Source organism: Psychrobacillus sp. BL-248-WT-3 (assembly GCF_012843435.1).
Lineage (GTDB): Bacteria > Bacillota > Bacilli > Bacillales_A > Planococcaceae > Psychrobacillus.
In genome coordinates this window covers 1-57,671 of the sequence record NZ_JABAFC010000019.1, presented here as the reverse complement: position 1 = coordinate 57,671, position 57,671 = coordinate 1, and the positions used below count along the sequence as shown (strand labels likewise).

The window sequence follows — 57,671 nt, the reverse complement described above, 5'->3', positions numbered from 1 at the left end:
CAACAATGGAAGATATTACCCAACGTTTAAATTTAGGGTCATCCGAACTTTTCAAAAGATGATTGGCAACTAACATTTCATTCATTGTAGAAGGCGCCTCGATAAAATATAAAGATGGACGAGAATTAAATAGATTTTGTTCTTGGTGTGCAAAATAGAAATGACCTGCATGACCAAGCTCGTGAGCGAGAACAAATACTTCATTCATTCGACTCGACCAGGATATTAAAATGTATGGGTGACTACCATATGGACTAGAACAGAAAGCGCCCGTGGATTTTCCTTCATTTTGTGCAAAGTCTACCCAGCGTTCCTTATAAGAGCGATCAACCATTTCTAAATACTTATCACCCATTACTGATAATGATTCATTAATATACTTCTTGGACTCTTCTATTGTAATAGTCGGCTCATAGTTTGGATCTAGGGCAATCTTTAAATCAGCGAAGGTCATCTTATCTAAGCCATGTACCTTTTGAAGTAATTTTGCATATTTCCTCATATGTGGTGCTAATTCTTTTGTGATTAGATCTATTTGACGGTTATATAAAGAACGATCGACTTCTTGGTCGAACAATAAATATTCAAATACCGAATCGTATCCTCGCAGGTCAGCAGTTGTTTTTTCTTGTTGAAGCGCAATGTCATACGTTTTTGCAGTGGTATGCTGATATTCCTTCAATTTAGATGAAAAAGCTTCAAATGCTGCTCTTCGAAGAACTGTATCTGTTTCAGCTTCCCAATCATTTTCAAAGGAAACGTAGCTTAATGGATATGGTTTTCCGTTTACCTCAAAGTCAGGAAAAGAAATATCCAATAATTTAGTTGTTTCATATAAATTATAAGGTGCATCAAATGTTGGAGAGTAGGCAGCTAATACCTTTTCCACTTCTGGGTGAAGCGTATATTTCTTTCTTTCTAGTAACTTCACTAAATAGTTTTCGTAAGAAGAATCCAGCTTTGCTGCTTCCTCAAGTAACTCTGTAGGCATTTCTAATAGTTCACTGTCAACAAAAGATGTTTGGCTAGCAACCTTGCCAGCTAATGAACTAAATTGACCGGCTCTCATTTGAGCTTCCGTATTTGACTGGTCTTCCGTAATCGCTAATCTTGCATAGTTACCTAACAAACTAAATTTCATATAAAGAGACTGATATTCCTCCAAAGCATCAATGATGACATTAGCGCTATCTAATTTCCCTTTATACTTTTCAACGAATACAGGGACATTTTTCTCTATTTCTGTGTAAGCATCTTTATATTCCTTTTCCGAAGCAAATAAATCCTTTAAGTTCCAAGTTTCTTCTATTTTAACCTCTGATCTTTTTGGTAAACTTTGTACCATTCCCATCTCTCCTTAATATTACGGATATCGAACTATAAATAATTATAACGGAACTTAATAGAAAAGTAATTATTTTTCTTATATTCAGATTTATTTAATGAAGCAGCTTTTATGTAGAGCTGAGACAATGAGCATATATACTACTTTTTTATTAATTGTTCGTGCTTAACTTTTAAAAAGGGATTATGAAATTGACACATTTAAATGATATCAAAGTTAAACTGATCAGGTTTTTGAAGTTAGTATTTCATGATTTTCAATAATAGAATTATGAAAATCATGCCATTTTTTTATTTAATATATTGATATACCAAAGATTATAAAGATTCGAATTAGTCAAATTTTTATAGACTGATTCCTATCTTTGTTTTACAATGTAATTGTATTACGAAAGGATAATTTTGGATGAAGTTAACTATAAGAAAGAGATATTAGTTCGCTTCTCAATTTCAAAATTTTCAAACAACAAAGGGGATGCATTGTATGAAAAAATCAAAGTTTGCTTCATTATTCCTAGCCTCGACCCTTCTCATTGGAGTTTTGGCAGGTTGCAATAGTGAAGGCGGTTCAGGGGATGGCGGAGATACGATTAAAATTGGTATTAATCTTGAGCTATCTGGTGGAGTTGCTTCCTACGGACAATCAGAAGACAAAGCAATTGATCTGGCTGTAGAGGAAATTAATGACGATGGTGGTATTGACGGGAAGAAAATCGAACTTGTAAAAGTAGATAATAAATCGGATGCTGGTGAAGCCACCAGTGGAGCAATTAAGCTTATTACGAAAGACAAGGTAGTCGCTATCATTGGCGCTGCAACTAGTGGTAACACTGTAGCTCAAGTAGAAGTTGCTGGAAAAAATAAAGTACCACTTATCTCTCCATCAGGCACGAGTACTACAGTAACCGTTACTGATAAGGGTAAACTAAATGAGTTTGCTTTCCGCACAGCGTTTATTGACCCATTTCAGGGAACAGTAGCAGCAAATTTTGCCGCTAATGAGTTAAAAGTTAAAAACGTAGCGATTTACGCAGATAACAGTAGTGATTATGCAAAAGGCTTAGCAGCTTCCTTTAAGAAGGATTTTGAAGCTGCAGGCGGAAAAATTGTTGCACAGGAATCTTATGTTGCTAAAGATACAGATTTCCGTTCTACATTAACAAGTCTTAAATCTAAAAATCCAGATTTCATCTTTATCCCTGGTTATTACGAGGAAGTTGGTCTTATCGTTAAGCAAGCTCGTGAAATGGGGATTACAGTACCATTAATGGGAGCAGATGGATGGGATTCACCGGATATTGTTGATTTAGCAGGGGCAGATGCATTAAATAACACATATATTATCACTGCTTATTCTTCAGAGGATCCAGATGGTAAAGCTAAAGCTTTCTCAGATAAGTTTAATGAAAAATACGGGGAAGCTCCTAACTCCTTCCACGCATTAGGCTATGACACTGTTTATCTATTAAAGGATGCAATTGAGAGAGCAGATTCAACAGATGGAACAAAAATTAAAGAGGCATTAGAAGCAACAGATAATCTAGATCTTGTAACTGGACTTTATTCAATGGATGAAAATCACCACCCAGTGAAATCAGCAACCATTATAGAGTTCGTAGATGGAGAGCAAGTGTTTAATACAAAGGTTAATCCATAAAATATTGTTACTAATAACGGAGGGATTCATTCCCTCCTTTTTTAGTGACTCTATGAAAAACGGGGTTAGGTTTGTGCTGCCCTAAATATAAGGAGTGTAACTACATGGAATGGGTTCAACAGTTGATTAATGGTATTTCACTAGGAAGTATATATGCCTTAATCGCCCTTGGATATACAATGGTTTATGGAATTATTAAGTTAATAAACTTTGCTCATGGCGATGTATTTATGGTAGGTTCTTTCATTGGTTTCTATTCAATTACCGTATTTGGTTTAGGCTTTTTTCCCGCACTTATTATTTCAATGACTGTCTGTGCATTATTTGGTGTTCTAATAGAGCGCATTGCCTATAAACGACTAAGAAATGCTACACGTATAGCGGCTTTAATTACTGCCATAGGGGTTTCTTTACTCATTGAATATGGAGTGATTTATATAAGAGGTGCTCAATCTGAGGCATACCCAGATTTCTTTAAGAAAAACTTTGAACTATTTGGTGTGCAAATAGGTATGCAGTCTATCTTAATATTGTCTGTTTCCGTTGCATTAATGATTATTCTGCAATTTATCGTACATAAAACGAAAACAGGAAAGGCAATGAGAGCTGTTTCTCATGACACAGAGGCGGCAAAATTAATGGGTATTAACGTAGACAACACAATTTCCGCAACTTTTGCAATTGGTTCAGCCCTAGCGGGTGCTGCTGGTGTTATTTTTGGAGTTTACTATACAAAGATTGACCCATTAATGGGAGTTATTCCAGGGGTAAAGGCCTTTATAGCAGCAGTATTAGGGGGAATTGGAATTATACCTGGAGCAATGGTAGGAGGTCTACTTTTAGGTGTTATTGAATCTGCTGTAAGTGCAATAGGCTTCTCTTTGTGGAGAGATGCAGCAGCATTTGTCATTCTAATATTAATACTTATCTTTAGACCATCAGGTATTTTTGGCAAAAATGCACGAGAGAAAGTGTAGGTGTATACGTATGAAGAAAACCTCTAAACAATTTTGGCTATTTGTTGTATTGGGGATAGCCATCTATGCTGTCATACAGCTTCTTATTATGAACGGGATTATAGATCAATTTTATAGTAATACAATTATTGTTATATCTATTAATATTATATTAGCCGTAAGCTTACATCTTATTATTGGAATCACCGGACAGTTTTCTATAGGGCATGCAGGATTCTTAGCGATTGGGGCATATATTTCAGCTATTGTGACAATGAGGCTAGAATTACCATTTTTCTTAGCCATAATAATAGGTGGAATTGTTGCTGCTTTAGCTGGGTTGATCGTTGGCATTCCTAGTCTTCGCTTAAAGGGAGACTACTTAGCGATAGCAACGCTTGGCTTCGCTGAAATTATTCGTATTGTTTTCTTGAATATCGACTATGTTGGTGGAGCTTCCGGTATGCAGGTTGACCATATGACCACATGGACTACAGCATTCATCTGCTTAGCAATTACTATCTTGGTGATTGTCAATTTCACAAATTCAAGACATGGTATTGCCTCCATTTCAGTTAGGGAAAATGAAATTGCTGCAGATGCCATGGGAATAAATACGACTTATTATAAGGTAGCAGCATTTGCAATCGGTTCCTTTTTTGCTGGAGTAGCAGGCGCTCTTTACTCACATAATTTTTATATCATTCAACCAAGTCAATTTGGTTTCTTGAAATCGTTCGACATTTTAATCTTTGTTGTTCTAGGAGGATTAGGGAGCTTATCTGGAGCCGTTTTATCAGCTATCCTATTAACCGTCGTTTCAACGTATCTACAAGGATATCCAGAAACTCGAATGATTATATACAGTCTCGTACTAATCATTGTTATGTTGTATAGACCAAAAGGATTGATGGGGATGATGGAGATTACAGATTACTTTAAAATGTGGAGAACACCAAAAGGGGGCAGTCAATATGGAAAATAGGCCTTTACTAGAGGTGATAAATGCCGGAATTCAATTTGGGGGCTTGAAGGCTGTCCAAAATTTAAATATGGTTTTAAATGAGGGAGAGCTTGTAGGTTTAATAGGGCCAAACGGAGCAGGGAAAACAACGAGCTTTAACCTATTGACTGGGGTCTATGCACCTACGACTGGAGATATTATGTTTAACGGGGAAAGAATTAATGGATTAGCCCCCTTTAAAGTAACTAGGAAAGGCATAAGTCGAACCTTTCAAAATATTCGTCTGTTTAATGAATTGACTGTCTTAGAAAATGTGAAGGTCGCTTATCATTCTTTAGCTAAGCATACGATGCTTAGCTCCATTCTTCGACTACCTTCTCATTTTAAAGGTGAGCAAGAGATGGAAGAGAAATCTATCGAATTTTTGAAGATATTTAAATTAGATAGATATAAGGATGAGCTTGCTAAAAACCTTCCTTATGGTCAACAGAGACGGTTGGAGGTTGCAAGAGCTTTAGCAGCAGGGCCTAAGCTACTTTTATTAGATGAGCCAGCAGCTGGGATGAATCCTAAAGAAACAAAAGAACTGATGGATCTAATAGGATTTATTCGTGAAAAGTTTAATTTAACCATTCTGCTGATTGAGCACGATATGAATCTTGTAATGGGTGTTTGCGAAAGAATTTATGTATTAGACCATGGACAGCTTTTAGCAGAAGGTACTCCTCAAGAAATACGAAATCATCCAAAGGTCATTGAGGCTTATTTGGGAGAGGAGGTTCCAAATGTCCATGCTTAAAGTAGAAAATATGGATGTGTATTATGGGAATATCCAAGCTTTACATAATATATCGTTAGAAGTGAATGAAGGAGAAATTGTTACGTTAATCGGAGCGAACGGGGCTGGAAAAAGCACGCTCCTTAAAACTCTATCTGGATTGTTAAAGCCTAAGAAAGGGAAAATCGAGTTTTTAGGTAAATCTATAACAGGGAAAGCAGCTCAAACGATAGTGAAGGCTGGTATATCTCATGTGCCAGAGGGTCGAAGAGTTTTTGCTAATCTTACTGTAGAGGAAAATCTCGAGCTAGGAGCATTTCTTCGTAAGGATAAGGCAGGCATTAATTCAGATTTAACAAAGGTTTATGAAACTTTTCCAAGATTGTTAGAAAGAAGAAAGCAGCTATCCGGAACACTCTCCGGGGGAGAACAGCAAATGCTTGCCATTGGGCGTGCCATTATGGCAAAGCCTAAACTAGTGTTACTAGACGAACCGTCGATGGGATTGGCTCCGCTTATGGTTCAAACTATTTTTAAAGTAATAGAAGAAATAAATAATGACGGCACCACCGTATTATTAGTTGAACAAAATGCCCATATGGCACTTTCCGTAGCTAATAGAGGATACGTTATTGAAACAGGTAAGGTAGTATTATCTGGGCCTGCAAGGGAGTTACAATCGAGTGAAGAAGTTAAGCTTGCTTATTTAGGTGGTTAATAAAAGATGCTAGGAGAAAAAGTGAGCTTGGTAACTATCAAGCTCATTTTCCTTTTTATAAGGTATAAGGGATGTCAAATCTTTAACATCACACAACTTTTCGCCTATTTGAAAAAAGAATTTTTCTTCTCTTTTTCTCCATATCAATCAAAATATCTATTATCTATAGTTATTCATATATAAATAATGCTACAATGAGAAAATGTAGTAATTATATTGTATAAATTTGGAGGAAACATGATAAGAACGTTACGTTTTTGGATTTTAACTTTAATTTCATTTTCAATCATTGGCATACTGACAAGCTCACTCTTTTCAAGCTATTTAGTGACAAAAGATAGCTTGATTGATAACTCGTTGGAGCAAAATCTAGTATATTCTAAAAAGCTGGCGGAAATGTCAGAGGAGCTTTTTTCTTCTATGCAACTTAATCTTGAAGGGAGAAAAGCTGATATTATCAAGCTATTGGATAATCCGACAGAATTAACAATAGTATTGAACCAGCTGATAGTAACAAGTAAAAACTTTAACTCTGTCTCAGTTATTGATAAGAACGGTCTCGCGATAGCTACTTCTCCTAATGTAGGAATTGCTGGTACTGTTATTCAATCCGAAGGTGTTAAAGAAGCATTAGATAAGAAAGAGAATATTATTACAAAACCATATATGGCTGCGACAGGTAGATTACTAGTTCTAGTATCCACCCCTCTTTTTAATGAACAAAATGAGTACCTAGGAATGCTGAATGGAACCATCTATTTGGAAGAGGATAATTTTATCCGAAACATATTAGCAGAGCATTATTCTAAAGATGGATCGTATGTTTATGTCGTAGACCATTCAGGAACGCTTATTTATCACCCTGATGAAAAGAGAATCGGAGAAATAGTAAAAAGTAATGAGATAGTAGAGAGCTTAATTAGAGGGGACAGTGGCGCAAGTATTACAGAAAATACGAAGGGTGACCTTTACGTGGCTGGATATACTTTAATAGAAGCAAGCAGATGGGGAGTAGTATCACAAACCCCTTATGCTTCAAGTATAGAGCCTCTTGCTGGAATCATATGGAAGATATTTTTATATGCACTTCCTTTTATAGTTTTATTTCTTGTTGTAGCTTTTGTCCTTTCAACTAAACTAGCTTCTCCATTACAAAAACTTGCAAAGTACACAATGGATCCACAATTTAATCGAAATGAGCTAGAAATTCCGACATGGTATTTTGAAGCTAAGCAGTTAACCGAAACTGTTGAAAACTATCGAAAAAAGCAAGAAGAAACTGTAGAGGATTTTAAAACTCAATCCTTAACTGATCCTTTAACTGGGCTAAAAAATAGAAGGTTTGCAGAATATCTTTATAGCCATTTAATCGAGAGTAAAAATAACTTCTCGATGATTATGGTGGATATCGATTTCTTTAAAAAAGTAAATGATGAGTTTGGACATAATGCAGGGGATGAGGTTTTGCAATTCTTAGCTTACCGAATGAATAGGGTCACTCGTGAAGAAGATTATATCATTCGATTAGGTGGCGAAGAATTTGCAATTGTTATGCCGAATACTCTACTAGAGGAAGCATACCGTATTGCGGAGATACTGAGGAAAGATATTGAATCTACATTACCTCCAACCAATAAGGCTATTACCATATCTTCTGGAGTGGGGGAATACAAATATAAGGCTGAAGCGATTTCTTCATTCATGGACCGTATTGATCAGGCTCTATATAAGGCAAAATCTAATGGGCGTAATCAAACGATTATATCCAAGTATTCAAAATAACGTAAAAAGGTTTTAGCCAGTAGCTAAAACCTTTTGTCATTGTACATTGTTCATCTTTTTAATCAGATAAAATACAGCCTCTATAATTATTCCTATTACTAACCCAAAAGCACTAAACATAAACAGGGAGAGGATTCCGATTATATCACCGTTTCCTTCAGAATTTATAATGAAGGAGCGGAAAAGGTCAATGAAACCTATTGCCAATCCAAACGTAAATAAATAAAATGCTTTGTAGAGGTTGTATAATAGCATAGCCCCAGCTGTTACTCCTGCTACAATGGAAAAGGCTGCAAAAGCAATAAAGTTCATAATAACTAATTCTTGTCCTAATACATACCTAACACCTAGAATTAGTAAAAAAAGCGAAGCTACAATGATGAAACCAGCAATTTTTCCATAATTTTTTAACAAATTAAACGCCTACCTTCTCTTTTTATAATATAGGAAAGTGGCACAATTTCCAATACATCGATAAGAAAGGTTTGATTAAATTATGACGGAACATCTATTTCATTTAAAAGCGAATTGGCCTGGAGGCAGAAATGACGTGGGAGATATTCACTCTGGGAATTTACAAACTAATATCTCCATACCAACAGAAATGGACGGACCTGGAATTGGAACTAACCCTGATGAAATGCTTTTAGGTGCTGCAGCGACTTGTTATATTATTACACTAGCTGCAATGATGGAGAGAAGTAAAGTAAATACAGAAAACTTAGAGATGAACTCAACTGCTATTGTAGATGTTACAAATGGTGTTTTTACGTATAGAAAAATTATTCATCGTCCGATAATAGTAATAACAGATGAAAAAGACAGACTAGTATCAGAAAAGCTCGCTATTAAAGCAGAACAAAGCTGTATGATAAGTAAAGCATTGCGAGGAAATGTGGATATTGAAGTAGAATATTCTATAAATATAACGGATAAATCGATTTCATAAAATAGTGAAGAACGATATAACTAAATGATTATTTTGATTTTCATACCTTTAAGTTAAATTGCTAAATATGAAGAAGTTATAATAACCGATATTTTTCAATATTGATCTTTAATTGATTGTTCATGTTTTTACTTTATAAAAGGAATTACATCTTTAATTAAAACTACATTTTGATTAATAGGGGTGAATACAGTGGAATGGATAATAATACCGGCTTTAATTTTTTCTGTACCTGTCATAAGAGCGATAACAGATCACTTAGAAGAAAAAGCACGTATAAAAGCTAGCTCTGTTAAAGATGCGTTAGAACTAGAAAGACTAAAACAAGAAAATTTTATCATTGAAACCGAAAAGATGAAAATAGAATTGGAACAAATGAGATTACAATCTCCCTCTCCAAGCTTAGACTTTTCCGTTACTAAAAAGGAGGTTTAGCATTGTATGGAAGGTATAATGATGATTAAACGAGCTGAAATAGAAGATTCAATGGATGTAGTCAGATTAGCTTCTCTTCTATGGCCAGGACACAACATAGAAGAGTTTAAAATAGAAACAGACCAGCTGATAAAAAACGAGAATGCGATTGTTTATCTAGCATATGTTCCTTTAGGAGAACCAATAGGATTTGCACAGTGTCAAATTCGAACAGACTACGTTGAAGGAACTACTACAACGCCAGTAGGCTATTTGGAAGGACTTTTTGTGAAAGAAACGTTCAGGAGATCAGGCATCGCCAAGCAGCTAGTTAAACATTGCGAAGACTGGTCTATTTTAAAAGGCTGTAGGGAGTTTGCTAGTGACTGTGAGCTAGACAATGAGGAAAGTTATAACGTCCACCTGAAGCTAGGCTTTAAAGAAGTAAATCGTGTCATTGCTTTTGCTAAAAAGCTGACTTAAACATAAGGAAATTATGAAAGGCACTTTCTGTTCAATTTGAACGGGAGGTGCCTTTCTCATCGGCTATATTTTGTTTATACAACGTGGAGGTTTATATCACATATTCATATACACATATAAAATGAAATATGGTTCCGAGCAATATAAAAATATGGAAAATTTCGTGGAAGCCTAATTTTTTTATAAATGGTAGATTAGGCTTTATACCATATATGATTCCGCCTATCGTATAGAAAATGCCTCCTCCAACTAAATATAAAAGTCCATGGGTACCAAGACTTTCAGCTAAAGAAGGAGCAAGAAAGATAATAATCCATCCCATTCCTATATAAAGGGCTGTGGAAATCCATCTTGGACAATCAAACCAGACCATCTTAAATAATATTCCTGAAAAAGCTAGGATTCCAATTAAACCAAATAATAGATACCCTGTTGAACCCTTTAAAGTAATCAGGCAAAAAGGAGCATATGTGCCAGCGATGAGTAAATAAATCATCGAATGATCTAAACGGCGTAAAAACCGAATAACACGTTCTTTCGATTTAACCGCATGATACGTAGCAGAAGCTGTGTAAAGCAATATCATACTAACGCCAAATATAGAGAGAGCTGTTAATGTTAGGCTCGTTGCGTTTAAGGTAACTCCTTTCATAATCATGAGGAATAATCCGACTATTCCTAAGATAGCTCCAAATAAATGCGATAAGGAGTTAAAAGGTTCTCTAATATAATTTTCTAGCATAAATGAATACCTCCACTTCAATATGTAGTTTTAATAACTATATATAATGATATATTGATATGTATTGATGGTCAAGGTTTACCTTTATTGAGTTTTAAGTTACTATGTTTTTAAGTATTACTAGGAGGTTCATTTATTTATGAATGATTTAAATAGGTTAATTGACCGATTAGCTTTAGACACTGCCATTAAAGAAGAGGATATACCGGAAATAGACTTATATATGGACCAGGTTATACAGCTTTTTGATGCTAAATACGGGACGACCATTCGAAGTGATGAAGACAAGGTATTAACTAAAACGATGATTAACAATTATGCAAAGGGCAAGCTATTCGTTCCGATAAAAAATAAGAAGTACTCTAAACAACATATTATGTTGATTAATCTTATTTACCATTTAAAAGGATCACTTTCCATCAGTGATGTGAAAGAAACTTTATCTCCCTTAAAGGAGAAAATGGCTTCAGATGAATTTACATTAAATAATTTTTATCAATATTTTATTTCCCTTCAGCAAAATAATAAACAAGTCTTTTTAAAAGAAATTCAAGATTTAGATAAACTAACTAAAGAATTAGAGGCCGAGGAGGAATTACAAAAACTACTGTTAATCTCTTCTCTAGTTAATATGAGTAATCTTTATAGAAGAGCTGCGGAGTTGCTGGTTGATGAGCTTGCTCCTAAAGAAAAGGAGAAAAAATAATGAAAACTCTTTGGACAGACGGAAGTATTTATACAATGGATTCGGAAAATTCTATGACGGAAGCAGTTTTAACAGAAGGTGGAAAAATTATCCGAACAGGTGAAAAAGAAAAATTACTTCCCATGGCCGACATAGTTATTTCCCTTGAGGGGTCTGCAATGTACCCGGGATTGGTAGATAGTCATATTCATTTAATCGGTCACGGGGAAAAGCTTTCCTATCTCGACCTTTCTGGCTTTACATCCATAGAAGACATAGTGACAGAGGTAAGAAAAAAAGTCGTTCCTGGTCAGTGGTACGTAACAGAGGGCTGGAACGATAACAATTTAATAGAGAGTCGACCTATTACTCGAGCTGATCTAGACGGTGTTATACAAGAAAGCCCAATCGTATTAAAAAGAATTTGTAGACATGTCCTTGTAGCGAATTCCAAAGCAATGGAAATTGCGGGGATAACCGAAGAAACTACTAGTCCAGTTGGTGGAATGATAGGAAGAGATGATAATGGTAGATTAAACGGGCTATTCTACGATAAGGCACAGAATCTAATCACTTCTCACATCCCACCAGTTACCTCTGATTACTTAGCAGACGTTATACGATTAAGTATCCAAGATTTACTCTCAAAGGGACTTACAGGCGTGCATACGGAGGATATGTCCTATTACGGGCCATATAATGTGCCATTAAAAGCATACCACGATGCTGTAGAAGAAAATTTTAAAGTTCACCTGTTAAGACATCATTTAGTTTTTGAACAAATGCAGGGAGAGGTACCTTCTGAATTCATAGAATTTGGTGCGATGAAAATTTTTGTAGACGGTTCATTGGGAGGAAGAACAGCTCTATTGTCTACTGATTATTTTGATGCCACTGGAACACAAGGGGTAGCTGTTCATCCTGAAGAAAAACTTGAGCAATTAGTGAAAATAGCTCGAGAATACCAAGAAAACATAGCAGTGCATGTAATTGGAGATAAAGCTACAGAGCTTATATTGGATGTAATCGAAAAATATCCGCCACCTCATCCGAAAAAGGATCGGCTCATTCACGTAAATGTTTTACGGAAGGATTTAATAGAAAGAATGCGCAAGCTTCCTTTAGTATTAGATATCCAGCCAATATTTGTTCCTTCCGATTTTCCTTGGGTAAGAGAACGATTAGGAAGCGAAAGAATGGAGTGGGCATATGCCTGGAAAACTCTTATAGCTGCTGGATTAGAATGCTCAGGCGGTTCAGATTCTCCGATTGAAAATGCGGATCCATTTTTAGCCATGGATGCTGCAGTAAACAATGTGTGGAATCCTGCTCAGTCATTGTCCTTGTATGAAGCACTTTGTCTTTATACAATAGGTAGTGCTAAGGCAATAGGTAAGGGGCTTTCTCGAGGAAAAATTGAATCAGGCTATGATGCTGATTTTACAATTGTTAATGAGCCGCTTACCGTAAGTAATCTAGCGAAGGTGTCTGTGTGTAAAACAGTAGTAGCAGGAAATATTGTCTATGAAAGAAAATGAAACTAATTATCTGTATATCCGTATAATAAGTTAAAGAAAAAGGAGGTTATATCATGGAAAATACAGGGCTAAAAGTATTATTACATGCAAGCACTTGGTTTGCACCGTTTTTAGTACCATTTGTGTTGTACTTAGTAGTAGATAATCATGAAATTAGAAAGTTATCTATTCAAGCAGTACTTTTTCAATTAGTAATGTCAGTCCTACTGTTTATATCATTTCTACTGATATTTATTATAATAGGTATTCCATTAGTAATAATTTTTGCTATAATGGCTTTTGTTGTCCCGATTATAGGTATAATTAAAGCAATCAATGGCGAAACATTTAATTATCCTATTGTGGGATCATGGATTAAATAAGGGCTGTAATGTAAAAGGGGAAAAAGTATGACTACTAGAATTGGTATTGATGCAGGTGGAACTTTAACGAAAGTCGCTTACTGGAACGATGAAAATATAATGTCCTTTAAAAGTTTTCTATCCTCAGATTTTCAAAGCGTAAAAGAGTGGGTGGAAAGTAAGCATTCGTCAAGTTCTATCTGCCTTACTGGTGGTCGAGCAGAACAACTAAAAAAGATCCTTTTGTCAAAAGAGGATCTTCCTTATGTAGTTGAGTTTGATGCAACGATGAATGGTGTGATGCATCAAATGAAACAGGAAATTATTAATAGTAGCTCGGCAATCATTGCAAATATTGGTACAGGTACTTCAATACATATTATGCATGATAACTCGCATGCTCGAATTGGTGGAACTGGAGTAGGTGGGGGAACACTTTTAGGATTGGGAACGGCATTAACAGGTTTAACAGATTATAAGGAAATGATTCAGTTATCTTTAAATGGAAATAGATCGACAATAGATGTTTTAGTAAGTGATATTTATAAAGATAACAAATTACCAATAACTGGATCGCTTACTGCTAGTAATTTTGGTGGTGTTTCTTTAAAAAACGAAGAAACAAGAACAAAAGCAGATCTGATTGCAGGTATCCAGGGTATAATTGGTGAAGTTGTGGCAACATTATGTATACAAGCTGCAGATGCTCATGGTGTCGAGGACATAATTTATATAGGCTCTACACTAGAAGATAATATATTGCTTCAGGAAATTATAGAATCCTATACGATACTAAAAAAGAAAAATCCAATATTTTTAGAAAAACATGGGTATAGTGGAGCGATTGGTGCATTATTGGAAAACAATTAAAAAAGATTTTGGATAATTGTTGCATTATTAGGATAGGCGTGTTATATTTAAAGAGGATTATTTTTGTTCGGTTAGTTAGTAGGTGGCAACACTTTTACTTAACAGTGTTGAGCAAGGATAGTAACACAATGTATGCACAATTTGCATACGAGGAGGATACACACATGGAACAAGGTAAAGTAAAATGGTTTAACTCAGAAAAAGGATTCGGATTTATCGAACGCGAAGGCGGAGACGATGTATTCGTACATTTCTCAGCTATCCAAAGCGAAGGTTTCAAATCTCTTGACGAAGGTCAAGAAGTAACTTTTGAAATCGAGCAAGGCCAACGTGGTCTTCAAGCTACTAACGTAGTTAAAGCTTAATTTTAAACCTAAACTTTAACAGGCTCTCATTTCGAGGGTCTGTTTTTTTGTGTTATCATATATAGAAAGGTTCACATATTGATATGCAAGGGAGTAGTTTGGATGAAAAAGTGGAAGAAGGATATAATTATTAATGTGCCTATTGAATTTGCATGGCCTTATTTCTATGGGGACTTAGAGAAAAAGAAAGCAATTTTCCCAAAAATTATAGATGAAGAAGTTTTAAAGGAAACACATGAAGTGGAAGGAACAATAATCCGACAAGCATATAAAAACGGATCGATAGACGAATCCTATGACCTTACTATAAAAAAGTTCATCAACGAACCAAATCATAAGCTCGTACAAGAAGCCTTTATTTTAAACAATATGTTCCGTATGAAGGTAGATTACGAATTAAATTCAGTGGATGAAAACCAAACAAGGTTTACTTATCGATCTGTTAACAGACCAAGAAACCCCTTGTTGAGTCTATTTCAACTCTTCGGTAAAGACGATGTTATTATACGGTTCATGAATCGTACAAAAACTAATATTGAGGAAGCGTATAACTCAAACGGAGTAGAACAAGACGTAATCGTAACATCAGGAGAGAATGAAGTAGCACAGGAAAAGTAAAAAGAAATGATGGCATAGGAAATGCCCACAATAAACACCTCCATACAAATTTACTTGTCGGAGGTGTAGCTTGTTATGTTAAATTCTTTCGTACTGCTTCTCGTGCTAATGCATGGGCAGCTTTATTTTGGTCATCAGATATCCACTTTATAAAAAACATATCGAAGGTATCTGTTATAGCTAGTATTTTTTCTAATATGGCTGCAAACTCAGGGTTCTTAGCGTAGCGTTTTTCAACTGCTGCGAATACTATTTGCGAATCAGTCCTAATAGAGACGATGGTAGGGGATAATTTCGATACTTCTTCCAAACCGCGTTGTAAAGCGATAAATTCAGTAACGTGATTTGTTTGGTCTCCTATAAACTCACTAATTTTAATCTGGTGACCTTCTCCTTTGATAAAAATCCCAATTCCACTAGGTCCTGGATTGCCAGTAGTGGAGCCATCAATATATAATTCAATCATTATTAATCATCCTTTAAGGTAATGTTAGGTAATTTTTAGAATAAATATAATTGTACTGTTGAATATGTCAAACGGCAAGGAGTAGAAAAAATGAAGCATACACAAATTATAAATGAAATTGATCAGCTAATAGAAAATTATTGTGAAGGCTGTTTGGTGAAAAGTGAGCTAAGAAAAGAAAAAGGTAAGGCTAAAGCTCATCAGTTTTGTATTAAAGGTTGCACGGTTGGGGAAGAGATAAAAGAGGCAGGCAACAAATTATTTGGAAAATAAAAAAAGTCCCACGACCAGTTGCCGCGGGAAGAACTGTTTACTTCGATTTTATAACGTTTGCAGCCTGAGGTCCACGGTTTCCTTCAATGATCTCAAATGTTACTTCTTGACCTTCATCAAGTGATTTGAAACCTTCTCCTTGAATACCAGTAAAATGGACAAAAACATCTTCCCCATCATTGTACTCGATGAACCCATAACCCTTTTCGTTGTTAAACCATTTTACTTTCCCCTGTTGCATAACTGTTCCTCCCTTAATCCACAAAAAATTCTGTAAATGGATAAAATAAACTATACATGAAATAGATGCTACCGTCAATAAAATGTCGAATTATAGCTAAAATCTTATCAATTTTATGAGGTGAAAAAATTTACAATTTAAAACCTACTCCAACAAACTTAAGTATACCCAAATTAATGGAGAAATTCTCAATTTAAAATATGTAATGTGATTAGGTATTAGGATAGACAAATTTTTATTTTCATAACAAATTTTAATCAATAAAAAAAGGCAAGCTAAAGAGAAATTTTGATATCCACTTACAACAAGAGGGTACCTTCGAATGACTTTCAAAGGAAAAGACTGCACTATAGCGGTCTTTTTTTCTTTTTTTCGTTATAATGAATAGGATGACTCGTTTGAAGGAGGTATTTTAATATGAATGCTATTATCCTGTGTGAAAAGCTAGTCAAAGACATATACAACAAATTTGACGCCAGTCATGATTTTTTGCATATAGAAAGAGTGCGTAAAAATGCGCTGACCATTGCTTCTACGGAGATAAATATCGATTTAGAGATAATTGAATTAGCAGTACTACTACACGATGTAAGCGATCCGAAATATTCGAACGAAGGGAAATTTATGGAGGATTACATCATTGAGCAACTTGAACTTTCTGATGTAACAAAAGATAAAGTAAAAAAAATCATTCAATCTGTTTCCTTTAATGGAGGAAATGAGACAGCAGCGGATACAATCGAGGCGAAGATTGTTAGAGACGCAGATCGGCTAGATGCTATTGGAGCCGTTGGAATAGCAAGAACGTTTGCATATGGTGGAGCTAAGGGAAGAAAATTATACGATGTAGCCGAAACGCCGAGAGACAACATGTCCATCGAGGAATACCGTTCTAAACAAACAGCTTCCGTCACTCATTTCTATGAGAAGCTGCTGAAGCTGGCAGACGGAATGCAAACTCGAAAAGGCAAAGAGCTTGCTGCAGAAAGGCATGCCTTCATGGAATTATTTCTAGAAAACTTAAGAAAAGAAACAGGGGAATCTATATGAGTCATTTAATCATTTCTAATCTTACAAAAACAGTAGGGGAGAAAACGCTATTTGAAAATATTTCATTTACCATTAATAATCAAAATCGTGCAGGGTTAATCGGTATCAATGGTACAGGGAAATCGACCTTTTTATCGATTATTGCAGGACAGCTTGAGGCAGACTCTATTGATCGGGACCATCCAAACAAGTTTCGAATCGCCTATTTAGAACAGCAACCGGTATTTGAAAAAGAAGAAACGGTCCTTCAAACTGTATTTAGTGGAGATTCACCTATTCTGAAGATCAACAGAGAATATGAAGAAGCATTGCTCGCTTTAATGGCTAATTCCGATTCAACTGAATTACAAAATAGATTGATGGACTTACAGCAGAAAATGGATGAGCTACAAGCATGGGATGTAAATGCTTTAGCAAAAACAGCTTTAACTAAGCTAGGAATTACGCAGTTTGAAGATTCAATTTTACATTTATCTGGTGGCCAACAAAAAAGAGTCGCGCTTGCAAAAGTATTAATAGAGCCGGCTGATTTATTGCTATTAGATGAGCCTACTAACCATTTAGACAAAGAGTCAACAGATTGGCTGCAGGACATGCTGCAAAAAGTAGAAGGAGCCATTATCTTTGTTACACATGACCGTTACTTTTTAGACACTGTAGCCACTCATATTTATGAGCTTGCTGATAAAACGTTGTATACTCACACAGGGAATTACGCAGATTATCTGGAATCTAAAGCAATACGTGAAGAGATGAACGCTGCATCTCAACAAAAGCTACAAAATTTATATCGTAATGAGCTTAAGTGGATTCGCAGAGGTGCAAAGGCTAGATCTACCAAGCAAAAGGCAAGAAAAGATCGTTTTGAAGAAATCGATTCACAACTGGACCGCGATAATTCTGCTTTAAATCTAGAGCTTGAAATGGCTACTACTAGGTTAGGGAAGCAGGTGTTAGAGGGTAAAAATATTTCTAAACGTTTTGATGCAAAAGTCATTGTAGATGATTTTTCGTTTATCCTACAGGCAGGAGATCGAGTTGGCATAGTGGGGCCAAATGGGGTTGGAAAGAGTACTTTACTGAAAATGCTAGCAGGCGAGATTCAGATGGACTCTGGAGAAGTAGTTGTTGGATCGACTGTAAAACAGATGCACTTCTCACAGCAGCTTCCAAAACTAAATGAACAAATGAGAATGATTGAATATGTACGCGAATCCTCCAATCTAATAGAAGTAGGATCTGGAGAAAAATTCTCGGCTGCTCAAATGCTTGAACGGTTTTTATTTCCATTAAATACACATGGCACGCAAATAGGCAAGCTCTCCGGTGGGGAGAAAAAACGTTTAGTTCTATTAAAAATGTTAATGGAGCAGCCAAATGTTCTATTTTTAGATGAGCCAACAAATGACCTGGATATTCAGACCTTATCTGTTTTAGAGGACTTTATGGAATCCTTCCCTGGGGTAATTATTACTATTTCTCATGATCGTTTCTTCCTGGACCGTATTGCTAAAAAGCTTTGGATTCTAAACGGTGATGGCTTAGTTAGAGAATGGTTAGGAATTTATTCGGATTATTTGGAAGACCTTAAGGATACATCAAAAAAAGTAGTGGAAGTTAGGAAAGATAATGCACCCGTAAAAAGTACGAAGGAAAAGAAAAAGCTAACTTATAAAGAACAACGAGAATGGGATACAATCAGTGAGGATATTGAAAAAACAGAGAGGTTGATTGAAGAATTGGAGCAAAAGCTGTTAACTACAGGCTCTGATTTTACATCGTTACAGCAACTAACCGAACAATTAGATCAAGCAAACGAAGTATATGAGAAGCTAATAGAAAGATGGTCTTATTTAGAAGAAATCGTTTCGTCCTGATTTTATAATATTGGAGGTACAAGATATGAAAATATTGACAATAGAACCAACGCCAAGTCCGAATACGATGAAGGTAGTCGTTGACCAGGAGCTTCCTTTTGGGAAGAGTTATAACTATAAAAAGGATCATATAGAAGACGCACCAAAAGAAATACAACGTATATTTGATATCGAAGGAGTAAAAGGGGTATACCACGTTGCGGACTTTTTAGCGATTGAACGAATTGCAAAGTTTAGTTGGGAATCCATCTTAGCATCTATTGAAAATGTATTTGGCGGTGAAAATGAAGCGGAAACTGAAGAAAAGCCTTTAGATCATTATGGTGAAGTATATGTCCATGTACAATCATTCAAGGGAATCCCGCTTCAGGTGAAAGTATTTGATAGTGAATCAGAGTCAAGATTTGGTTTATCTGCCCGCTTTACCAAGGCTTTGGATGAAGCGATGGAGGGTGATAAAGAAAATTATATTATGCTTCGTAAATGGGTTGACTATGGTGTGCGATATGGTGATCAAAAGGAAATTGGTGAGCAGCTAGTAAAAGAATTAGAGGCAAGCTTTCCCCAAAGTAAGCTGGAGCAACTAATTGCAGACAAAGACAAAGCCGAGGATGATAGAAAGCCTATAAGAGTTCCGTTCACTTTGGAGGAATTTGAAATAAGTGAATGGGAGAAGAGGTTCCAATTACTTGATAACCTTATTAACCCACAGGTTGAAGATATCCCAGTTCTAGCAAAAGCAATACAGGATGAACAGGTTTCAATAAGAAGGCTTGCTACTGTATATCTTGGTCTTATTGAAGATGAAAAAGTCATTCCATACTTAGAAATGGCACTGAAAGATAAGAGTGCATCTGTTCGACGTACTGCAGGAGATGCAATGAGTGATTTAGGATTTGTACAATTTTCAAAAGCAATGGAAGAGGCGCTGTTTGATAAAAACAAATTAGTTCGTTGGCGAGCAGCTATGTATTTCTATGAGGTGGGAGATATGGATGCATTACCAGCCTTAAAGAAAGCGATGGATGACAAGGAATATGAAGTTAAGCTTCAAATCCGTATGGCGATTGCCCGTATTGCAGAAGGAGAAGAAGCAAAGGGCTCCGTTTGGAAGCAAATGAGCGAGGCAAGAAAATGAGTAAAAGTGAAGAGTATGGCGGATATCGCCAGCTCTTCTTTTTTAATTGTTTAGGAAACTATAAAGTTCTAAACCTGTGGATAAATTGATGTCTAGCTTCATCGCCTTGCCCCTCGGGGTCAAATGGATAAAAGCTCCGGTGGCTGAGGAACTGCCTCCTCGCTTTTTCCCATTTGCCTGTCGGGGCAGTAACAGGCGATTCCGCTTTTCTTGATGTCTAGCTTCATCGCCTTGCCCTTCGGGGTCAAATGGAGAAAAGCTCCGGTGGCTGAAGTACTGCCTCCTCGCTTTTCCCATTTGCCTGTCGGGGCAGTGACAGGCGATTATGCTTTTCTTGTTGTCTAGCTCCACCGCCTTGCCCCTCGGGGTCAAATGGATAAAAGCTCCGGTGGCGAGGAGCTGCCTCCTCGCATTTGCACATTTGCCTGTCGGGGCAGGGATAGGCGGTTGCGCTTTTCTTGATGTCTAGCTCCACCGCCTTGCCCCTCGGGGTCAAATGGATAAAAGCTCCGGTGGCTAAGGAACTGCCTCCTCGCTTTTCTCCATTTGCCTGTCGGGGCAGACATAGGCGGTTGCGCTTTTCTTGTTGAAAAGATTGAAAATTGTAATAACTGTCGTTTTAAATGTTTAACAGACTAAAATGTGGGGAATTTTAATGTATATAGCGGTTTTTTCTCGAACAGAATCGATACATTAAAAAAGTAAAATTAATTTGTAATGTTGTTGTGTAAATTCAGGAAAATAGGTGAATAATATAAGTAGAACATAAAGTCGAAACGAGGGATCAAAATGAGTAAAGACCAAGTGAAGAAAAAAGAATACAAATATCGGGAAAATACCCAAATCACATACTATTTTACAACCATTTTTCTGATCGCCGGTACTCTTTTAACCTTGTATCTGCTGACTTTTAAAGTAGAAAATATCAGCATATTCATTATTGTATTGTCTATTTTGGCTGGTGGCTTACCGGTAGGTTTTATCGGAGCGTTTATCGATTATAAAATGTCAGTATCAAAGGTAAAATATCGCACCAATTCATCCGTAAAAGAAAGCAGACCTGAGCATAATTAATGCAAGGTCTGTTTTCTTTTTATATAGACATTATTCAGAAATCATCAGTTCTATAATATAACTTCTACAATAGACTTTCTAATTCAGGTTTTGCTGAATGCTTGGTACTTAAAAGATAATTTAATGTGTCAATATCAGATTTAGTCGAGAGGGAATAGCTTTGTTTATATGCTTCATTACCTTTTCCAGTAATAACTATCCAATCTCCTGGCCCCGCTATTTCCCAAGCGTATTTAATAGCCTCTGTTCGATCAGGGTATATCACACACTTTTCATGTGCCCCTAAATTCTCAAGCTCGTTTATCATTTGTTCCGCTGGTACCCCATTAAGGTCATCAAATGTTAGAATGCAACGGTCTGCATATTTTAATGACATTTCAATCATCCTTGCCCTTTTTTGTACATCTCGATTACCCCTGAAGCCAAAAACGTGATATATCATCCGTGCGTTCTGTGACTTTACGGTATCTAGAATATAGTGAAATGCATTGGCAGTGTGCGCATAATCTACGACAGCGGTCGCACTATTCGGAAGAGGAAATAACTGATAACGACCTGGAATACCTTTGAAATTATTTAAAGTTAACTCAACACGCTTGGGATCTAAGCCGAAATGAACGCTTGTAGCAAAGGCTGCAGCTGCATTATTAATATTGTGCTCGCCTTGCATTTGTGTTGTAAGAGAAAAAACATTGCCCGTCTGTTGTTCGATAATTTTATCTATATCAATTGTATAAGTAGGAGAGCTTCCATTAATTTTAATGACTTCTCTTCCAAGTGAAGTTACATATGTATTAAGCCTCTCACTCCATTCATTACTAGAGAGAAGAATTGCTTTTCCATTACTTTTTAAGTATGTAAACAATGATTGCTTAGCTAAATAGTATGATTCCATATCATTATGGTAATCGAGGTGCTCGTGTTCTATATTGGTAAAAATACAATAATCAAATTCAAGACCTTCTACACGTTGTTGCACCAGACCATGGGAAGAAACTTCCATAATAATTACTTGGTCCTTGCTCTTTGCAGCAAGTTCATGGAAGGTCAGAGGATCTAATGTCGTATGAGTTGTTAATAATAATAGAAATACTCCCGAATACAGCACAGGAGATTCCTTGGCTCTCAAGTATATGCTTCAACATATAAGAGGTAGTAGTTTTACCGTTTGTTCCAGTAATCCCAATTAGTATTTTGTTATTAGTAGGATTTTTGTAGAATGTTTTAGCAAGATAGGCTAATGCTTTTCTAGCATCTTTTACTTGAAAGTATGGAACCTCATTTAAGAATAGTTCCTGTTCACCAACCACGGCAATAGCCCCGTTCGTAAGAGCATCCTCAATATACGTATGTCCATCTGTATGAGTCCCTGAAATAGCGACGAACAAATAACCTTCTTTAATATTTTTAGAATTAAAAGCAATCCCATTTACTTGAATATTCTGTGTCTTTAGAGGTGGAATAATCTCGACTGAAGATAATAGTTCATTTAGTTTCATCAATTTATTTCGCCCCTCATCTAGTTGGTTTGAATTACGAGGTAGCAGATCCATCGTAAGGTTCTAAAATGTATACAAAATCATTAGACTTATTTTGAACGGATACGAGTAAGTTTATGCTAATGCTTAGTCATCCATATAGATGAGCAAATGTTGAAAAATGTCAAAAAAAGTCGATATACATTCATTTTAATAGTAACATAGTTAATTTTCTTTCACTAAATAAAAGTATTTCAGTATTCTAAAATAATTCTATTTTCCCTATTTTAAGTGAAACAAGATTAATTAATGTTATGTAGCTTATATTCGTACAAATGAACTGGTTAATATTATTTACTTTGCTCTATTTCGAAAAACTGGGAAAATAAACGTATTTAAAGGAAATATAGAGCCTAGACTATCAAGAGGTTAATGTACTATAAGTAAAAATGAGTGAAAAAAAACTTAAACAAAAGTAGAATAGAAAATAGAATACCCTTTAAGAATGGGTAATTGAACATACGTGAAAGTGGGCGAAGAGATGAACGCATATGATGAATATATGAAGCAAGTAGTTAAACCAATGAGAAGTGAGCTGACGAATGCAGGTTTTAAAGAGCTGACTACACCTGATCAAGTGCATGAGCATATGAAAGAAGAAGGTGTATCATTAATAGTGATTAACTCGGTATGTGGCTGTGCAGCGGGTCTCGCAAGACCTGCTGTTACTGAAGCAATTGGTGAATTACCAAAGAAACCAGATCACCTTGTTACTGTTTTTGCAGGACAAGATCAAGAGGCGACTGCTACTATGAGAGATTATTTTAGTGAAGTCCCACCAAGTTCACCTTCCATTGCTATATGGAAGGATGGAGAATTAGCTTATTTTATCCCTAGAGAGCAAATTGAAAGTAACTCTATGGAAACAATCAAAGACCACCTGACAGGTGTTCTCACTGACATAATTGCTTAAATGAAAACAGTTATAACGACTGCTGGAAGAACGAATCCCGAATATACTCGGGTAGCAAAAGATATAGCTGCTGATTTATGTATAAAATTCATTGACCGAAATAAAAAGTCAGTGGAAAAAATACAAAACGAGCAGTTAGCCGATGTTTTAGTAGTTGGGAAGGAAAGGCTGGAGTTTTTTGCATATGGTTCGACCACTCCTTTTTTCTTTCACCCAAATTCTGCAGCCTTTCGTTTAAAAAGACTGTTAAAAGCGGGGAAAGACCCTTTTCTTGAAGCAACAGGCTTAAAGTTGGGGGAAAGGTTTTTAGATACTACAGCTGGTCTATGTTCTGATAGCTTAATTGCTGCTTACACAGTAGGAGATCCTGGAAAAGTAGTTGCACTAGAGAAGGAAAAGATGATTGCATATATTATTAATCGAGGATTAAAAAGCTATGAAACGGATTTTAGTGAATTAGAAAATTCGATGCGAAGAATTCAAGTGATTCATCAAGATGCTGTAGACTTTTTAAAAACGGTAAAGGATAACTCATTTGATGTTGTGTATATGGATCCGATGTTTGAAGAGGAAATAGCCGAGTCTAATAATTTTCAAGCCCTTAGAGAAATAGGGGCTATTGGAACTCTTTATACAGAGTGGGTCGAGCAAGCGAAGCGAGTTGCCAAGAAGCGAGTGGTTTTAAAGGCGCATTTCCGCTCTCCTATGTTTGAGGATTTTGGTTTTACCCGACTGACAAGATTAAGTTCCAAATTTCATTACGGAATAATTGAAGTATAAAACAAAGAGGGAAGTGACTATACAAGTCGCTTCCCTCTTTGTTTTAGAATAATGAACTAATTTACTTTTAAATCAGTGCGTGAAGTTTAAAGAAGTTAAATAACCTAATAAAAATAAAAATCCGATTCCAATGATAATATCTGTGCTCATAAGAATTTCCTCCTTAGTTTAAAAAACTACTGATTGTTTACCCTTTTTATTGTACAATGAATACTAGGAAGATGAAACCTTTTGTTCTCGATTTCGTATATGTTTATAATATTGCTTTTACTAAATTGTACATAATTGAAGGTGATTAAACATGAAAAAATGGTTCCAAAAATCGATTATTATTACTGTGGCATTTCTAACCTTTGGACTGATCTCACCTAACCATGTTATTTGGGAGCAACTGTTAGAGAGCAAAGTGCCGATGAAGTCGGTCTCTGCAGAGAAGCATACGGTAGAGTATGACCAGGTTAGTCTTAAAGAATCCATTGATTATAGTGAAAAGATTACTTTGGCCGCTAAAGAACAAGCTTACATTAAGTTTGGTGCTAGAATAGGCCCTGTTATTCAAAATGAGTTTGATGAAGTTATTTTTCCTAGAATTCAACAGGCAATTAATACAACATTAGTTTCTGTTGACGATCAAAAAGCAGCTAATCTAGCTATAACAGAACAGCCTTCTGGAGAATATTACGAAAAAATATTCCATATTTTTGATGAAACTACAAAAAAAGATTTGATGCGTTTTCATGTTAGAACAGATAAAAAACCGCTAGATGGTTACTACTTCAATTTTCATTATCACCTAGCAGAGGATAAATATTCAAAGCATTATGCTTTAGGTGAAATTTATTGGTCTAAGAACACCCCACCTAAATGGCTCTCCTAGATGAGAGCTTTTTTGCTATAAAAGGAAAGGAGTAAGGAAATGCAACAATACTTAGATTTATGTAAGCACATTATAGAACATGGGATTGAAAAAGGGGATCGAACAGGAACGGGAACAAAAAGTGTTTTTGGTTATCAAATGCGTTTTGATCTTTCAAAAGGATTTCCTCTTATGACTACAAAAAAAACTGCTTTTCGCTTGATAGTAAGTGAATTATTATGGTTTTTAAAGGGAGATACCAACGTTAAAACCTTAATTAAGGCCAATAACCATATTTGGGATGAGTGGGCATTTGAAAAGTGGGTAAATAGTGATGCTTACAATGGTCCAGATATGACAAACTTTGGTGTTCGAGCTTCGAAGGATCCTGAATTTAAGGCTTTAGTGGATCAACAAATGAAGGTTTTCTGTGACAACATTCTATCTGATGAGAGTTTCGCAGAAGAATTTGGAGACCTTGGTCCGGTGTATGGTAGACAATGGCGCTCATGGCCTGGTAAAAACGGTGAAACGATTGATCAGCTTGCAAATTTGATAGATGGATTACAAAAGAACCCTGATTCCAGACGACATATCATTACTGCTTGGAATCCATCTGAGGTCGATGATATGGCATTGCCACCCTGTCACACATTTATGCAATTCTATGTAGCGAACGGAAAATTGTCCTGTCAACTCTATCAGCGAAGTGCTGATGTTTTTTTAGGAGTTCCTTTTAATATAGCTTCCTATGCTTTACTTGTTCATTTAATAGCAAAAGAATGTAAGTTAGAAGTTGGAGATTTCGTGCATACTTTAGGTGATGCTCATATTTATTCGAATCACTTTGAACAGGTTGAAACGCAACTATCACGAACACCACGTGCTTTGCCGACATTAGTCTTAAATGAAGAAAAAGCTTCCATCTTTGATTTTGAAATCGAAGACATTTCTATAGAAGGCTATGATCCGCATCCAAAAATCAAAGCACCAATTGCTGTATAAAGGAGAGAATAATGATGATATCACTAATCGTAGCACATGATCCTAACCGAGTAATTGGCTATAACAAAGACTTGCCTTGGCATATACCTGGTGATTTAGCATATTTCAAAGAGAAAACAATGAGTAAGGCAATGGTTATGGGACGGAATACATATGAATCGATTGGGAAAGTATTGCCAGGTAGAAAAAGTATAATTGTTACTAGAAACCCTTCCTATAAAGTCGAGGGAGCAGAGGTAGTAAACAATTTAGTGGATGCAATTGAAATGGCGAAGAGTCACCACGATGAGGTTATGGTAATTGGTGGAGAGCAGATTTTTAGAGCAATCTTACCAAAGGCGGACAGACTATATATCACCTTCATCCAACAAACATTCAAAGGCGATACTTACTTCCCACCATATAGCTCCGATGAATGGGTGCTTACTGAAAAGTCTGAAGAAATGAAGACATCTGACGGAATAACTTACGTATATTTGGTTTACGATAGAAAGGTTAGTGAATAAGTTGTTTTCTTCTTTAAGAACTTTTGGGTTTTTGTTTGGCTATTTACCAATAAGCATTCCAAAACTAAACAAAATTAAGTCTAAAAAAGGGTTACTATCAGTAGAGCAATATGACTTGCTTGTCCACGAAGTACCACAAAAATGGGCCAGTGGTGTTCTTAAAAGAACAAAAAGCGAATTCACTGTAGAAGGATTGGAAAACCTCCCAGAGGGCCCGGTTTTATTCGTAAGCAATCATGAAGGAAACTTTGATATTCCTACTCTTTTAACACACATACCAAAACCTTTTGGCTTTATTTCTAAAATAGAGATAAAAAAGGTCCCACTAGTAGCTAAATGGATGGAAGAAATGAATTGTGTGTTTTTAGACCGGACAAACCGAAAAAGTAGTTATCGATCAATTCAGGATACAGTAACACATTTACAAAACGGTCATTCTATTTTAATGTTTCCGGAGGGAACTAGAAGTAAGGGACAGGGGATAGGAGCCTTCAAATCGGGATTTGTCCGTATTGCTAAAGACGCAGATGTTCCTATTGTTCCTATCGCGATTCATGGAACCTCTAATATTATGGAGAAAAATAATAATAAAATTAGTCCAGCACATGTTCAAATTAGTATCCTTCCTTCATATAGTAAAGAAACGATTCAAGTAAGTAATTCAGAACAAATAAAAGAAGACTTACATATAATTATTGCAAATAAGATTAATGAGCTTCAAATCAGGCATAAATAGTTTACAGATTAACATCTTTCTTCTTATAATATACTTAGGAAGGAAGGGATATACAGTGCCAAAGGTTCATATAGTTACAGACTCTACAGCTGATTTAACTAAAGAGATAATTGAAAAGTATAATATACATGTAGTACCTTTGACGATTCAGATTGATGGGGAGTCATATATTGATGGGGTTAATATTCAACCAGAGGAATTTTTAGAAAAGATGAGTACTTCTAAAGAACTTCCTAAGTCCTCCCAGCCTGCAGTAGGGGTGTTCAAAGAGCTATACGATAGACTTGGTAAGAATGGAGATCAAGTTATCTCAATACATATGACCGGTGGTATGAGTGGTACTGTCAAATCTGCTCAAACAGCTGCTGACCTGACAGATTCTGATGTGACTGTTATTGACTCCAAGTTTATCTCCTTTGCTTTATATTTCCAGGTGGAAGAAGCTGCTAAAATGGCTGTTAATGGAGCTACAAAAGATGCAATTGTTGAGAAGGTATTAGACATATGCTCTAAAACAGATCTATATGTAGTAGTAGATACTTTGGATAATTTAGTTAAAGGTGGACGTATTGGGAAGGGAAAAGCAATGATTGGATCTTTACTTTCTATTAAACCCATTGCGAGCCTTGCGAATGGAGTTTATACTCCTGTGGCAAAAGCTAGAAGTCATAAGCAAGTAGTCAACTATTTGTTTAAACAGTTTATGGAAGACACTAAAGGAAAAGTTGTAAAAGCGGTAGGTATTTCGCATGCTAATGGATTGTCTATGGCTACACCCTTAATGGAATTAATAAAAGACTCGGGTTTCAAAGATATTCAAGTGTCCTTTACTTCCCCGGTGATTAGTACGCATACTGGTCCAGGTGCCATTGGATTTATGTATATGACAGAATAATGCCAAAGCAGGGAAGATCAAATTTTCCCTGCTTTTATTTATAGTTTTACATCATCTTGTATATAAATGGAGTTAAATAAAGGGGTTAGATATGAAATATAAATTTTTAATTATTCTTGTTTGTATTTCTTTATTAGCTAGCTGTGCGCCAGAAAAAATAGAAGAAGTTAGCTTTCCGATAAAGGAAACGGTCTTATTTGAAGAATATATTATTCCGCCTGAATTTTTCCCGAGAACATTAGAACTTGTAGGTCTTGGAGATTCTCTTACTCAAGGGGTAGGAGATGAACTAAAGAAGAATGGGTACGTTGGAAGATTAAAAAATCAAATCTTAGAATACAAGGGAATAGAAGATGTCGTGTTAACCAATACTGCTAAAAGAGGAAGACGAAGTGACCAACTTCTAAAGTTGTTAAAAAATGGAGAAATCGATCATCAACTTCGTAAAGCAGACTTAATCACTATTACCATTGGTGGAAATGATGTCATGAAGGTATTTAGAAAAGATCTCTTTAACCTTCAGATTGAGGCATTTCAAAAGGAATTACAGCGTTTTGAGCGAAATTATGATGAAATATTAGAGCAAATTCGAGAGGTTAATAGTAGTGCTCCAATAATAATGATTGGAATTTATAACCCTATTACCATAGTTACAGATGAAACGAGCGAAGTAGATCAAATCATAACAGACTGGAACGACACTATAGAATCGCTATCCTATAGTAATACAAATGCTTGTTACGCACCTATTGATACTTTGTTTGATTCTAATGCAAACTTAGTCTATCATACCGATTTTTTTCATCCGAACAGCAAGGGATATGAGCTGATAGTAGATAACGTAGTAAATTCTTTAGAAAATTGTGGTTTGATAGATGAGCAAAGTAGGGAATTGTTCTTTTGAGGAGCTGGTTTAGATGAATAAGTGGATGATTGCCTTTTTTTTATTATTATTAATCATTGCAGGGAGTATAGGAACCCTTTTGTACTGGATTACATCTCCAACGGAAAATGTTGACGTTGAAAGTATTACTACACCTGACCCTTCCGGACATGTATTAACTGTAAATGTCTCTAAGGAAGATTTTCAGGGAATAGCAAATACTTTTATAGCTACAGCGATGGATGATAAACCTATTCCCCTTCAATTGAGTGTAGAGGAGCAAATTATTTTAAGCTCTGAGTTAACCATTTTCTCATTAACTCTTCCAGTAAAGATGTATTTTGAACCTTTTGTCGAAGAGAATGGGAATATTCGTTTGGAGCAATCGTCGGTTGAAGTCGGACAGCTTCAATTACCACCCGATACTGTGTTAAAGTTATTACGAGATTCAATAGACCTCCCTCGCTGGATGGTAGTGAAGCCTGATGAAGAAGAAGTTTTAATTCAGTTGGCTAGTATTCCTATGGCGTCTGGTGTAAATGTTCGAGCGAAGGAATTGAATCTTCAAGAAGACAAAATTGTTTTAGAAATTATAGTTCCATCGAAATGAGGGATATAAAATGGAAAAAGCAACATTTGCAGGTGGCTGTTTTTGGTGTATGGTAAAACCGTTTGATTCTTATGACGGCATTGAAAAAGTTGTTTCCGGTTATACGGGTGGTAATTTACCTAACCCTACTTATGAACAAGTGTGTTCAAATGCTACCGGACACTTTGAGGCAGTTCAAATTACGTATGATCCGGAAAAATTTTCTTACGATCAACTACTGGATATATTTTGGCTGAACATCGATCCAACAGATGAAGAAGGGCAATTTTTCGACAAGGGATCTTCCTATCAAACAGCTATTTTTTATCATAATGAAGAGCAGCAAGAAAAAGCAGAACAATCTAAGGCTTCTTTAAATGCCTCTGGACGATTTCCGAAAAAAATAGCTACTAAAATTTTGCCTGCATCTGAGTTTTATGAAGCAGAGGAATATCATCAAGACTATTATAAAAAGAATCCAAGTCATTATAATAGATATTTTGTTGGTTCAGGTAGAGCAAACTTCGTTGAAAACAATAGGAGGTTACAAAATGAAGGATAAATTAACTGAAATGCAGTATTATGTGACTCAGCAAAATGGAACAGAACCACCCTTTCAAGGAGAATACGATAAGCATTTTGATGAAGGAATTTATGTAGATGTTGTTTCAGGCAAACCATTATTCCATTCCAAGGACAAATATGATGCTGGTTGTGGCTGGCCAAGCTTTACTAGACCAATCGAGAGCCACGAGGTAACTGAGCATTTTGATGATTCTCATGGTATGAGAAGAGTAGAAGTGAGAAGTAAAACAGCAAACTCACATCTTGGTCACGTATTCCCTGATGGTCCAAAAGAAGAAACAGGCTTACGCTACTGTATTAATTCAGCTGCTATGCGTTTTGTTCCCAAGGACAAGCTAGAGGAAGAAGGCTATGGAGAATACTTAAAACTATTCTAATGTAAAAAAACATGGATTCATATCCATGCTTCAGACTGTAGACAAACTCCAAAAATTTTGGAGTTTGCCTACAGTCTTTTTTCTTTTAAAATAGAAGTAACGCGAGGAAGAATTGATTTCCGCTACGAACGGACGCTTTCCGCGGGCACGGCCTCAGCCGCTTCCCTCGCTGCGCTCAGTCCAGGGTCTTCAGCTCGCGCTGTTCCCGCTGCAGTCGCCGTTCTTCGCTCCAATCAACGGGACCTTCTAAAAAATGAATGAGGTGATGGATATGATGACGAAAAATTAAACCAATGAACGCGAACAATTAGAAATCTTGACTATTGAACAGTTGGTACCACAAGACCACCTTGTTCGTAAGTTAGATGAGGCAATTGATTTTTCCTTTATCTATCCATTGGTTGAAAACCTTTATTCGACAATAGGGAGACCTAGTATCGACCCAGTGGTACTTATCAAGACTACTTTTATCCAATATACCTTTGGTATACGGTCCATGCGCCAAACCATTAAAGAGATTGAAACCAACATGGCATACCGATGGTTTCTAGGCTTTGGTTTCCATACCGAGGTTCCCCATTTCTCAACTTTCGGGAAAAACTATGTCCGTTGTTTTGCAGACACAGATCTATTCGAGCAGATTTTCTACAGAGTATTAAAGGAGGTCGCAGATCGTGGGCTCCTAAGCCCGGATCATGTCTTTATTGATTCGACCCATGTGAAAGCTAGTGCGAATAAGAGAAAGTTTGAGAAGAAGGTTGTTCGTAAAGAGATGCGGGCTTATGAAAAGAGGCTCCAGGAGGAGCTCAACCTCGACCGGGAAAAGCATGGGAAGAAACCATTCCCACCTGAAAAGTTTGAAAAGGAAGAGTACAAGGAGATTAAGGAATCGACAACAGATCCTGAAAGTGGTTACTACGTAAAAGATGAACGGACAAAGCAGTTCGCCTATTCTTTTCATGCTGCAACAGACGAGAAGGGTTTTGTGCTTGCAAACATTGTCACACCTGGAAATATTCACGACAGCCATATCCATGCTTTTTATGTAATTGTAAGGGGTAGAGAGTGTAATAAGAAAGGGGGGGATTGCGGAGATACGCATAATTATTGGGCTAATGGACCCATACCTTGTAGGGGGGGTCCTTAAACAAAGTGTAGAGCCTCACAAAGTGATTTATAGTTTTTTACATATAAAAAGCTAGCACTATATTTTTCAGTGCTAGCTAAGACGGTTATATGCCTTACAAATTATAACTTGAATTCGTTTACTACTTTTCTAAGCTCGTCCGCTTGGTGTGATAATTCAACAGCGGAAGCATTGATTTCTTGCATGGCAGCACTACCTTGTTCAGCGGCGGCAGCAGAGTTTTCAGTGTTTGACGCAGTGTTCTCTGCTATATGAGTCACTTCTATAAAGGAAGCAGCTACTTCCTGGCTAAATTCCAGTGTTTTTTCTATCTGATTTACCATTTTATTAATAATACTAATCGTTTCGTCTGTTTGTTTCATAATTTGTTCAAGGGAAGTGCTTGTTTCATTCGCTACTTCAACGCCTTTTATAACATTTTCGACCCCTTCGTGATTTTGTTTAACAATAGAGGTTACCTCCGTTTGAATGGAGGTTACAATTCCTGTTACCTCTTTTGCTGCTTTTTGAGATTGCTCTGCTAGTTTCCTTACTTCATCTGCTACTACTGCAAAACCTCGTCCGTGTTCTCCGGCACGTGCAGCCTCAATTGCCGCATTTAGAGCCAGTAGGTTAGTTTGCTCTGCAATTGCAGTGATGGTTTTAATAATAGAAGTTATCTCATACGATTTAGTTCCTAAAGATTGAACAGTCTGAGAGGTATTAGCCATCGTTTCTTCAATATTTAACATAACATTTGAAGAATGTTGAACAGACAATGCTCCTTGTTTGGCAGCAGCAGTCATGTGATCAGTCGCTACTTTTACAGCTTGTGCATCCTCATTCAAATATCTTGTTGCTTCCTCTAGTGAATTCATTTTTTGAATAGCTAAGGTCATGCTTTTCATAGTCTGCTCACTACCAGCTGCTATTTCGTTAGTAGAATCCGCTATTGACTGAATTGTAATAGCAGTGTCGTCCGAAGAGGCCATCAATTCCTGACCGCTAGCTGATACATTTTCGGTTAAATGGCTTACACGTCTAACTAAATCAGCAATAGAAGCGATTAAAACATTTGTATTGGAAGCAATTTCAGCAAATTCGTCTTTACTTCTCACCTTTACTCTTCTTGTTAAATCACCGCCAGCTTGAGCGATTTCTAAAATCGAACGGTTAATAGAGTAAGTGCTTCTTTTAATAGAATTAAATAGTACAATTCCAAATACTAATGTTAATAATACAGAGAAAATCGTTAAGCCTATAAATATGTTCAAAGCGTTTTGATTTTCGCTCTTTAAGAGTGCAATTTGCTTAGCGTTCTTTTTAGCTAACACTTCGTTCATCGCTTCGATTTGGACATCTACATGGCTCATGGCTGCGCGTCCACTTCCTGCATTTACAAGCTTTTGAGCAGCCTCAAATCCTTTTTGGTCTCTTAGGCTTAATGCACGTTCAGAATATTGAAGGTATGTATTAAAATGCTCATTAATCGCCGTTACTTTTTTGAGCTCATCAGAACGATTTTTAAAAATAGTCTGCAATTCTTTAAAGCGAGTAACGATTGCATCTTTATAACTTCTATAACTTGACATATAATTTGATTTACCTGTAATGATATAGCTTTGCTCTGCATTTGAAAGTTTAGCAATATCAGCAGATATTTGATTGACCATTAACTGCTCTTTTATGTCCACGTTTATAAAGTTTTCTAGTTCCTTCTGAGATGATTGCATGTTGGCCGAAGTAAGGACTAGCATGGAAAATAGAATTATAATAAGGACGGAAAAAATGATGAGTACTCTGCCACGTATGGAATTTAACAAATTGGTATTTTGAAAGCTTTTGTTTGCATTCCTTTTAAAAAGGGAAAATGAACGACTACTAAGGGATTTGCGCTGTTTCTTTGGTTTAGGTACTTTGGGCGTACTAGGTATTTTGTTTCTTTTCGATTTAAATCCATATTTCAATTGAGCCATTCCTTTCTAATGTTTTATCATCATAATTTTTAGTTTAATTGTTTTAGACTGAATTATCTACAAAATTTTAAATTAATATACTACTTCAGGACTAAAGGAGGAAAAATAATATGAATCAATCGTTTTATTTATTTGCATTAAAATTCCGGGGAGGTCAAAAGACCGATGCCAAAGCTCTATTTGCGGAACAAATGTTTTTACAGCATGATTTTCCAAAAGCAGAAACATCTTTTCAGCCACTTTCCGAGTATATTGAGGAGCTCGCGCATCCAGAGATGCCAGCAATAGTTTTTGATGAAATATGGGAGTTATACGAAGACAATACCCTCTAGGCTTCTACATTGCATTTTATAGTAAAAAAAGGTATCATAAACACGATAAGTTTTAGAAATGAGGTTATATTAATGAGTATTCATATTAATGCAAAAAAAGGTGAAATAGCTGACACGATTTTACTACCAGGAGATCCACTTCGTGCAAAATATATTGCTGAAACTTTCTTAGAGGATGTTGTGCAATATAATGAAGTGCGTAATATGTTTGGTTACACAGGTACATATAAAGGGAAAAGAGTTTCTGTACAAGGAACAGGAATGGGAGTACCATCCATTTCTATATATACAACTGAATTAATGGCTGAATATGATGTACAAAAATTAATCCGTGTTGGAACTTGTGGAGCTATCCAAAAAGATGTAAAAGTACGTGACGTAATTCTTGCTCAATCAGCATCTTCTGATTCTTCTATGAATAAAGTACTTTTAGATGATATTAGCTTTGCTCCTACTGCTGATTTCAATTTATTATACAATGCATATAATGCAGGTAAAGAAGCAGGACTAAACCTACGTGTAGGTAATGTATTTACAGCTGATTTATTCTATAATGAAAATGCTCAAAATGAAAAATGGGCAAGCTACGGTGTACTTGCAGTTGAAATGGAAGCTGCTGCATTATATACACTAGCTGCTAAATACGGAAGACAAGCTCTAGCCGTATTGACTGTTAGTGATCACATTATTACTGGAGAAGTTACTTCTTCAGAAGAAAGACAAACAACATTCAATGACATGATCGTAGTGGCATTAGAAGCAGCATTAAAATAAGGATGTAATTTTAAAAAAACAGACTGTCATTTTTGGCAGTCTATTTTTTGAAAAACGAATTGTGTGAAAAGGGTGAAGATTTTGGACGAACAAGAGCAACGAACAAACGAAGAACAGGAACAATCATCGCCTGAATCTTCTAAATATGTAAAGATTAAACCTTTGATGCTTTGGCTAATGATTTTTGGTCTCATGATAATCACGGCTGGCGTTACATCACTTCTATTTATGTTTGGAAAAGAGGATGAAGCTAGTGAAATAAAAGGGCAAGAATCACAGGTGCAATATGTAGGTGAACGAAAAGAATTCACTAAGTTATATATGGCTTATGACAAATTAAAAAAAGATTACTATAAGGATATTGATGAGGATACAGTGATTAATGGTGCCATCAATGGCATGGTCGATGCACTGGAAGATCCTTATTCTGAATACATGGATACAGAAGAGGCATCTATGTTTGAAGACAGTGTTCATTCGAGCTTCCAAGGAATTGGAGCGGAGATACAGGAGCAAGATGGTATCATTACGGTTATTTCTCCTATTAAAAATTCTCCAGCCGAAAAGTCTGGGTTGTTACCTAATGATAAGGTTTTAAAAGTAGATGGGAAAGACATTAAAGGCTACAGTGTTTCGGAAGCTGTTTTATTAATTCGCGGTAAAAAAGGCACTGAAGTTACATTAACGATTCAACGTGGTGAAGGTGCATTAATTGAAACGACAATAGTTCGAGATGATATCCCTATAGAAACAGTTTATCCTGAGATGTTAAGTGACAAAGTAGGTCATATTATGATTTCTAGCTTTTCTGACGATACGTATGATGAGTTAGTTACTGCGATCGATGATCTGAAAAAAGAAGGCATGGAGTCATTAGTTCTGGATGTAAGACAAAATCCAGGTGGCCTGCTAGATTCGGCAGTTGATATTTCAAACCTTTTTGTTGAAGAAGGCAAGAATATTGTACAAATTGAAACAAAAGATGAGAAAAACAAACTTGTAAAAGAGGCGATTGTTGCATCACCTGGTCTCCGAGTGGATCTTCCTGTTACAGTGTTGATCGACGAAGGGAGTGCATCTGCATCTGAGATACTTGCAGGAGCATTAAGCGAATCAGCAAATATGCCTATTGTTGGTGTAAATTCGTTTGGTAAAGGAACTGTACAGTCTCTTAACAATTTACCTGATGGCTCTAATATTAAAATAACAACAGCAAAATGGTTAACGCCAAAAGGTAACTGGATACATGATAAAGGTATTGCACCAGATTACGAAGTACAATATCCTTCTTATGCGATGTTATCTCCTTTAAATACTTCTGAAGTTTTAAAGACAGGTATGACATCAGATGCTGTTAAAAATGCTAAGGAAATGTTAAAAGCAGTTGGATACGATCCAGGTACTATTAATACCAGCTTTGACGAGACTATGGTTTCTGCGGTGAAAAAATTCCAAGCTGACAACAAACTGGATGCTACAGGTGAGCTTACCGGTGATTCTGCTAATACATTGATGAATAAGCTTCGTGAAAAATTACTAAACGAAGATCCTCAATTATTAAAGGCAGAAGAGATAGCAAAGGATTTAATTAAAAAATAAGTAATAGCATAATCTATTTCTTAAAAGAGCTGACCTGCAATGGTCAGCTCTTTATTCGAGAGAAGAAGTTTTGACGTTGCCGAGTCGACGATGAATTTCTATAGGAAATACATAGGAAGAGGTGTGGATGTTGAAAGATGTATATTTATTGAGTGGATTTTTAGGTAGCGGGAAAACATCCTTGTTAACCAATTTAATCTCACAATTCAAAAATGAAGGTATTAAACCAGCAGTAATTATGAATGAGTTAGGTAAATTGGCTTTTGATAGTAGGGCAGTAGAGGAAGGCATCCCTCTTAAAGAAATGCTAGAAGGATGCATATGCTGTACAGGATCTGAGAAGATGGAAGCACAGCTTCAAATGTTGTTGGCTGGGGAAGATTTTGATGTGTTATTAATAGAGACGACTGGAGCTGCACACCCTGTTGAAGCATTAGATGCTGTGTTCTCACCGATATTTGCAAATCAGTTAAATATAAAAGGTATTATTACTGTTGCCGACTGCAAAAGATGGTTAGAACGAGACAAGCTGTCACCCCGAACACGGATGCTCTTCCTTGAGCAAATCAAACATGCACATTTAATAGTTGCCAATAAAGTAGATTTACTAACTGATGACGAGATTGCGACTGTCTCTATGGAACTCCAAGGTATTAATGGTGATGCACCAATTATTCAAGCCTCCAACAGTAAAATTTCTATAAAAGCACTTGCTAACTTGGAAGCTACCTTTCATGAAAAAGAAGTTAAAGAAGCGGCAATAGGCAAGCAACTTTCCTTGTCTTCAAGGCTTCATACCTTTAACGGACCAATAGATCAAGAAGCCTTCGAGGATTGGGTTAGAGGTCTTCCTGACTCCGTCTATCGGATGAAGGGTTATGTTCCACTAAAGGGACACAAATATCCTTATTTATTTCAATATGCTTATGGAATGATCCAATGGCTCCCTGAATACATGAAAATGGAGCCCCAACTTGTAATTATCGGAGAGCAAATAAATAAGCTTGAGATTATAGGGGATTCGGTTAATGATTGATGCTTTTAAATTGCTATATAAAAATCGCGCAACGAATGATATTACCGAAGAAGAAGTACGTAATGTCATTAAATCGGAGCTGTTGGATGAATATACACACCCCAGGGTGAGACAGAGCTGTGAAAAAAAATATCAAATGATTGCCTCACGTGTGAAAAATAGTAAACTATCCATAACACAGCAGGAAAAAATTCTGGGAGTGATTGACGAGGAATATATGAAATTGTCAAGAGCTTTAGAAAACTAATATTTTTATGTATTGGTTTATCCTACCATACCAAAGGAACGGAATCCTTTCTCCCGTCCATCTTTTAATACTCGAATGGACGAGATGGAAGATATTATATAATTTTTTCTTTTGATTTTGTGTATAAAATGAGAGAGCACAAAAGAAGGAGGAAATGAAAATGAACAAAAAGATTTTAGCAGGTATGCTAGCAGGAGGATTATTACTTACTGCTACAACAGCATCAGCAGAAACAGCTGGCAATTCAAAAACTACTTCTGAGGCAAAAACATCCATCGAATGGAAGTCTCTAAAGATTAACTCTCAAAAATTGTCTTTAAGTGAGACAGAAATAAACAAAATGCTTCAAAAGTTTAATATAAATAAAGAGTTAATCGTTGCTAACCTAGCAAATACTATTAAAACAGAGGCTGCAAAGAAAAATGACGTGGCACAAAATACCCAAAAGGTACAAAAAGAAACAAAAGAGGTTACTAAACCCAACAATCAAATAAAAGAAAAACCAGTCGTTGAAAAAACACAAACTGCAGCAAAAGTAGAAGTAACTAAACCAAATGCTGCTAAAAAAGAAGCTAAAACTGCGAAGGCTCCAGCGGCCCAACCAAAAAAAGAGGTAGCTACAACTTCTCCAACTACTCAGCAAGCTACTAAAAAAACGGAAACAAACAGTAATTCCAATCAAGCTCAAGTATCTTCTGTTATCCAACAGGTGGTAGATCTAACTAATGCCGAGCGTGCAAAGGGAGGCTTAGCACCTCTACAAATCGACTCTGCATTGACTAAGTCAGCACAGCTTAAATCTCAGGACATGAAAGATAATAATTATTTTTCACATACAAGTCCTACATATGGCTCACCTTTTGATCAAATGAAATCTTTAGGGATTAGCTACAAGTCAGCTGCAGAAAATATTGCAATGGGACAACGATCAGCTCAAGAAGTGGTACAAGGCTGGATGAATTCAGCTGGTCACAGAGCGAATATCATGAACGGTAGCTATACACATATTGGAGTAGGATTATCTGATAGTGGCTATTACTGGACACAACAATTTATTAGCAAATAATTAAAAGAGGCTAAGACAGCTCTTCTCAAAACAAAAGCCTCGAACATTTTACCCTGGTAAAATATTTCGAGGCTTTCATTTTATCTATAGTTGATAACCGTTACGGTAATTGCTTTCCATGGGCACTAACGATTAATTACCAGATTGACATATTTTTTAATATTGAAGAAAAAAAGTGAAATCGGAAAAATGGATTTCACTTTTTTCTTGTAGTTGGTTTTGGATTACATCAATATCTAAAATATAACTGTTTAGCTATCCATAGGTTTAAAATTTGTCAAAAATCATTTAATAAAGCTTAGCAAACTTGCGCTGTAAGTATACTAAACGTGTTCCCAGGGTAAGTGCACCGACCGTTAAGCCGGCAATTAAGCCTATCCAGTAGCCAAATGGGCCGTATGCTGTGTAAGTACCTAGTATGTAGCCAATAGGTAAACCTATTATCCAATAAGATATAATCGCCATGATAAACGTAATTGTAACATCCTTATAGCCCCTTAATGCTCCTTGAACTGGTGCTTGAATGGCATCAGATAATTGGAAGAGGGCAGCAAAAAAGAAAAATTGAACGGTTAAGTTAATGACCTCTACATCGTTTGTGTAAATGGCTGCTATAGGTTCTCGCCAAACAAGTAAAATAGTAGCTGACACAAAGCTAAAGGACACAGCTGTCCCGACTCCTAGCCAACTGTAGGATTTTGCATCCTGATAGCGCTTAGCCCCTACTTCTTGACCTACTAAAATAGTAGCTCCCATTGCAATACTTAAGGGAATCATATATAACAACGAAGTAAAATTCATAGCTATTTGGTGAGCTGAAATTACTGCTGTGGAAAATACACTCATCATAATCGTGACTGCAGAAAAAATAGTAGTCTCTGCAAAAATAGATAGTCCTATTGGTAAACCGATCACTGTTAATGTTTTTAACTTGGCCAACGACGGTTTCGTCCATTCTTGGAATATTTGTAGATCAGCAAAAGGTTTATTGTATTTTATGATGAAAATAGTAATAATTAAAATGAGCCAATAAGTTATTGCAGAGGCTAATCCAGCCCCAACACCACCTAAAGCTGGCAATCCAAATTTACCGTAAATCAGCACATAATTTAGTGCAATATTAATTGGTGCAGACAGTAATGTGATGAACATGGAGATGCGGGTCTTGCCTAATGCATCTATAAACGATCGTAGGACACTGTATAGGAATAAAGGAAGTAGTCCGATGCACATCATCCATAAATATTTTTCCGCTATTATGCGTACACTAGTTTCAAGAGGAATTGCTTGAAGGATAGGGTCCAGAAACAAAATAATCCCTATAAAAACTAAAATAGCTAATAGAATAGCAATATATAAACCTTGTTGAACAAAGGTTCTCACATCTTCTTGCTTTTTTGCACCGATTAATTGTGCTACAATTGGCGTAATGCCTAGTAGAATACCAGTCAACCCGGTATATACTGGCACCCATAATGAAGAACCTATAGAAACGCCTGCTAGATGATTGATATTGTATTTACTTGTCATCAAGATATCAAAGAAAGTCATTAAATAGAGTGCGACCTGAGTGATTAAAATTGGTAGTACCATTTGAATCATTATCTTGGTTTTTTCTTGTAAGTTTTTTGTTTCTACCATATGGGCATACATCCTTTAGATAAATAGTTAGGAGATTATCATGAACAATAACAAAATAGTACTGACAGGCGGGGGAACAGCTGGTCATGTATCTTTAAATGAAGCCATTATCCCAGAATTATTAAGAAACGGATATGAAGTCCATTATATTGGTTCTGCTGATGGAATTGAAAAATCAATTATTGAAAAAAGCTTTCCCACTTTACCATACCACACTATTTCTAATGGTAAGTTAAGAAGGTACTTCTCTATCAAAAATTTCTCGGATCCATTTAAAGTCCTCTACGGAACAATGCAAGCTATGAGAACCTTAAGAAAAATAAAGCCTTCGCTTGTATTTTCTAAAGGAGGATTTGTTTCTGTGCCAGTTGTAGTGGCGGCAAAGCTCTCTAATATTCCAGTCGTAATACATGAGTCCGACATCACACCTGGTTTAGCAAACAAAATAGCAACACCATTTGCAGAGCATATATTTACGGTTTTTGAAGAGACATTAAAGTATATTCCAAGGGATAAGTCTTCCGCTATTGGAGCAATCATTCGCCCTGATCTGTTTCAAGGAGATGAAAAAATTGCAAGAGAGCTGACAGGCTTTAGTCCTTTTAAAGAAACAATTATCGTTATGGGCGGAAGCCAGGGCTCCAAAAGTATTAATGCTGCGATTAAAGATAATATAGACACTTTAACCAAGCGATTTCAGATTATTCATCTTTGTGGTAAAGGAAACCTAGACCCTTCATTGATAGATAAACCAAATTATAAAGCCTTTGAATACGTAACGGATGAATTACCTCATTTGTTGAAAATCACAAACTATGTAATAAGCAGAGCTGGCTCTAACTCCATATTTGAATTTTTAGAGTTAAAAAAACCTATGTTATTAATACCATTGTCTAAGAACGCAAGCAGGGGAGACCAGGTATTAAATGCAAACTTCTTTGAAAAATTAGGCTATGCTATTGTACTTGAAGAAGAGGGGCTCACCGCTGAGACATTTACGAATTCTCTTTCAGCTTTAGCATTAAACAAAGAAAAAATAATTGATGCACAGTGTCTGGCGAGTTCTTCCAAAACACCTGAGCAATTTACTGAACTACTACTAACATATAAAAACTAATGAAACTCCCGTCATAAAGTTGACGGGAGTTTCTTCTGTTACATAGCTTGTTCTTCTTCCGCATTTTGCTGAAGTGTTTTCATTAGGAAGAGGTCCTTAGGTATATAATATAAATCGAAATGGTTATTACCCTTATTAATCTCTTCGTATATCACTTGGTGAGAATCATTTGCTTTTAAAGCATAGCCAAGCTTTTCAGTTGCACGGATGCTCTTAATATTATTTTTTCTAATACGTAAAAACACGGTTTGTATATTCTGCTCAAAGAACAGTTCTTCTAAAAATTGTTCCTTCGCTTTCTTATTATAACCTTGACCTTGGAACTGTGTGCCGATCCAAGTTCCTAAAAATCCAGCACCGTGTTCAATATCAAATAGATTTATGGTTCCTATTGGTTGTCCATAGTCACTGATGATTGTTCGAGAAATAGTCGTTCCAGCTAATTCTTCCTCAATCATTTGTTTGGTTAAAAACCAGTATTCGTCTGCTGAGCTAGCTTTATGACGAACGAATGGCATAATAGTTGGATCTGACATAAGCTCAAATAGAGCGGTACACTCATGTAAGTCTCTTTTTTTCAACACAAAAAAACGCCTCCTCCAGAACTGAAAATGAGCAGAGTCATTCTAGTTCCCCTGAAATTTTTCATTTGAATTGCATAAAAAATTTCGGGGTAGGAATCGAACCTACTAGAACCAGCTCAAGAACCGGTGGCGCACCATTTGCCTTCCCTCGGCAAAGAAATACTTTGCCTTATAAAATTATTTGCATAGAATAATATACTTTAAGTTTTTCATTTTGCATAGAGTTAAATTATACATTTTAAAAAAAAATATTGTTAATACTTGTATGTTTCACAATTAATACATATGATTAATTTACATAAACAAAAGATACATAGAAAATGATTTACTAGTACAGCTATTATAAATGAATATATCAAATCTTCCTATATTTTTCTATTTATTTGTTTGGATTATCTACAGGAAGTTTTAATTCATGTAATTGTACTTTATCTTTTTAAACGAATGCTTTTCAACTGATGATTTTCTATACAAATAGTATAAAAGTTAATAGAGGGTAGACCTATCGTTCACTCTCAAAAAGCTTCTCTGCTAAGTACGCGGATACACTTTATTTTATTATAAGGCTATGTTAAAGCGTGGGGTTGATTTATAATGCAAAGAAATCTTAGATCAGAGAGTAGAATTGATTGTTCGCACCAGCCGGACGCTTTCCTCGGGGTGAGCGATAAGCCATCACCCATCGCTTACGCGCGTGGTTGTGATGTCTTATCTGTCTCACTCATCCCGTAGGAATCGCCGTCTGGCGCTCCAATCAATAAATGGGAACAGCTATAGCATCGATAAAGCGCTAATAAATTTACAAGCATAAACAAAGCTGAAAAATTATACCCAATCTAAATCTAATAATCTATTTATGACCTTAATAGTCATTTGAATGTCCCTTTTAGAATGTTTACAGTCACTATAAAAAGAATTGTTAGTCAAAATAGACCAATAACTTTAACAAAGCTTATTATAATAATTATGACCTAAATTCTCTTTTCAGAATTTGAAATCGATGAGAAAAAACAATTCATATAATTTTACTACCGTTCATATAGAGTGAACGGTATTTTTAAAGGAAGTGTGAAAGTGAAACATCATATTTTATTAATAGAAGATGAAATTAATATAGCGAAGTTTGTGGAACTTGAGCTGAAACATGAAAATTTTGAGGTAACCGTATCTTTTGATGGAAGAGAGGGATATGAATTAGCTTTAGAAAACCATTACGATTTGTTATTAGTAGATGTTATGCTACCTAATTTAAACGGTTTAGAAATATGTCGCAGGTTTAGAAAAGTTAAAGATATTCCTATTATTTTAATAACTGCGAGAGATGCAGTTATAGATCGTGTTTCAGGATTAGAGGCTGGAGCAGATGACTATGTGGTCAAGCCATTCGCTATAGAAGAGCTTTTGGCTAGAATTCGTGCTGTATTAAGAAGGGTGGGGCATACCACATTAAATCAGGAATCTGTTTTATCGATACGTGGCTTACAGGTCGATCAAAAAGCATATAGGGTTACGTATTTTGGGCAGGAGATTATTTTAACGAAAACAGAGTATGACCTTCTTGTATGTTTTATGCAAAACCTTAACATCGTATTAACTCGGGATCAGATTTTAGAAATTGTATGGGGTTATGAATCAGAAGTAGAGACAAATGTAGTGGATGTTTATATTAGGCACCTTAGAAAGAAATTGCCGAAGGAAATTGCAGCTTTAATAGAAACAGTTAGAGGAGTGGGATACGTGATTCGTTCATGAAGAACTGGACTTTACAAAAAAAATGGACATATGCTTCTGCTCTGTCTATTTTTTTAAGTTTTTTAATGATGAGTGCCATTTTATATTTTTCACTATACAACTGGATGCTTATGTCTGAAAAGAGAGTGGCCCATAACACATTAAACGAAGTTGTAAGCTTCTTTGAGTCACAGGGTCCTGTGATTAGCGTTCAAGACATTCAAAGAAATCGCACACTTATTAACCAGCTTGTTAACCAAGAGCAGTCTATAAGGGTTTTAAATGCAGATGGAATCGAGCTTCTCCGCATTAATGATGCGAGCCCATTTTCAGCATTCGAACCCACTTCAATAAAAGAATTCGAAAAAGACAAAGTAGAAGGACAGACTATTTTTCATAAATCTGCTGAAATTGACTTCGGATTATTTAAGGGATATATAGAAATTTCCCACAGCCTTTCTAATTTTGAAGAACTAATGCGCTATATATTGTTGGCTATAACGTTATTTTCTCTCATAGCGCTATTACTATCTGCATTTATAGGGTATTCGTTGTCTGCATTCATGTTACGTCCAATTAAGGAATTACGTGATGAAATGCAGGAGGCAAAACGGACAAGGTTTTCTAAGGAAGTTAATTTTGAACGTTTGTCAAAAGATGAAATCGGTGAGCTGATGAAAATCTATAAGGAATTAATGGACGAGGTAAATGAAACAATCACCAGACAAGACGAGTTTATTCATAATGTATCCCATGAACTTCGAACACCTATTCAAGTTGTGGAAGGACATCTGGCTCTGCTGAATAGATGGGGCAAGGAACAACGAGATGTTCTGGACGAATCCCTGGACATTTCCTTAGCAGAAGTTCAAAAAATGAAAGTTTTAATAGAAGAAATGTTAAAGCTTGCAAAAAATGAACAAACATTTGAGAATACAAATACCCGTCTATTAAATGTAGTCAAGGAATTGGAACAACAACTGGAGGTACTATCTCCAACTTCATCAATTGTTTACCGTGGAAATGAAAATATATCAGTTAATATCCCCTCAACGACATTGGAGCAAATTCTTAGAAACCTTATGGAAAATGCAATAAAATATAATGAAAACGATCCGAAAATAATTATAGAAGCTTGGGAAGACACTTCCAAAGTAGTAATTACTGTTTCAGATAATGGGATTGGTATTAAAAAAGAATCCCTTTCTAAAATCTTCGATCGTTTCTATACAGCAGACGAGGCACGTTCAAAGAATAAAGGAGGCTCAGGATTGGGCCTTAGCATTGTGCAACGACTAGTTGTTGCATATAAAGGTAGTATTAACGTAGAAAGTAATCAAAACGGAACAAAATTTTCCATATATTTCCCTAAATTTACAAGTGAATAATCATTCATTTCAAATGTATAAAAAAATTTAGAAAAGATTAATTTAATTTACCAAAAAGGATTGTATTTTTTAGTGAGAGTAGTAAGATGGATATGGAAAAATTGTTCTTATACTTGGATTCTTGAATTCTTTAAGTCTCATGAAAAGAGTGGTAAACTATTAATGTGAAGATTTAAAGAATAAAAATGTACATCTTTCATTTTCAGGCTTTTGCACTTATTTTTATGCAAATTCATTAATGCCTATTGTGGCACAATATGTTGGAGGTTTTTTTAAATGTCGAACAATCAAACACCTTGGTCCATTTTCTCAGGACCCAATCTTGGTTATGTGATGGAGCAGTATGATTTATACCTTCAATCACCAGAAGAAGTGGATCAAGAACTAGTTAGCTTATTTGAAGAGTATGGGGCACCAGTTCTGGATACAACTACAAATGGTACAGGAGCTGCTTTACCAACTGTGGAATCCAACAACTTCGATAAAGTGATTCGTGCAATCGAGTTGGCTGATGCTATACGAGCTCACGGGCACTTATCTGCAGATATCTATCCTTTAAATGACAGAGAGAAAAATGATTCTCGAATCAATTTTAAGACTTACGGTCTAACTCCTGCTGATTTAAAAGAAGTTCCTGTAGCTTTTTTATTAGCTGATGCACCAAACACAGTTACCAACGGTTTAGAGGCAATTGAGTACTTAAAATCTGTTTATACGAATAAAATAGCTTTTGAGATTTCTCATATTGTGAATGTAGAAGAGAGAAAATGGTTACAGGGCAAGATTGAAAAAGGTGTTGTATTAGAAAACTTATCTGCTGATACAAAAAAGGAATTATTGAAACGTTTAACTCAAATTGAAGGTTTTGAGAAATTTATTCACCGTACGTTTGTGGGAGCAAAACGCTTCTCTATTGAAGGTTTAGATTCTTTAGTGGTTTTAATAGACGAGCTTGTTAGACAATCTAATATCACTAAAACAAAACAAGTAAACATTGGTATGGCCCACCGTGGACGTTTAAATGTACTAACACACGTTTTAAACAAGCCTTATGAAATGATGTTCGCAGAGTTTGCACACGTACCTTCTGAAGCTTTTCAACCAAAAGACGGCTCTTTAGAGCTTTCTGAGGGATGGTATGGTGATGTAAAATACCATAAAGGTGCTGCTTACCATTCTCCATCTGGATTAACGATTAAATTAGCATATAACCCTTCTCACTTAGAAGTAGTAAGTCCTGTAGTAACAGGGCAAACTCGTGCTGCTCAAGAAACAACGGATCAAGCAGGTTTGCCAGTTCAAGATAAAAATGCTGCTTATGCAATTTTAGTTCATGGAGATGCGGCTTTCCCTGGTCAAGGTATTGTCACAGAAGTGTTAAACTATAGTAGAGTAAGAGGCTTCCAAACTGGAGGTTCAATCCATATCATCGCAAATAATATGATTGGATTTACAACGGAGCATTACGATTCACGTTCTACTTTCTATTCTTCTGACCCAGCTAAAGGATACGAAGTTCCTGTTATTCATGTAAATGCAGATGATCCAGAGGCTGTTATCGGCGTAGCAAAACTTGCTCACGAATACCGTAACAAATTTGGTAAGGACATTGTTATTGACTTACTTGGTTATCGTAGATATGGCCACAATGAAATGGATGAGCCACTAGTGACTAATCCACAAATGTATCATATTATTCATAAACACCCGACTGTACGTAATATTTACGGACAAAAGTTAGTAAATGAAAACGTTATCCAAGAAGCCGAAGTGAAAAAACTGGATGAAACTATCTTCAGTGGAATGCAAGAAGCATACGATCGCGTGAAAGAGCTTCCACAGACAACTGCACATGAGATAATTATTCCTGATGCTGTATTACAGGGAATGCCTGAGCTACCTACTGGAGTTGAGGAAGGCAGACTGAAGAAAATCAATGAAGAATTATTAAGCTGGCCATCTGATTTCAAAGCGTTCAAAAAATTAGAGAAAATTTTAAAACGTAGAGAAGAGCCATTTAAAGGGAAAGGTAAAATCGACTGGGGTCATGCAGAAACACTTGCCCTAGCAACGATTATTCAGGAAGGGAACTCTGTTCGCTTAACTGGCCAAGATGCACAACGTGGTACATTCTCACATAGACACTTAGTGTTACATGATGAAAATACAGGTGCAGAACTTACACCAATTCACTATATTAGTGATGCAAAAGCTTCCTTTACCGTTCACAACAGTCCATTAACAGAAACAGCAGTGTTGGGCTATGAGTTCGGTTATAACTTGGAAGATGCTAATTCATTAACTATTTGGGAAGCCCAATACGGGGACTTCGCAAATATGGCGCAAGTTATGTTTGACAATTTTATCAGTTCGGCTCGATCTAAATGGGGATTGAAATCTGGACTTGTGATGCTATTACCGCATGGTTCAGAAGGTCAAGGCTCAGAGCACTCAAGTGCACGTCTAGAGCGTTATTTACAGCTTGCTGCAGAAAACAACTGGACAGTTGCGAATCTATCAAGTGCAGCAAACTATTTCCATATCCTTAGAAGACAAGCTAAAATGCTAAAAGAAGACGCAATTCGACCATTAATAATCGTTTCTCCTAAATCATTACTTCGTCATCCTTTAGTGGGTGCAGAGGTAGCAGATTTGACTGAAGGTAAGTTTGAGACTATTATTGAACAGCCTGGCTTAGGTCAACAACCTGACAAGGTTGAAAAAGTAGTCTTTGCAAGTGGTAAACTAGCAATTGACTTAGCAGACAAAGTGAAGAATGGAGAAGGATATGACTTCATGCATATCGTTCGCGTAGAGCAGCTATATCCATTCCCAGAAGAGAAAATTCAAACGATTGTAGATCGTTATCCAAACCTTAAACAAATTGTTTGGGCTCAAGAAGAAACAGAAAATATGGGCTCATGGAATTTTGCACTTCCATATTTACTGGATATTGCAAAAGGAAAAGATATTAAGTACGTAGGGCGAGTACATCGCTCAAGTCCTGCTGAAGGTGATATCGATACTTATAAAGTAGAGCAAGCAAGAATTATTGAAGAAGCATTGAAAAGCTTGTAAGAAAAGCAATAGAGGAGGAAAATCAAGTGGCAGAAATTATAGTTCCCGAATTAGCAGAATCAATTACAGAAGGTACCATTGCACAATGGTTAAAACAACCAGGTGATACAGTGGAAAAAGGCGAGTTTATCGTTGAGTTAGAAACAGATAAAGTAAATGTAGAGGTAATTTCAGAAGAAGCTGGAGTTGTTAGCGAATTACTATTTGCTGAAGGCGATACTGTACAAGTAGGCGAAGTAATTGCTATCGTAGGTGCAGGTTCAGGCGCACCAGCAGCTAAAGCTGAAACTAAGGAAGAACCGAAAGAAGAAAAAGCACCTGCAGTAAGTGGCAATAAAGCTGAAGAGGTAGCTAAAGCTAATGAAGACGCTTCTAAAGAACAAGACCGCACAATTGCTAGCCCAGCTGCTCGTAAGTTAGCTCGTGAAAAAGGTATTAATTTAAGCGAGATTTCTCCAGTAGATCCAATGGGACGCGTTCGAGTTCAAGATGTATCTGCTCACGGTTCTAAACCTGCAGCACCTAAAGCTGAAGCTTCAAAATCTGCAGCTCCAGTAAAAGAAGATGATGGACGCACAACTCGCGAGAAAATGTCACGTCGTCGTCAAACTATCGCTTCTCGTCTGTTAGAAGTTAGACAAAGCACAGCAATGTTAACAACATTTAATGAAATTGATATGACGAATGTAATGGCATTACGTTCTCGTAAAAAAGATAAATTCTTTGATGATAACGATGTACGTTTAGGATTCATGTCATTCTTTACTAAAGCTGTCGTTGCAGCATTGAAAAAATATCCTTACGTAAATTCTCAAATTGATGGAGATTATATTGTAAAAAATAATTTCTATGATATTGGTATCGCTGTATCTACAGAAGGCGGACTTGTAGTGCCAATCGTACGTGATGCAGACCGTAAAAACTTTGCAGAAATCGAAGGAGATATTGCTGGTCTTGCTAAAAAAGCTCGCGATAACAAGTTAGCTCTTTCAGACATGGCTGGTGGTTCTTTCACTATCACAAACGGTGGAGTATTCGGTTCACTATTATCAACACCAATTTTAAATGGTACACAAGTTGGTATTCTTGGAATGCACACAATCCAAAAACGTCCAATCGCTGTTGGAAATGAAGTTGAAATCCGTCCAATGATGTATGTGGCTCTTTCTTATGATCACCGTGTTATCGATGGAAAAGATTCAGTTGGATTCTTAAAAACAGTAAAAGAACTTCTTGAAAGCCCAGAAGACTTAATGTTAAATTCTTAATATATTTTTGAGGCTGGGTCAAAACCAACCTTAAAATCAAAAGCACCGAACGTTCTACGTTTACGTAGATTCGTCGGTGCTTTTTTTGTGTGCTTTAGGATTGTTTCCTATAGGGAGCAATTTAAGGTGAATCGCACATAAAGGGGGAGGAAGTGTTACCTAAAAGGGAGCGAATGTCACTTAAAGCGTAAAAGTACACCGAACCGTAGACCATGGACACCTAACCAAGTGGGAGCGCACCTAAATGGTGAAGAAGTGTCACCTAAAAGAGAGCGAATGCCACCTAAAGAGTAAATGTGCACCTAAACGTAGTCCATGGACACCTAAACCAAGTGCGAAACGCACCTATAGGAAGTAGAACTGTCACCTAAACCAGAGCAAGTGACACCTAAATACAGCAGTAACATGATTGAATTTTCATGAATTCAATCGTATACTATAGATAAAGGAAGTGGTTGAAATGATACATACTAATTGGGCTTTAAAGCCAACTACTAAGACAGTAACATGTATTCATACAGACGCTAAAAAATTCTTAGTTAGCAATGTATTGACTGTTGGAAAGACATACGAAGTAAAAAATGAAACAGAAGAATTTTTATTCGTCATTGATAATACCGGTAAGGTCGGCGGATACTACAAGGAATATTTTCAATAAAAAACTGATGAGCCTTCATCAGTTTTTTTTGTTAAGGAGGACAATAGCGTGATTGAGTTAATACAAAAAGAAAAAGAGTTAAGAACTAGTAGAGTGCACAGCGATAAAGATACAGATTTGATTGGCACGGGAGGATATGTTTCGCCTATCGACCATTTATATGAAGACGTGCAAATAGCGGTTTCCTTAAAAAAACCTGTTTTATTAAAGGGGCCAACGGGAGCAGGGAAGACTAAGCTAGCTGAAACAGTGTCCCATTTCTTTTCACAGCCAGTACAAAGTATCAATTGTTCTGTAGACCTAGACGCAGAGGCATTGCTTGGTTTTAAAACAATTGTCATTAAGGAAGGGACAAATGTGATTGAATTTGTAGATGGTCCTGTAATTGAGTCGATGAAAAAAGGACATATTCTTTATATAGATGAAATAAACATGGCTAAGCCTGAAACCTTGCCAATTTTACATAGTGTATTAGATTACCGTCGTATGTTGACTAATCCATATACGGGAGAGGTTATTAAGGCACATCCTGATTTTTCTGTAATCGCAGCAATTAATGAAGGATATATTGGAACTACTCCTATGAATGAAGCATTAAAAAATCGTTTTGTATCTTTTTCAATTCCATATATCACTGGAGAATTACTTGAAAAATTGTTTAATAATTTATTCCCAAATGCTCCTAAAGATCTTCATACGCTAATGCTTAACCTAGCAGAGGATTTAATGGCACAAGTGCAGCAAGGTCTTTTAGCGGAGGATGCTGCTTCTATTCGGAGCCTCCAATATGCAATGGACTTAGCACAATATATGGATCCTTTGAGAGCAATTGAATATGCGATCGCTGAAAAGCTAGATGATGAGCAAGAGAAGAGACTCGTATTAGAGCTTGCTTCCTCTTGGATTAAGTGAGGCGGTATAATGTCTTCAGTAAATCGCTTTATACAATTTAACAACGAAACGATTGATGCTAGACAACTGATGCATTACGAGACAATTGCTCGTGCAATGACCAAAGACTTGGGAATTACTATTAATGAACGAAAACTAATAGAATTTCAGCCGGAGGAGCAAACAATATCCATTAGTGTGTTTTGGAGACATCGAAGTGAAGAGGTGATGCATAAAGGGAGACTTTCAGACATCTATCTCTTAACCGAAGGGTTCTGGAAATACTTCAGCATCGGCGCTTGGCTAGACTACTTAAAAGATAGAGATAACAATCTGTCTAAATTAATGGATCAACTAGTGTTTTGTCTTGAGGAATTTCGCCTTATGGAATATATACAAAAAAGACGTATTGGTACAAGGAAAATCTTTATTGCAAGAGTGGAAACATATCTTGCCTTTCATAAGCAACAGTTAAATGTTAATCTTCAAAAAGGGTTTTTAGCAGATGCTTATATTAGTTACCTTTATATTAGTTTATATGAAGGTACAATTAATGCAAAAGGTCCTGAGGCGTTTATTCAAACTAACAGCATGATTCAAAGAGTATACGATCATATATCTACAAATGACTCTATTGATTTAGCGTATCAGCTTGTAAATTTTTTAACAGAATATATTTCGACTGATTCTATTTTACAATTTTATGCGATTCTCTCTCCTAATACTTTAATGAGTAAAGACTTCCATTATCATCAAGGCATGAAGGATTCTTTAAAAGGTGAGGATGAAAGGAAAGACACGATCGAGGAAGTATTTAGATCCTGGCACAGAGAAAATGAACAGGAAAGAGGAGTACATCTACAGTATGAGCTGGAACATGGAACAGATGGGAAAGCGGAACAAAACGTCAACGCTGAAGAAGGCCGAGAGGGTCATGACATTACGGAAACGGGTAGGGGACAATCGGCTGGGAATACGAAGGAAAATCTTTCGTCAGATCAAGTAGAGGATAAAATGGGAAGTACCAAGAAGGCAGGTAAGAGCTTTGGATATGAACATTTAAATGTGATATACGAAGAAAAGAGAATTGAAAGCATGCTCCATCCGCATACGAAATCAGAACTTCAGACAATCCGGCAGGAGCAAGCTCCCTTTGTTAGGGCCTTTGTCCATGAAATGAAAAAACGCATGGAACAAAAAAAGGTAGATAAGCGGACCAATTTATCAAAAGGTCGACTTTCTACTCGAATGACGTCTATATGGACAGAGGAAAGACCTAAGCCGTTCTACAAAAAAGATGCTCCGAGTACAAGACTCAATGCCGTATTTGGTTTACTGGTAGATGGGTCTGCATCCATGCAGGATAAAATGCCGGAGACACAAAAGGCTGTTTTATTATTCCACGATGTACTAAGAGAATTAAACATTGCTCATGAAATCGTACTTCATTATGAAGATGCCTATGAGGCAACTGAAACTAGCCAACCTAATACATTTGAATGGATTCATCGATTAGAAGATGGACAAAAGGATAGTGGTCAAAATATTTTGGCCATGGAAGCACATGAGGATAACCGTGATGGTTTTGCAATCCGTTGGATAGGCAAACGTTTAGAAACTAGACCAGAAACACATAAATTTCTATTAGTCTTCTCAGACGGAGAACCCTCAGCTTTTGGCTATGCCCAAAATGGTATTATGGATACTGCTGAAGCAGTATTGGAAGTCGAACGAAAGCAGATTTCTATACTTCATTTATTTCTTAATGAAGAGGAGCCAACAGACGAACAAATTAACCTGTTCCAGCTTATCTTCGGTAAGAAAACAGCGACCGCTTCCTCTATGGAGAGGTTCTCAGATGAAACGTTACGTTTACTGCGTAAAATGCTTCAGCATGTCGTAAAAAGCTAAGAAGAATAGTCAAACATTGTTTTATAAAGAGGCTACGTTAAAGGTTATGGTTGATTTATAATGCAAATAAATCTTAGATCAGAGAGTAGTATTGACTTTTCGCACCAGCCGGACGCTTTCCTCAGGGGAGCGGTAAGCCATCACCCATCGCTTACGCGTAGTTGTGATGTGTCTTATCTGTCTCACCCATCTCGTAGGAGTCGCCGTCTGGGCTCCAATCAATAAATGGGAACAGATTTAGCATCGATAAAGCGCTAATAAATTTACTCGGATAAACTAAGTTAAAAAAACTGTCACCAACCCCATTTTCACAATCTATTTATGTTCTTAATAGCCATTTAAAAGTTCCTTTGTTTAAAGAAGTAGGGAACACCAAATCATTTTAAAAATATAAACATTATCCTTTAACATAGCCAAATAATAAGACTGGAGTCAAACTCAAGATTCTGAGTTAGACTCCAGTCTTTATTTTATTGATATGCAATTTATGGTTGAACGGATCTGTTTTTAGATTGGTCAGCAATAAGAAGGAGACGTTGTTTTAGTTCTTCTTCCATTCGACCAATTTCAATTTCAGCAGCTTTTCGCTTAACTCTTCCATCTGCTTGAATACGCATCGTTTCCTCGATTGTTTGCAGAAGATTTTCCTGTGTTTTCTTCAATGTATCGATTTCTACGATACCTCGCTCATTTTCTTTAGCTGTTTCAATACTATTCACTTTGAGCATTTCCGAGTTTTTCAATAGTAAGTCGTTCGTTGTTTTTGTAACTTGTCTTTGAGCTGCTACTGCTTTTTGCTGACGATTTAACGTTAAGGCAATCGCAATTTGGTTTTTCCATAATGGAATGGATGTCATGATAGAAGATTGTATTTTTTCAGCTAACGTTTGGTTTGTTTGTTGAATCATACGTATTTGTGGCGCACTTTGAATGGTAATCTGACGTGAAAGCTGTAGGTCATAAACTCGTTTTTCAAGTCGATCCACAAATTGGGCCATATCATTAACTTCCTGGTAAGCCATTTGGTCGTTTGACATTTCAGCTTTTCTTTTTAGTTCTGGTATCGTAACGTTGAGTATTTCATCTTTTTTTAGTTCAGCAGCTGCAATATAAACGTTTAATGCTTGAAAATATGTTTTGTTTTGATCATATAGCTTATCTAACATTTGAACATCCTCTACTAGACCACGTTTTGAATGCTCCAATTGAATGCCAATACGGTCGATTTGCGTACTAAGCTTTTGATATTTTGTCATCATTTCTTGAACAGATCTGTTTACACGATTAAAAAGCTTTTTAATGCCACTTTTCTTTTCGTTGGAAAGCTCTTCAGGATTTAGCTCTGAAAGTTTTTTCATTAAATCGCCTAATATATCTCCAACTGGTCCGATATCTTTCTTTTGCACATGGTCCAGCATTTGATGTGAAAAGCGGGTAAGCTCTGTTTGAGCATTGGCTCCATATGTTAAGATCGCTTCATAATTACCAGCAGGTATTTGATCTGCTAGCTGCTTAGCTTTTTGTTTCTCTTCTTCCGATAAGCGATCAATTAATTTAGTTGGTAGCGCCTCATTTGCTTGTTTAGTTAATGTTTGAGGCTTTGTTTCATTTAGAGAAAATGGATTATTAAGTAGTTCGTCCATTAAAAGATCGTCTGTTTTATTCGAGATATTTTCGCTCATTTGTTGTCTCTCCTTTTAGATATAAAGGTTTTTCGTTTTTAGATACGGATAGTTTAGCAAAATCAAGTTCCATTCTTAAGTGCTCCATATCACTAGCAAGAACATTTTTTAAGTCATCTTCCATGATAGAGTTAATGGATTCTAGTGTTTCACGAGTATCCTGCAAAGCAATTTTCATCTCTTTGTTCTTTGATGGCTGAGAAACTAAGAATGTATACTTAGATGTTAGCTCTACTGCCGAATCTAAATGAGCGTAGAAGAAGTTTTCAGCTTGGTAAAATTTCTTTGGGTTTGCTTTAACTAAGGCAATAATTCGTTTTGCTAATCTATTTAATTCGAAAAGCTGTTTAAAAGAGCTCACTGATCGTACTTTTAAATAATGGTTATTAAGTGTACGAACTTTTGCTGTTGCTTCCTTAATCTGCTTTCGAATATGAAAATACTCTGATGAAGTTAAATCATATTTCTTCATAATAGATCTCTGTTGAATTTTTTTGATAGCAAAATTAGAAGTTAGGTAGGTAACTACTGCTAACGCTGAGCTTACCAAAAAACCTAATTCAACTGGAAAGAAGAAAATTAGCCATGATGTAATCATGACAGGAACATTAATAATATGACGAATGACGGTTTGTATTACTTGTGTCATAGTCAAGACCTCCTTATATATACACTACATTATACGAACGAGAGAAAAGAAGGTTTCATATATGTCGAAATTAATGGGAGCATATTACCGTTTAATTTCTCTTTTATTTACTTTGATGTTATTTATAACTTAACTTAAATAGCAAATTTTTTCAATTTATTCAGTTTCAAAAGTCAAAAGAGTAGACATTTTCTTTGTGAGCAGTAAAATATGTATTAATAAAAAGTATTAGAGGCGATTACAATATGTATGAGGTTATTTATATGAAAGCAGACTATGAGCCGTGGTGGGCTTTTGAGGGCTGGGAAGAGTTTATAATGGAAAAAGCGGAATTTGATCAAGAGGACCAGGCTCGCTCATTTTTAGAAAAAAAACTAACCGAATTAAGAAGGAAGTTCCCAAAAGAAGAGATGAGAAACAATAAGTACTGGGCATTTTGGTCAGTAAAGGAACAATGTTATTGTGAGTCGTGTGAAGATGACTTACAAATTTTCCATGGAATCATATTTAATATCAAGTAAACGATTTAGAATAATGTAATTATTTGTTGACTAAATTTATCCAACTGCTATAATTTATAGTAACAATAAAGTATAAACCGGTTGAGCAATTCACATATCCCATGTAGTGATCGATGATGTGATGTCGGTACTTCATGGAATATGTGAATTTTTTAGTTTACATATTGTTAATTTTATTTTTGGAGGTAATAACATGAAACAAGGTACTGTAAAATGGTTTAATGCAGAAAAAGGATTTGGATTCATCGAAATTGAAGGAGAAAATGATGTATTCGTACACTTCTCTGCTATTCAAGGTGATGGCTTCAAATCACTTGAAGAAGGCCAAAGTGTAGAATTTGAAGTTGTAGAAGGAAATCGCGGGCCACAAGCTGCAAATGTAACAAAACTATAAGTAGGAAGCCCATCATTATGATGGGCTATTTTTTTTCCTGAAAATATATTAAACTCTAAAGAAAACACTATCTACATAGTGTTTAATATTCAAAGGATTTGGGTATAAGAATCGAGTGTTTAATTTTATTTAAATTATAGGGGGATGTCACTTGGAAAAACTATTATTAGACGGAGGAATTAAAGAATATTTCGAAGGTAACAAGGGGAAAGTCGAAGATAATCTTTTATCAGAGGCAGTAAATGTTAAAGATAAGATTAATGATATTTTAAGAGTTGGTGATATTGACCTTATCAACAATGCACATCATCTTATTAAAAACATTATCGAGGGTAATGATGAGGAGTTAAATCTATTTGCTAAGCAAGAAGGTATTGCGTGGGCAACTCATTCTTTAACGCTTTCTTTTAAATTAGAATGGGTGCAAGCTATCCGTCGAACCATGTGGAGGTTTATAAAGGAATTGAATGATTCCGATCAAATGATGGACCTAGAGGACTTCTTTAAAATTGAAAAGCAGCTAAATAATAGAATTGACAACTTCTTAAACGAATTTTTTATTAATTATTCAACTTATAAAGATGCTTTGATATCCTCTCAGAAAAAAGTAGTTGAAACCTTATCGGTACCAATAATACCGATCACACCTTCCATTTGTATTTTACCTTTAATTGGATCAGTAGATACATATAGAACTTCAATTCTAGAAGAAAAAGTATTAACTGAAATTAGTAAACTCAGAATCCAAACTTTAATAATAGATTTATCAGGTATAGCAGAAATGGAGACAGAAGTAATAGAACATCTTTTAAAGACAATTTATGGTACATCAATGATGGGATGCCAAACTGTAATTACTGGTTTAAGACCTGAGGTTGTTCGACAAATGATTCGATTAGGCATGCTATTTGATAAAGATACAAGAACTTATGGCACATTTGTAACCGTCAAGTAGAATTGAACACTTTTTGCTAATTTAGAGTGAACACTTTTGCTTAAAACAAATTCTGTCGGTT

At 36.1% G+C, this 57,671-nt stretch carries 59 protein-coding genes and 2 pseudogenes (1 of these 61 running past the window's edge); 49 read left to right on the top strand and 12 right to left on the bottom strand.

The window, feature by feature from the left end:
• Window positions 1-1,345: the 5' portion of an oligoendopeptidase F gene (pepF, locus tag HF876_RS11250; RefSeq protein ID WP_169360148.1), read on the bottom strand. The gene continues 467 nt to the left of window position 1, outside the view; the window shows 1,345 of its 1,812 coding nt (coding positions 1-1,345); the start codon lies at window positions 1,343-1,345; its stop codon lies off the left edge, out of view.
• 483 nt (window positions 1,346-1,828) lie between these two features.
• Here pepF and HF876_RS11245 point away from each other — a divergent pair, with 483 nt between their 5' ends.
• From HF876_RS11245 to HF876_RS11220, 6 genes are all read left to right on the top strand, one after another.
• Entirely contained in the window at window positions 1,829-3,001 is a 1,173-nt protein-coding gene (locus HF876_RS11245) for an ABC transporter substrate-binding protein (protein WP_481900286.1), read from the top strand.
• 104 nt (window positions 3,002-3,105) lie between these two features.
• Window positions 3,106-3,978 carry a branched-chain amino acid ABC transporter permease gene (locus HF876_RS11240; RefSeq protein ID WP_169360146.1) on the top strand — a complete coding sequence of 291 codons (873 nt, stop codon included), beginning with the start codon at window positions 3,106-3,108 and terminating at the stop codon, window positions 3,976-3,978.
• A gap of 10 nt (window positions 3,979-3,988) precedes the next feature.
• Window positions 3,989-4,942 carry a branched-chain amino acid ABC transporter permease gene (locus HF876_RS11235; protein ID WP_169360145.1) on the top strand — a complete coding sequence of 318 codons (954 nt, stop codon included), beginning with the start codon at window positions 3,989-3,991 and terminating at the stop codon, window positions 4,940-4,942.
• Entirely contained in the window at window positions 4,932-5,720 is a 789-nt protein-coding gene (locus tag HF876_RS11230; RefSeq protein ID WP_169360144.1) for an ABC transporter ATP-binding protein, read from the top strand. Before HF876_RS11235 ends, HF876_RS11230 begins: the two co-directional genes overlap by 11 nt.
• Window positions 5,713-6,417 carry an ABC transporter ATP-binding protein gene (locus tag HF876_RS11225; RefSeq protein WP_169360166.1) on the top strand — a complete coding sequence of 235 codons (705 nt, stop codon included), beginning with the start codon at window positions 5,713-5,715 and terminating at the stop codon, window positions 6,415-6,417. Before HF876_RS11230 ends, HF876_RS11225 begins: the two co-directional genes overlap by 8 nt.
• 237 nt (window positions 6,418-6,654) lie before the next feature.
• Window positions 6,655-8,199, top strand: a complete 1,545-nt coding sequence (locus HF876_RS11220; protein ID WP_169360143.1) for a sensor domain-containing diguanylate cyclase — start codon at window positions 6,655-6,657, stop codon at window positions 8,197-8,199.
• A 36-nt stretch (window positions 8,200-8,235) separates the two neighbouring features.
• On the opposite strand, the gene HF876_RS11215 is transcribed toward HF876_RS11220, so the two are convergent.
• The gene (locus HF876_RS11215; protein ID WP_169360142.1) at window positions 8,236-8,613 is read right to left on the bottom strand and encodes a hypothetical protein; all 378 of its coding nucleotides are present in this window, start codon (window positions 8,611-8,613) and stop codon (window positions 8,236-8,238) included.
• A gap of 82 nt (window positions 8,614-8,695) precedes the next feature.
• Between HF876_RS11215 and HF876_RS11210 the strand changes: the two genes are divergently transcribed.
• The 3 genes from HF876_RS11210 (at window position 8,696) to aac(6') (ending at window position 10,045) form a co-directional block, all read left to right on the top strand.
• Entirely contained in the window at window positions 8,696-9,148 is a 453-nt protein-coding gene (locus HF876_RS11210) for an OsmC family protein (RefSeq protein ID WP_169360141.1), read from the top strand.
• A 192-nt stretch (window positions 9,149-9,340) separates the two neighbouring features.
• Window positions 9,341-9,583, top strand: a complete 243-nt coding sequence (locus tag HF876_RS11205) for a hypothetical protein (RefSeq protein WP_169360140.1) — start codon at window positions 9,341-9,343, stop codon at window positions 9,581-9,583.
• 6 nt (window positions 9,584-9,589) lie between these two features.
• Complete coding sequence (gene aac(6'), locus HF876_RS11200) at window positions 9,590-10,045, top strand: aminoglycoside 6'-N-acetyltransferase (protein ID WP_346764070.1); 456 nt, start codon at window positions 9,590-9,592, stop codon at window positions 10,043-10,045.
• A 91-nt stretch (window positions 10,046-10,136) separates the two neighbouring features.
• On the opposite strand, the gene trhA is transcribed toward aac(6'), so the two are convergent.
• Window positions 10,137-10,787 (bottom strand): PAQR family membrane homeostasis protein TrhA, encoded by a 651-nt coding sequence (gene trhA, locus HF876_RS11195; RefSeq protein ID WP_169360139.1) that lies wholly within the window; start codon window positions 10,785-10,787, stop codon window positions 10,137-10,139.
• Between the two features lie 139 nt (window positions 10,788-10,926).
• Between trhA and HF876_RS11190 the strand changes: the two genes are divergently transcribed.
• From HF876_RS11190 to HF876_RS11165, 6 genes are all read left to right on the top strand, one after another.
• Window positions 10,927-11,493 carry a DUF1836 domain-containing protein gene (locus HF876_RS11190; RefSeq protein ID WP_169360138.1) on the top strand — a complete coding sequence of 189 codons (567 nt, stop codon included), beginning with the start codon at window positions 10,927-10,929 and terminating at the stop codon, window positions 11,491-11,493.
• On the top strand, window positions 11,493-13,010 hold the full coding sequence (locus HF876_RS11185) for an amidohydrolase (protein ID WP_169360137.1): 1,518 nt from the start codon (window positions 11,493-11,495) through the stop codon (window positions 13,008-13,010). The genes HF876_RS11190 and HF876_RS11185 overlap by 1 nt, the downstream gene beginning before the upstream one ends.
• Window positions 13,011-13,063: 53 nt before the next feature.
• A complete protein-coding gene (locus tag HF876_RS11180; RefSeq protein ID WP_169360136.1) occupies window positions 13,064-13,372 on the top strand; it encodes a magnetosome magnetite crystal formation protein family in 309 nt (102 codons plus the stop codon).
• A gap of 27 nt (window positions 13,373-13,399) precedes the next feature.
• Window positions 13,400-14,221 carry a type II pantothenate kinase gene (coaW, locus tag HF876_RS11175; RefSeq protein WP_169360135.1) on the top strand — a complete coding sequence of 274 codons (822 nt, stop codon included), beginning with the start codon at window positions 13,400-13,402 and terminating at the stop codon, window positions 14,219-14,221.
• Window positions 14,222-14,385: 164 nt separating this feature from the next.
• Window positions 14,386-14,586 carry a cold-shock protein gene (locus HF876_RS11170; RefSeq protein ID WP_053589685.1) on the top strand — a complete coding sequence of 67 codons (201 nt, stop codon included), beginning with the start codon at window positions 14,386-14,388 and terminating at the stop codon, window positions 14,584-14,586.
• Window positions 14,587-14,688: 102 nt separating this feature from the next.
• Entirely contained in the window at window positions 14,689-15,204 is a 516-nt protein-coding gene (locus HF876_RS11165) for an SRPBCC family protein (RefSeq protein ID WP_169360134.1), read from the top strand.
• Window positions 15,205-15,277: 73 nt separating this feature from the next.
• On the opposite strand, the gene HF876_RS11160 is transcribed toward HF876_RS11165, so the two are convergent.
• Window positions 15,278-15,670: a reverse transcriptase-like protein gene (locus HF876_RS11160; RefSeq protein ID WP_169360133.1), complete on the bottom strand. Its 393-nt coding sequence runs from the start codon at window positions 15,668-15,670 to the stop codon at window positions 15,278-15,280.
• A 90-nt stretch (window positions 15,671-15,760) separates the two neighbouring features.
• Between HF876_RS11160 and HF876_RS11155 the strand changes: the two genes are divergently transcribed.
• A complete protein-coding gene (locus tag HF876_RS11155) occupies window positions 15,761-15,943 on the top strand; it encodes a zinc-finger domain-containing protein (protein ID WP_169360132.1) in 183 nt (60 codons plus the stop codon).
• Window positions 15,944-15,980: 37 nt separating this feature from the next.
• Here HF876_RS11155 and HF876_RS11150 read toward each other — a convergent pair whose 3' ends face one another.
• Window positions 15,981-16,184 (bottom strand): cold-shock protein, encoded by a 204-nt coding sequence (locus HF876_RS11150; RefSeq protein ID WP_169360131.1) that lies wholly within the window; start codon window positions 16,182-16,184, stop codon window positions 15,981-15,983.
• Between the two features lie 417 nt (window positions 16,185-16,601).
• On the opposite strand from HF876_RS11150, the gene HF876_RS11145 reads away from it, so the two are divergent.
• The 3 genes from HF876_RS11145 to HF876_RS11135 are packed head-to-tail and all read left to right on the top strand — an operon-like array spanning window position 16,602 to window position 20,249.
• On the top strand, window positions 16,602-17,234 hold the full coding sequence (locus tag HF876_RS11145) for an HD domain-containing protein (protein WP_169360130.1): 633 nt from the start codon (window positions 16,602-16,604) through the stop codon (window positions 17,232-17,234).
• Window positions 17,231-19,111, top strand: coding sequence for an ABC-F family ATP-binding cassette domain-containing protein (locus HF876_RS11140; RefSeq protein WP_169360129.1), 1,881 nt, complete (start codon window positions 17,231-17,233; stop codon window positions 19,109-19,111). The genes HF876_RS11145 and HF876_RS11140 overlap by 4 nt, the downstream gene beginning before the upstream one ends.
• Before the next feature lie 25 nt (window positions 19,112-19,136).
• Window positions 19,137-20,249 (top strand): conserved virulence factor C family protein, encoded by a 1,113-nt coding sequence (locus HF876_RS11135; protein ID WP_169360128.1) that lies wholly within the window; start codon window positions 19,137-19,139, stop codon window positions 20,247-20,249.
• 244 nt (window positions 20,250-20,493) lie between these two features.
• On the opposite strand, the gene HF876_RS11130 is transcribed toward HF876_RS11135, so the two are convergent.
• A complete protein-coding gene (locus tag HF876_RS11130) occupies window positions 20,494-20,724 on the bottom strand; it encodes a hypothetical protein (protein WP_169360127.1) in 231 nt (76 codons plus the stop codon).
• Between the two features lie 314 nt (window positions 20,725-21,038).
• On the opposite strand from HF876_RS11130, the gene HF876_RS11125 reads away from it, so the two are divergent.
• Window positions 21,039-21,323, top strand: coding sequence for a hypothetical protein (locus HF876_RS11125; RefSeq protein ID WP_169360126.1), 285 nt, complete (start codon window positions 21,039-21,041; stop codon window positions 21,321-21,323).
• 67 nt (window positions 21,324-21,390) lie between these two features.
• On the opposite strand, the pseudogene HF876_RS11120 reads toward HF876_RS11125, so the two are convergent.
• Window positions 21,391-22,752 (bottom strand): annotated as a pseudogene (locus HF876_RS11120) (Mur ligase domain-containing protein); the annotation flags it as partial.
• Between the two features lie 590 nt (window positions 22,753-23,342).
• On the opposite strand from HF876_RS11120, the gene HF876_RS11110 reads away from it, so the two are divergent.
• From HF876_RS11110 to HF876_RS11055, 12 genes and pseudogenes are all read left to right on the top strand, one after another.
• Complete coding sequence (locus HF876_RS11110) at window positions 23,343-23,774, top strand: BrxA/BrxB family bacilliredoxin (protein ID WP_169360123.1); 432 nt, start codon at window positions 23,343-23,345, stop codon at window positions 23,772-23,774.
• Complete coding sequence (locus HF876_RS11105; RefSeq protein ID WP_169360122.1) at window positions 23,775-24,554, top strand: class I SAM-dependent methyltransferase; 780 nt, start codon at window positions 23,775-23,777, stop codon at window positions 24,552-24,554.
• Between the two features lie 301 nt (window positions 24,555-24,855).
• The gene (locus tag HF876_RS11100) at window positions 24,856-25,431 is read left to right on the top strand and encodes a YpjP family protein (protein WP_169360121.1); all 576 of its coding nucleotides are present in this window, start codon (window positions 24,856-24,858) and stop codon (window positions 25,429-25,431) included.
• A 39-nt stretch (window positions 25,432-25,470) separates the two neighbouring features.
• Window positions 25,471-26,415, top strand: a complete 945-nt coding sequence (locus HF876_RS11095) for a thymidylate synthase (RefSeq protein WP_169360120.1) — start codon at window positions 25,471-25,473, stop codon at window positions 26,413-26,415.
• A gap of 14 nt (window positions 26,416-26,429) precedes the next feature.
• Window positions 26,430-26,921 (top strand): dihydrofolate reductase, encoded by a 492-nt coding sequence (locus HF876_RS11090; RefSeq protein ID WP_169360164.1) that lies wholly within the window; start codon window positions 26,430-26,432, stop codon window positions 26,919-26,921.
• A complete protein-coding gene (locus HF876_RS11085; RefSeq protein WP_346764069.1) occupies window positions 26,914-27,657 on the top strand; it encodes a lysophospholipid acyltransferase family protein in 744 nt (247 codons plus the stop codon). Before HF876_RS11090 ends, HF876_RS11085 begins: the two co-directional genes overlap by 8 nt.
• Window positions 27,658-27,712: 55 nt before the next feature.
• Window positions 27,713-28,552, top strand: coding sequence for a DegV family protein (locus tag HF876_RS11080; RefSeq protein WP_169360119.1), 840 nt, complete (start codon window positions 27,713-27,715; stop codon window positions 28,550-28,552).
• A 91-nt stretch (window positions 28,553-28,643) separates the two neighbouring features.
• The gene (locus HF876_RS11075) at window positions 28,644-29,456 is read left to right on the top strand and encodes a GDSL-type esterase/lipase family protein (protein ID WP_169360118.1); all 813 of its coding nucleotides are present in this window, start codon (window positions 28,644-28,646) and stop codon (window positions 29,454-29,456) included.
• 13 nt (window positions 29,457-29,469) lie between these two features.
• Window positions 29,470-30,045: a YpmS family protein gene (locus HF876_RS11070; RefSeq protein ID WP_169360117.1), complete on the top strand. Its 576-nt coding sequence runs from the start codon at window positions 29,470-29,472 to the stop codon at window positions 30,043-30,045.
• Window positions 30,046-30,055: 10 nt separating this feature from the next.
• Window positions 30,056-30,586: a peptide-methionine (S)-S-oxide reductase MsrA gene (gene msrA, locus HF876_RS11065; protein ID WP_169360116.1), complete on the top strand. Its 531-nt coding sequence runs from the start codon at window positions 30,056-30,058 to the stop codon at window positions 30,584-30,586.
• Window positions 30,576-30,986, top strand: a complete 411-nt coding sequence (gene msrB / locus HF876_RS11060; protein ID WP_169360115.1) for a peptide-methionine (R)-S-oxide reductase MsrB — start codon at window positions 30,576-30,578, stop codon at window positions 30,984-30,986. The genes msrA and msrB overlap by 11 nt, the downstream gene beginning before the upstream one ends.
• A gap of 313 nt (window positions 30,987-31,299) precedes the next feature.
• A pseudogene (locus HF876_RS11055) lies at window positions 31,300-32,019 on the top strand (transposase); the annotation flags it as partial.
• A gap of 215 nt (window positions 32,020-32,234) precedes the next feature.
• On the opposite strand, the gene HF876_RS11050 reads toward HF876_RS11055, so the two are convergent.
• Window positions 32,235-34,088 (bottom strand): methyl-accepting chemotaxis protein, encoded by a 1,854-nt coding sequence (locus HF876_RS11050; protein WP_169360114.1) that lies wholly within the window; start codon window positions 34,086-34,088, stop codon window positions 32,235-32,237.
• Between the two features lie 110 nt (window positions 34,089-34,198).
• On the opposite strand from HF876_RS11050, the gene HF876_RS11045 reads away from it, so the two are divergent.
• The 6 genes from HF876_RS11045 to HF876_RS11020 all read left to right on the top strand — a co-directional run bounded on the left by HF876_RS11045 (window position 34,199) and on the right by HF876_RS11020 (window position 39,142).
• Window positions 34,199-34,420 carry a YozE family protein gene (locus HF876_RS11045; RefSeq protein WP_169360113.1) on the top strand — a complete coding sequence of 74 codons (222 nt, stop codon included), beginning with the start codon at window positions 34,199-34,201 and terminating at the stop codon, window positions 34,418-34,420.
• Window positions 34,421-34,492: 72 nt separating this feature from the next.
• Window positions 34,493-35,194, top strand: a complete 702-nt coding sequence (gene deoD, locus HF876_RS11040; protein ID WP_169360112.1) for a purine-nucleoside phosphorylase — start codon at window positions 34,493-34,495, stop codon at window positions 35,192-35,194.
• 81 nt (window positions 35,195-35,275) lie between these two features.
• Window positions 35,276-36,793 carry a S41 family peptidase gene (locus tag HF876_RS11035; protein ID WP_169360111.1) on the top strand — a complete coding sequence of 506 codons (1,518 nt, stop codon included), beginning with the start codon at window positions 35,276-35,278 and terminating at the stop codon, window positions 36,791-36,793.
• A gap of 130 nt (window positions 36,794-36,923) precedes the next feature.
• Window positions 36,924-37,829: a CobW family GTP-binding protein gene (locus tag HF876_RS11030; RefSeq protein WP_169360162.1), complete on the top strand. Its 906-nt coding sequence runs from the start codon at window positions 36,924-36,926 to the stop codon at window positions 37,827-37,829.
• On the top strand, window positions 37,822-38,076 hold the full coding sequence (locus HF876_RS11025) for a hypothetical protein (protein WP_169360110.1): 255 nt from the start codon (window positions 37,822-37,824) through the stop codon (window positions 38,074-38,076). The genes HF876_RS11030 and HF876_RS11025 overlap by 8 nt, the downstream gene beginning before the upstream one ends.
• Before the next feature lie 160 nt (window positions 38,077-38,236).
• Window positions 38,237-39,142 (top strand): CAP domain-containing protein, encoded by a 906-nt coding sequence (locus HF876_RS11020; protein ID WP_240949737.1) that lies wholly within the window; start codon window positions 38,237-38,239, stop codon window positions 39,140-39,142.
• Window positions 39,143-39,430: 288 nt separating this feature from the next.
• On the opposite strand, the gene HF876_RS11015 is transcribed toward HF876_RS11020, so the two are convergent.
• Complete coding sequence (locus tag HF876_RS11015; protein WP_169360109.1) at window positions 39,431-40,783, bottom strand: MATE family efflux transporter; 1,353 nt, start codon at window positions 40,781-40,783, stop codon at window positions 39,431-39,433.
• Window positions 40,784-40,823: 40 nt separating this feature from the next.
• On the opposite strand from HF876_RS11015, the gene HF876_RS11010 reads away from it, so the two are divergent.
• Complete coding sequence (locus tag HF876_RS11010) at window positions 40,824-41,900, top strand: undecaprenyldiphospho-muramoylpentapeptide beta-N-acetylglucosaminyltransferase (RefSeq protein WP_169360108.1); 1,077 nt, start codon at window positions 40,824-40,826, stop codon at window positions 41,898-41,900.
• A 38-nt stretch (window positions 41,901-41,938) separates the two neighbouring features.
• Here the strand turns inward: HF876_RS11010 and HF876_RS11005 are convergent, their stop codons facing one another.
• The gene (locus HF876_RS11005) at window positions 41,939-42,484 is read right to left on the bottom strand and encodes a GNAT family N-acetyltransferase (protein ID WP_169360107.1); all 546 of its coding nucleotides are present in this window, start codon (window positions 42,482-42,484) and stop codon (window positions 41,939-41,941) included.
• Window positions 42,485-43,558: 1,074 nt separating this feature from the next.
• Between HF876_RS11005 and HF876_RS11000 the strand changes: the two genes are divergently transcribed.
• From HF876_RS11000 to HF876_RS10970, 7 genes are all read left to right on the top strand, one after another.
• Window positions 43,559-44,236: a winged helix-turn-helix domain-containing protein gene (locus HF876_RS11000; protein WP_169360106.1), complete on the top strand. Its 678-nt coding sequence runs from the start codon at window positions 43,559-43,561 to the stop codon at window positions 44,234-44,236.
• Window positions 44,233-45,603, top strand: coding sequence for a HAMP domain-containing sensor histidine kinase (locus HF876_RS10995; protein WP_169360105.1), 1,371 nt, complete (start codon window positions 44,233-44,235; stop codon window positions 45,601-45,603). Before HF876_RS11000 ends, HF876_RS10995 begins: the two co-directional genes overlap by 4 nt.
• A 276-nt stretch (window positions 45,604-45,879) precedes the next feature.
• Window positions 45,880-48,681 (top strand): 2-oxoglutarate dehydrogenase E1 component, encoded by a 2,802-nt coding sequence (locus tag HF876_RS10990; protein ID WP_169360104.1) that lies wholly within the window; start codon window positions 45,880-45,882, stop codon window positions 48,679-48,681.
• A gap of 26 nt (window positions 48,682-48,707) precedes the next feature.
• The gene (odhB, locus tag HF876_RS10985) at window positions 48,708-49,949 is read left to right on the top strand and encodes a 2-oxoglutarate dehydrogenase complex dihydrolipoyllysine-residue succinyltransferase (protein WP_169360103.1); all 1,242 of its coding nucleotides are present in this window, start codon (window positions 48,708-48,710) and stop codon (window positions 49,947-49,949) included.
• Between the two features lie 460 nt (window positions 49,950-50,409).
• Window positions 50,410-50,607 carry a DUF6501 family protein gene (locus tag HF876_RS10980; protein WP_169360102.1) on the top strand — a complete coding sequence of 66 codons (198 nt, stop codon included), beginning with the start codon at window positions 50,410-50,412 and terminating at the stop codon, window positions 50,605-50,607.
• Between the two features lie 51 nt (window positions 50,608-50,658).
• Window positions 50,659-51,519 carry an AAA family ATPase gene (locus tag HF876_RS10975; protein WP_169360160.1) on the top strand — a complete coding sequence of 287 codons (861 nt, stop codon included), beginning with the start codon at window positions 50,659-50,661 and terminating at the stop codon, window positions 51,517-51,519.
• A gap of 9 nt (window positions 51,520-51,528) precedes the next feature.
• Window positions 51,529-53,409, top strand: a complete 1,881-nt coding sequence (locus tag HF876_RS10970; protein WP_169360101.1) for a vWA domain-containing protein — start codon at window positions 51,529-51,531, stop codon at window positions 53,407-53,409.
• Between the two features lie 485 nt (window positions 53,410-53,894).
• Here the strand turns inward: HF876_RS10970 and HF876_RS10965 are convergent, their stop codons facing one another.
• The gene (locus tag HF876_RS10965) at window positions 53,895-55,091 is read right to left on the bottom strand and encodes a toxic anion resistance protein (RefSeq protein ID WP_169360100.1); all 1,197 of its coding nucleotides are present in this window, start codon (window positions 55,089-55,091) and stop codon (window positions 53,895-53,897) included.
• Entirely contained in the window at window positions 55,069-55,740 is a 672-nt protein-coding gene (locus HF876_RS10960) for a 5-bromo-4-chloroindolyl phosphate hydrolysis family protein (RefSeq protein ID WP_169360099.1), read from the bottom strand. Before HF876_RS10960 ends, HF876_RS10965 begins: the two co-directional genes overlap by 23 nt.
• Before the next feature lie 245 nt (window positions 55,741-55,985).
• Here HF876_RS10960 and HF876_RS10955 point away from each other — a divergent pair, with 245 nt between their 5' ends.
• The 3 genes from HF876_RS10955 (at window position 55,986) to HF876_RS10945 (ending at window position 57,610) form a co-directional block, all read left to right on the top strand.
• Complete coding sequence (locus HF876_RS10955; RefSeq protein ID WP_169360098.1) at window positions 55,986-56,261, top strand: DUF1033 family protein; 276 nt, start codon at window positions 55,986-55,988, stop codon at window positions 56,259-56,261.
• Between the two features lie 193 nt (window positions 56,262-56,454).
• Window positions 56,455-56,655: a cold-shock protein gene (locus HF876_RS10950; protein ID WP_169360097.1), complete on the top strand. Its 201-nt coding sequence runs from the start codon at window positions 56,455-56,457 to the stop codon at window positions 56,653-56,655.
• Window positions 56,656-56,806: 151 nt separating this feature from the next.
• Window positions 56,807-57,610 (top strand): STAS domain-containing protein, encoded by an 804-nt coding sequence (locus tag HF876_RS10945; protein ID WP_169360096.1) that lies wholly within the window; start codon window positions 56,807-56,809, stop codon window positions 57,608-57,610.
• Window positions 57,611-57,671: the final 61 nt, after the last annotated feature.

What these genes read in the sequence shown, in the direction of transcription:
- HF876_RS11190 (WP_169360138.1), top strand. Translation starts at nt 10,927, where the DNA reads ATGAATGATTTAAATAGGTTAATTGACCGATTAGCTTTAGACACTGCC.
- HF876_RS11140 (WP_169360129.1), top strand. Translation starts at nt 17,231, where the DNA reads ATGAGTCATTTAATCATTTCTAATCTTACAAAAACAGTAGGGGAGAAA.
- HF876_RS11070 (WP_169360117.1), top strand. Translation starts at nt 29,470, where the DNA reads ATGAATAAGTGGATGATTGCCTTTTTTTTATTATTATTAATCATTGCA.
- HF876_RS11165 (WP_169360134.1), top strand. Translation starts at nt 14,689, where the DNA reads ATGAAAAAGTGGAAGAAGGATATAATTATTAATGTGCCTATTGAATTT.
- HF876_RS11100 (WP_169360121.1), top strand. Translation starts at nt 24,856, where the DNA reads ATGAAAAAATGGTTCCAAAAATCGATTATTATTACTGTGGCATTTCTA.
- HF876_RS11020 (WP_240949737.1), top strand. Translation starts at nt 38,237, where the DNA reads ATGAACAAAAAGATTTTAGCAGGTATGCTAGCAGGAGGATTATTACTT.
- HF876_RS11155 (WP_169360132.1), top strand. Translation starts at nt 15,761, where the DNA reads ATGAAGCATACACAAATTATAAATGAAATTGATCAGCTAATAGAAAAT.
- HF876_RS11135 (WP_169360128.1), top strand. Translation starts at nt 19,137, where the DNA reads ATGAAAATATTGACAATAGAACCAACGCCAAGTCCGAATACGATGAAG.
- HF876_RS11160 (WP_169360133.1), bottom strand. Translation starts at nt 15,670, where the DNA reads ATGATTGAATTATATATTGATGGCTCCACTACTGGCAATCCAGGACCT.
- HF876_RS11125 (WP_169360126.1), top strand. Translation starts at nt 21,039, where the DNA reads ATGAGTAAAGACCAAGTGAAGAAAAAAGAATACAAATATCGGGAAAAT.
- HF876_RS11095 (WP_169360120.1), top strand. Translation starts at nt 25,471, where the DNA reads ATGCAACAATACTTAGATTTATGTAAGCACATTATAGAACATGGGATT.
- HF876_RS10960 (WP_169360099.1), bottom strand. Translation starts at nt 55,740, where the DNA reads ATGACACAAGTAATACAAACCGTCATTCGTCATATTATTAATGTTCCT.
- HF876_RS11150 (WP_169360131.1), bottom strand. Translation starts at nt 16,184, where the DNA reads ATGCAACAGGGGAAAGTAAAATGGTTTAACAACGAAAAGGGTTATGGG.
- HF876_RS11050 (WP_169360114.1), bottom strand. Translation starts at nt 34,088, where the DNA reads ATGGCTCAATTGAAATATGGATTTAAATCGAAAAGAAACAAAATACCT.
- coaW (WP_169360135.1), top strand. Translation starts at nt 13,400, where the DNA reads ATGACTACTAGAATTGGTATTGATGCAGGTGGAACTTTAACGAAAGTC.
- HF876_RS10995 (WP_169360105.1), top strand. Translation starts at nt 44,233, where the DNA reads ATGAAGAACTGGACTTTACAAAAAAAATGGACATATGCTTCTGCTCTG.
- HF876_RS11010 (WP_169360108.1), top strand. Translation starts at nt 40,824, where the DNA reads ATGAACAATAACAAAATAGTACTGACAGGCGGGGGAACAGCTGGTCAT.
- HF876_RS11105 (WP_169360122.1), top strand. Translation starts at nt 23,775, where the DNA reads ATGAAAACAGTTATAACGACTGCTGGAAGAACGAATCCCGAATATACT.
- HF876_RS11220 (WP_169360143.1), top strand. Translation starts at nt 6,655, where the DNA reads ATGATAAGAACGTTACGTTTTTGGATTTTAACTTTAATTTCATTTTCA.
- trhA (WP_169360139.1), bottom strand. Translation starts at nt 10,787, where the DNA reads ATGCTAGAAAATTATATTAGAGAACCTTTTAACTCCTTATCGCATTTA.
- HF876_RS11090 (WP_169360164.1), top strand. Translation starts at nt 26,430, where the DNA reads ATGATATCACTAATCGTAGCACATGATCCTAACCGAGTAATTGGCTAT.
- HF876_RS11180 (WP_169360136.1), top strand. Translation starts at nt 13,064, where the DNA reads ATGGAAAATACAGGGCTAAAAGTATTATTACATGCAAGCACTTGGTTT.
- msrA (WP_169360116.1), top strand. Translation starts at nt 30,056, where the DNA reads ATGGAAAAAGCAACATTTGCAGGTGGCTGTTTTTGGTGTATGGTAAAA.
- msrB (WP_169360115.1), top strand. Translation starts at nt 30,576, where the DNA reads ATGAAGGATAAATTAACTGAAATGCAGTATTATGTGACTCAGCAAAAT.
- HF876_RS11245 (WP_481900286.1), top strand. Translation starts at nt 1,829, where the DNA reads ATGAAAAAATCAAAGTTTGCTTCATTATTCCTAGCCTCGACCCTTCTC.
- HF876_RS11015 (WP_169360109.1), bottom strand. Translation starts at nt 40,783, where the DNA reads ATGGTAGAAACAAAAAACTTACAAGAAAAAACCAAGATAATGATTCAA.
- HF876_RS11145 (WP_169360130.1), top strand. Translation starts at nt 16,602, where the DNA reads ATGAATGCTATTATCCTGTGTGAAAAGCTAGTCAAAGACATATACAAC.
- HF876_RS11025 (WP_169360110.1), top strand. Translation starts at nt 37,822, where the DNA reads ATGATTGATGCTTTTAAATTGCTATATAAAAATCGCGCAACGAATGAT.
- HF876_RS10965 (WP_169360100.1), bottom strand. Translation starts at nt 55,091, where the DNA reads ATGAGCGAAAATATCTCGAATAAAACAGACGATCTTTTAATGGACGAA.
- deoD (WP_169360112.1), top strand. Translation starts at nt 34,493, where the DNA reads ATGAGTATTCATATTAATGCAAAAAAAGGTGAAATAGCTGACACGATT.
- HF876_RS11110 (WP_169360123.1), top strand. Translation starts at nt 23,343, where the DNA reads ATGAACGCATATGATGAATATATGAAGCAAGTAGTTAAACCAATGAGA.
- HF876_RS10950 (WP_169360097.1), top strand. Translation starts at nt 56,455, where the DNA reads ATGAAACAAGGTACTGTAAAATGGTTTAATGCAGAAAAAGGATTTGGA.
- HF876_RS10990 (WP_169360104.1), top strand. Translation starts at nt 45,880, where the DNA reads ATGTCGAACAATCAAACACCTTGGTCCATTTTCTCAGGACCCAATCTT.
- HF876_RS11235 (WP_169360145.1), top strand. Translation starts at nt 3,989, where the DNA reads ATGAAGAAAACCTCTAAACAATTTTGGCTATTTGTTGTATTGGGGATA.
- HF876_RS11170 (WP_053589685.1), top strand. Translation starts at nt 14,386, where the DNA reads ATGGAACAAGGTAAAGTAAAATGGTTTAACTCAGAAAAAGGATTCGGA.
- HF876_RS11210 (WP_169360141.1), top strand. Translation starts at nt 8,696, where the DNA reads ATGACGGAACATCTATTTCATTTAAAAGCGAATTGGCCTGGAGGCAGA.
- HF876_RS10955 (WP_169360098.1), top strand. Translation starts at nt 55,986, where the DNA reads ATGTATGAGGTTATTTATATGAAAGCAGACTATGAGCCGTGGTGGGCT.
- HF876_RS11240 (WP_169360146.1), top strand. Translation starts at nt 3,106, where the DNA reads ATGGAATGGGTTCAACAGTTGATTAATGGTATTTCACTAGGAAGTATA.
- HF876_RS11230 (WP_169360144.1), top strand. Translation starts at nt 4,932, where the DNA reads ATGGAAAATAGGCCTTTACTAGAGGTGATAAATGCCGGAATTCAATTT.
- HF876_RS11185 (WP_169360137.1), top strand. Translation starts at nt 11,493, where the DNA reads ATGAAAACTCTTTGGACAGACGGAAGTATTTATACAATGGATTCGGAA.
- HF876_RS10970 (WP_169360101.1), top strand. Translation starts at nt 51,529, where the DNA reads ATGTCTTCAGTAAATCGCTTTATACAATTTAACAACGAAACGATTGAT.
- HF876_RS10980 (WP_169360102.1), top strand. Translation starts at nt 50,410, where the DNA reads ATGATACATACTAATTGGGCTTTAAAGCCAACTACTAAGACAGTAACA.
- HF876_RS11045 (WP_169360113.1), top strand. Translation starts at nt 34,199, where the DNA reads ATGAATCAATCGTTTTATTTATTTGCATTAAAATTCCGGGGAGGTCAA.
- HF876_RS11225 (WP_169360166.1), top strand. Translation starts at nt 5,713, where the DNA reads ATGCTTAAAGTAGAAAATATGGATGTGTATTATGGGAATATCCAAGCT.
- HF876_RS11075 (WP_169360118.1), top strand. Translation starts at nt 28,644, where the DNA reads ATGAAATATAAATTTTTAATTATTCTTGTTTGTATTTCTTTATTAGCT.